This is a genomic window from Azospirillum sp. UENF 111221 (assembly GCF_058780625.1).
This window is the reverse complement of the sequence record NZ_JBSNCH010000002.1, coordinates 224,302-280,671: the sequence shown is the minus strand read 5'-3', so window position 1 is coordinate 280,671 and position 56,370 is coordinate 224,302. Positions and strand designations below refer to the sequence as shown.

At 68.8% G+C, this 56,370-nt stretch carries 51 protein-coding genes and 1 pseudogene (2 of these 52 cut by a window edge); 36 read left to right on the top strand and 16 right to left on the bottom strand.

Annotation, left to right across the window (positions count from 1 at the left end; translation table 11 throughout):
- The 4 genes from ACWPN3_RS05810 to ACWPN3_RS05795 form a co-directional block, all read right to left on the bottom strand.
- Positions 1 to 1,228: the 5' portion of a methyl-accepting chemotaxis protein gene (locus ACWPN3_RS05810; RefSeq protein WP_247872821.1), read on the bottom strand. The gene continues 842 nt to the left of window position 1, outside the view; the window shows 1,228 of its 2,070 coding nt (coding positions 1–1,228); the start codon lies at positions 1,226 to 1,228; its stop codon lies off the left edge, out of view.
- Between the two features lie 196 nt (positions 1,229 to 1,424).
- Positions 1,425 to 4,865 (bottom strand): PAS domain S-box protein, encoded by a 3,441-nt coding sequence (locus ACWPN3_RS05805; RefSeq protein ID WP_492261174.1) that lies wholly within the window; start codon positions 4,863 to 4,865, stop codon positions 1,425 to 1,427.
- Positions 4,865 to 6,679 carry a two-component hybrid sensor and regulator gene (locus ACWPN3_RS05800; RefSeq protein ID WP_492261173.1) on the bottom strand — a complete coding sequence of 605 codons (1,815 nt, stop codon included), beginning with the start codon at positions 6,677 to 6,679 and terminating at the stop codon, positions 4,865 to 4,867. The genes ACWPN3_RS05805 and ACWPN3_RS05800 overlap by 1 nt, the downstream gene beginning before the upstream one ends.
- Positions 6,680 to 6,839: 160 nt before the next feature.
- Positions 6,840 to 7,562, bottom strand: coding sequence for a response regulator transcription factor (locus tag ACWPN3_RS05795; RefSeq protein WP_109096415.1), 723 nt, complete (start codon positions 7,560 to 7,562; stop codon positions 6,840 to 6,842).
- Between the two features lie 317 nt (positions 7,563 to 7,879).
- Here ACWPN3_RS05795 and ACWPN3_RS05790 point away from each other — a divergent pair, with 317 nt between their 5' ends.
- On the top strand, positions 7,880 to 8,344 hold the full coding sequence (locus ACWPN3_RS05790) for a response regulator (RefSeq protein WP_109096414.1): 465 nt from the start codon (positions 7,880 to 7,882) through the stop codon (positions 8,342 to 8,344).
- Positions 8,341 to 9,408: an HD domain-containing phosphohydrolase gene (locus ACWPN3_RS05785; RefSeq protein ID WP_109096413.1), complete on the top strand. Its 1,068-nt coding sequence runs from the start codon at positions 8,341 to 8,343 to the stop codon at positions 9,406 to 9,408. Before ACWPN3_RS05790 ends, ACWPN3_RS05785 begins: the two co-directional genes overlap by 4 nt.
- 86 nt (positions 9,409 to 9,494) lie before the next feature.
- Here ACWPN3_RS05785 and ACWPN3_RS05780 read toward each other — a convergent pair whose 3' ends face one another.
- The 7 genes from ACWPN3_RS05780 to ACWPN3_RS05750 all read right to left on the bottom strand — a co-directional run bounded on the left by ACWPN3_RS05780 (position 9,495) and on the right by ACWPN3_RS05750 (position 17,239).
- Positions 9,495 to 9,914, bottom strand: coding sequence for an RT0821/Lpp0805 family surface protein (locus tag ACWPN3_RS05780; protein ID WP_109096412.1), 420 nt, complete (start codon positions 9,912 to 9,914; stop codon positions 9,495 to 9,497).
- A 135-nt stretch (positions 9,915 to 10,049) separates the two neighbouring features.
- Entirely contained in the window at positions 10,050 to 10,445 is a 396-nt protein-coding gene (locus tag ACWPN3_RS05775) for a hypothetical protein (protein ID WP_109047856.1), read from the bottom strand.
- Between the two features lie 246 nt (positions 10,446 to 10,691).
- Positions 10,692 to 12,488, bottom strand: coding sequence for a gamma-glutamyltransferase (gene ggt, locus ACWPN3_RS05770; RefSeq protein ID WP_492261172.1), 1,797 nt, complete (start codon positions 12,486 to 12,488; stop codon positions 10,692 to 10,694).
- 193 nt (positions 12,489 to 12,681) lie between these two features.
- Positions 12,682 to 12,993: a YgaP family membrane protein gene (locus ACWPN3_RS05765; RefSeq protein WP_109096410.1), complete on the bottom strand. Its 312-nt coding sequence runs from the start codon at positions 12,991 to 12,993 to the stop codon at positions 12,682 to 12,684.
- 97 nt (positions 12,994 to 13,090) lie between these two features.
- The gene (locus ACWPN3_RS05760; protein WP_492261171.1) at positions 13,091 to 14,791 is read right to left on the bottom strand and encodes a response regulator; all 1,701 of its coding nucleotides are present in this window, start codon (positions 14,789 to 14,791) and stop codon (positions 13,091 to 13,093) included.
- 764 nt (positions 14,792 to 15,555) lie between these two features.
- The gene (locus ACWPN3_RS05755; protein ID WP_492261170.1) at positions 15,556 to 16,476 is read right to left on the bottom strand and encodes an EamA family transporter; all 921 of its coding nucleotides are present in this window, start codon (positions 16,474 to 16,476) and stop codon (positions 15,556 to 15,558) included.
- 103 nt (positions 16,477 to 16,579) lie between these two features.
- The gene (locus tag ACWPN3_RS05750; RefSeq protein ID WP_109096407.1) at positions 16,580 to 17,239 is read right to left on the bottom strand and encodes a hypothetical protein; all 660 of its coding nucleotides are present in this window, start codon (positions 17,237 to 17,239) and stop codon (positions 16,580 to 16,582) included.
- Between the two features lie 136 nt (positions 17,240 to 17,375).
- Here ACWPN3_RS05750 and dnaE point away from each other — a divergent pair, with 136 nt between their 5' ends.
- Genes dnaE through ACWPN3_RS05730 form a run of 4 tightly spaced genes read left to right on the top strand, consistent with a single transcriptional unit; the run spans position 17,376 to position 22,740 of the window.
- Entirely contained in the window at positions 17,376 to 20,882 is a 3,507-nt protein-coding gene (dnaE, locus tag ACWPN3_RS05745; protein ID WP_492261169.1) for a DNA polymerase III subunit alpha, read from the top strand.
- Positions 20,883 to 20,895: 13 nt separating this feature from the next.
- On the top strand, positions 20,896 to 21,648 hold the full coding sequence (locus ACWPN3_RS05740; protein WP_492261168.1) for a hypothetical protein: 753 nt from the start codon (positions 20,896 to 20,898) through the stop codon (positions 21,646 to 21,648).
- Positions 21,581 to 21,784 carry a hypothetical protein gene (locus ACWPN3_RS05735; protein ID WP_492261167.1) on the top strand — a complete coding sequence of 68 codons (204 nt, stop codon included), beginning with the start codon at positions 21,581 to 21,583 and terminating at the stop codon, positions 21,782 to 21,784. The genes ACWPN3_RS05740 and ACWPN3_RS05735 overlap by 68 nt, the downstream gene beginning before the upstream one ends.
- On the top strand, positions 21,781 to 22,740 hold the full coding sequence (locus ACWPN3_RS05730) for an acetyltransferase domain-containing protein (protein WP_492243996.1): 960 nt from the start codon (positions 21,781 to 21,783) through the stop codon (positions 22,738 to 22,740). The genes ACWPN3_RS05735 and ACWPN3_RS05730 overlap by 4 nt, the downstream gene beginning before the upstream one ends.
- Before the next feature lie 39 nt (positions 22,741 to 22,779).
- On the opposite strand, the gene ACWPN3_RS05725 is transcribed toward ACWPN3_RS05730, so the two are convergent.
- Entirely contained in the window at positions 22,780 to 23,232 is a 453-nt protein-coding gene (locus ACWPN3_RS05725; protein ID WP_109452428.1) for a MarR family winged helix-turn-helix transcriptional regulator, read from the bottom strand.
- A gap of 486 nt (positions 23,233 to 23,718) precedes the next feature.
- On the opposite strand from ACWPN3_RS05725, the gene rimO reads away from it, so the two are divergent.
- From rimO to ACWPN3_RS05690, 7 genes are all read left to right on the top strand, one after another.
- Positions 23,719 to 25,038 (top strand): 30S ribosomal protein S12 methylthiotransferase RimO, encoded by a 1,320-nt coding sequence (rimO, locus tag ACWPN3_RS05720; protein WP_109047847.1) that lies wholly within the window; start codon positions 23,719 to 23,721, stop codon positions 25,036 to 25,038.
- 30 nt (positions 25,039 to 25,068) lie between these two features.
- Positions 25,069 to 25,428, top strand: coding sequence for an HNH endonuclease (locus ACWPN3_RS05715; protein ID WP_492243997.1), 360 nt, complete (start codon positions 25,069 to 25,071; stop codon positions 25,426 to 25,428).
- A gap of 70 nt (positions 25,429 to 25,498) precedes the next feature.
- Positions 25,499 to 25,666 carry a hypothetical protein gene (locus ACWPN3_RS05710; protein ID WP_174473426.1) on the top strand — a complete coding sequence of 56 codons (168 nt, stop codon included), beginning with the start codon at positions 25,499 to 25,501 and terminating at the stop codon, positions 25,664 to 25,666.
- 132 nt (positions 25,667 to 25,798) lie between these two features.
- The gene (locus tag ACWPN3_RS05705) at positions 25,799 to 26,050 is read left to right on the top strand and encodes a hypothetical protein (protein WP_109096401.1); all 252 of its coding nucleotides are present in this window, start codon (positions 25,799 to 25,801) and stop codon (positions 26,048 to 26,050) included.
- 137 nt (positions 26,051 to 26,187) lie between these two features.
- Entirely contained in the window at positions 26,188 to 26,613 is a 426-nt protein-coding gene (locus ACWPN3_RS05700; RefSeq protein ID WP_109096400.1) for an OsmC family protein, read from the top strand.
- A 219-nt stretch (positions 26,614 to 26,832) separates the two neighbouring features.
- A complete protein-coding gene (locus ACWPN3_RS05695) occupies positions 26,833 to 28,071 on the top strand; it encodes an ABC transporter substrate-binding protein (RefSeq protein WP_492243998.1) in 1,239 nt (412 codons plus the stop codon).
- A gap of 8 nt (positions 28,072 to 28,079) precedes the next feature.
- On the top strand, positions 28,080 to 30,434 hold the full coding sequence (locus tag ACWPN3_RS05690) for a hybrid sensor histidine kinase/response regulator (protein ID WP_109096399.1): 2,355 nt from the start codon (positions 28,080 to 28,082) through the stop codon (positions 30,432 to 30,434).
- 68 nt (positions 30,435 to 30,502) lie between these two features.
- On the opposite strand, the gene ACWPN3_RS05685 is transcribed toward ACWPN3_RS05690, so the two are convergent.
- A complete protein-coding gene (locus ACWPN3_RS05685; RefSeq protein ID WP_146208013.1) occupies positions 30,503 to 30,721 on the bottom strand; it encodes a hypothetical protein in 219 nt (72 codons plus the stop codon).
- Between the two features lie 457 nt (positions 30,722 to 31,178).
- Here ACWPN3_RS05685 and ACWPN3_RS05680 point away from each other — a divergent pair, with 457 nt between their 5' ends.
- The 12 genes from ACWPN3_RS05680 (at position 31,179) to paaK (ending at position 43,101) form a co-directional block, all read left to right on the top strand.
- Positions 31,179 to 31,778 carry a Crp/Fnr family transcriptional regulator gene (locus tag ACWPN3_RS05680; protein ID WP_158285360.1) on the top strand — a complete coding sequence of 200 codons (600 nt, stop codon included), beginning with the start codon at positions 31,179 to 31,181 and terminating at the stop codon, positions 31,776 to 31,778.
- A 468-nt stretch (positions 31,779 to 32,246) separates the two neighbouring features.
- On the top strand, positions 32,247 to 33,260 hold the full coding sequence (gene paaA / locus ACWPN3_RS05675) for a 1,2-phenylacetyl-CoA epoxidase subunit PaaA (protein ID WP_492243999.1): 1,014 nt from the start codon (positions 32,247 to 32,249) through the stop codon (positions 33,258 to 33,260).
- A 26-nt stretch (positions 33,261 to 33,286) separates the two neighbouring features.
- Entirely contained in the window at positions 33,287 to 33,574 is a 288-nt protein-coding gene (paaB, locus tag ACWPN3_RS05670) for a 1,2-phenylacetyl-CoA epoxidase subunit PaaB (RefSeq protein ID WP_108548838.1), read from the top strand.
- A 15-nt stretch (positions 33,575 to 33,589) separates the two neighbouring features.
- Complete coding sequence (gene paaC, locus ACWPN3_RS05665) at positions 33,590 to 34,354, top strand: 1,2-phenylacetyl-CoA epoxidase subunit PaaC (RefSeq protein WP_492244000.1); 765 nt, start codon at positions 33,590 to 33,592, stop codon at positions 34,352 to 34,354.
- Positions 34,355 to 34,361: 7 nt separating this feature from the next.
- Positions 34,362 to 34,883, top strand: coding sequence for a 1,2-phenylacetyl-CoA epoxidase subunit PaaD (paaD, locus tag ACWPN3_RS05660; protein ID WP_492244001.1), 522 nt, complete (start codon positions 34,362 to 34,364; stop codon positions 34,881 to 34,883).
- 58 nt (positions 34,884 to 34,941) lie between these two features.
- Positions 34,942 to 36,021, top strand: a complete 1,080-nt coding sequence (gene paaE / locus ACWPN3_RS05655) for a 1,2-phenylacetyl-CoA epoxidase subunit PaaE (protein WP_109096393.1) — start codon at positions 34,942 to 34,944, stop codon at positions 36,019 to 36,021.
- A 40-nt stretch (positions 36,022 to 36,061) separates the two neighbouring features.
- A complete protein-coding gene (paaN, locus tag ACWPN3_RS05650; RefSeq protein ID WP_492243674.1) occupies positions 36,062 to 37,741 on the top strand; it encodes a phenylacetic acid degradation protein PaaN in 1,680 nt (559 codons plus the stop codon).
- Complete coding sequence (paaG, locus tag ACWPN3_RS05645; RefSeq protein ID WP_492243675.1) at positions 37,738 to 38,529, top strand: 2-(1,2-epoxy-1,2-dihydrophenyl)acetyl-CoA isomerase PaaG; 792 nt, start codon at positions 37,738 to 37,740, stop codon at positions 38,527 to 38,529. Before paaN ends, paaG begins: the two co-directional genes overlap by 4 nt.
- Positions 38,529 to 40,046 (top strand): 3-hydroxyacyl-CoA dehydrogenase PaaH, encoded by a 1,518-nt coding sequence (gene paaH / locus ACWPN3_RS05640; RefSeq protein ID WP_492243676.1) that lies wholly within the window; start codon positions 38,529 to 38,531, stop codon positions 40,044 to 40,046. The genes paaG and paaH overlap by 1 nt, the downstream gene beginning before the upstream one ends.
- Positions 40,039 to 40,512, top strand: a complete 474-nt coding sequence (paaI, locus tag ACWPN3_RS05635) for a hydroxyphenylacetyl-CoA thioesterase PaaI (RefSeq protein ID WP_109096389.1) — start codon at positions 40,039 to 40,041, stop codon at positions 40,510 to 40,512. Before paaH ends, paaI begins: the two co-directional genes overlap by 8 nt.
- Positions 40,505 to 41,713, top strand: coding sequence for a 3-oxoadipyl-CoA thiolase (gene pcaF / locus ACWPN3_RS05630; RefSeq protein ID WP_492243677.1), 1,209 nt, complete (start codon positions 40,505 to 40,507; stop codon positions 41,711 to 41,713). The genes paaI and pcaF overlap by 8 nt, the downstream gene beginning before the upstream one ends.
- Positions 41,714 to 41,775: 62 nt before the next feature.
- Positions 41,776 to 43,101, top strand: coding sequence for a phenylacetate--CoA ligase PaaK (gene paaK, locus ACWPN3_RS05625; RefSeq protein WP_492243678.1), 1,326 nt, complete (start codon positions 41,776 to 41,778; stop codon positions 43,099 to 43,101).
- 3 nt (positions 43,102 to 43,104) lie between these two features.
- Here the strand turns inward: paaK and ACWPN3_RS05620 are convergent, their stop codons facing one another.
- The gene (locus tag ACWPN3_RS05620; protein WP_098735943.1) at positions 43,105 to 43,767 is read right to left on the bottom strand and encodes a MarC family protein; all 663 of its coding nucleotides are present in this window, start codon (positions 43,765 to 43,767) and stop codon (positions 43,105 to 43,107) included.
- A gap of 355 nt (positions 43,768 to 44,122) precedes the next feature.
- Here ACWPN3_RS05620 and ACWPN3_RS05615 point away from each other — a divergent pair, with 355 nt between their 5' ends.
- The 5 genes and pseudogenes from ACWPN3_RS05615 to ACWPN3_RS05595 all read left to right on the top strand — a co-directional run bounded on the left by ACWPN3_RS05615 (position 44,123) and on the right by ACWPN3_RS05595 (position 48,927).
- Complete coding sequence (locus ACWPN3_RS05615; RefSeq protein ID WP_109096387.1) at positions 44,123 to 44,965, top strand: ATP-binding cassette domain-containing protein; 843 nt, start codon at positions 44,123 to 44,125, stop codon at positions 44,963 to 44,965.
- Entirely contained in the window at positions 44,955 to 45,827 is an 873-nt protein-coding gene (locus ACWPN3_RS05610; protein ID WP_492243679.1) for an ABC transporter permease, read from the top strand. Before ACWPN3_RS05615 ends, ACWPN3_RS05610 begins: the two co-directional genes overlap by 11 nt.
- A complete protein-coding gene (locus ACWPN3_RS05605; RefSeq protein ID WP_492243680.1) occupies positions 45,824 to 46,939 on the top strand; it encodes an ABC transporter permease in 1,116 nt (371 codons plus the stop codon). Before ACWPN3_RS05610 ends, ACWPN3_RS05605 begins: the two co-directional genes overlap by 4 nt.
- A gap of 46 nt (positions 46,940 to 46,985) precedes the next feature.
- Positions 46,986 to 48,002 carry an ABC transporter substrate-binding protein gene (locus ACWPN3_RS05600; RefSeq protein ID WP_492243681.1) on the top strand — a complete coding sequence of 339 codons (1,017 nt, stop codon included), beginning with the start codon at positions 46,986 to 46,988 and terminating at the stop codon, positions 48,000 to 48,002.
- A gap of 165 nt (positions 48,003 to 48,167) precedes the next feature.
- Positions 48,168 to 48,927: pseudogene (locus ACWPN3_RS05595) on the top strand (GntR family transcriptional regulator).
- Positions 48,928 to 48,942: 15 nt separating this feature from the next.
- Here the strand turns inward: ACWPN3_RS05595 and ACWPN3_RS05590 are convergent.
- A complete protein-coding gene (locus ACWPN3_RS05590) occupies positions 48,943 to 49,389 on the bottom strand; it encodes a methylglyoxal synthase (protein ID WP_492243683.1) in 447 nt (148 codons plus the stop codon).
- A 236-nt stretch (positions 49,390 to 49,625) separates the two neighbouring features.
- Between ACWPN3_RS05590 and kduI the strand changes: the two genes are divergently transcribed.
- From kduI to ACWPN3_RS05575, 3 genes are all read left to right on the top strand, one after another.
- On the top strand, positions 49,626 to 50,462 hold the full coding sequence (gene kduI / locus ACWPN3_RS05585; RefSeq protein WP_109096382.1) for a 5-dehydro-4-deoxy-D-glucuronate isomerase: 837 nt from the start codon (positions 49,626 to 49,628) through the stop codon (positions 50,460 to 50,462).
- 45 nt (positions 50,463 to 50,507) lie between these two features.
- Entirely contained in the window at positions 50,508 to 51,266 is a 759-nt protein-coding gene (gene kduD / locus ACWPN3_RS05580) for a 2-dehydro-3-deoxy-D-gluconate 5-dehydrogenase KduD (protein ID WP_109096381.1), read from the top strand.
- Between the two features lie 70 nt (positions 51,267 to 51,336).
- Positions 51,337 to 51,720, top strand: coding sequence for a cupin domain-containing protein (locus ACWPN3_RS05575; RefSeq protein ID WP_492243684.1), 384 nt, complete (start codon positions 51,337 to 51,339; stop codon positions 51,718 to 51,720).
- 83 nt (positions 51,721 to 51,803) lie between these two features.
- On the opposite strand, the gene ACWPN3_RS05570 is transcribed toward ACWPN3_RS05575, so the two are convergent.
- Entirely contained in the window at positions 51,804 to 52,586 is a 783-nt protein-coding gene (locus tag ACWPN3_RS05570; RefSeq protein ID WP_109096379.1) for a GntR family transcriptional regulator, read from the bottom strand.
- 304 nt (positions 52,587 to 52,890) lie between these two features.
- Here ACWPN3_RS05570 and uxaC point away from each other — a divergent pair, with 304 nt between their 5' ends.
- The 3 genes from uxaC to ACWPN3_RS05555 form a co-directional block, all read left to right on the top strand.
- Complete coding sequence (gene uxaC / locus ACWPN3_RS05565; RefSeq protein ID WP_492243685.1) at positions 52,891 to 54,291, top strand: glucuronate isomerase; 1,401 nt, start codon at positions 52,891 to 52,893, stop codon at positions 54,289 to 54,291.
- 217 nt (positions 54,292 to 54,508) lie between these two features.
- On the top strand, positions 54,509 to 56,032 hold the full coding sequence (locus ACWPN3_RS05560) for a UxaA family hydrolase (RefSeq protein ID WP_492243686.1): 1,524 nt from the start codon (positions 54,509 to 54,511) through the stop codon (positions 56,030 to 56,032).
- A gap of 99 nt (positions 56,033 to 56,131) precedes the next feature.
- Positions 56,132 to 56,370 carry the start of a DMT family transporter gene (locus tag ACWPN3_RS05555; protein WP_492243687.1) on the top strand. 700 nt of this gene lie beyond the right edge of the window, so only the first 239 of its 939 coding nucleotides appear in the window; it begins with the start codon at positions 56,132 to 56,134; its stop codon lies beyond the right edge, outside the window.

Sequence of the window (56,370 nt, the reverse complement as noted above, 5' to 3'; positions counted from 1 at the left end):
CCGACAGCCGTTCGATGGTGGAGCGGGCCAGCCCCGCCCGCTCCACCGCCCGGCCGGTGACCTGGGTTGCGGTGGACACCTGCATGCCGATGTCGCCGATGGAGGCCGACAGCTCCTCCGTCGCGGCGGCGACGGTTTCGGCGTTGCTCAGCGCCTGCTGTGCGGCGGCGGCGACGTTCTGGGCGTTGTCGCTGACCTGCACCGCCGATTCCGCCATGGCGCCGGCATTGCCGCTCATGCGGCCGGTCCGTTCGGCGACATGATCGACGGCGACGCGGGTCTCGCGCTCCACCTTCTCCGCCATCGCCTCCAGCGCCCGGCGCCGCTCCTCCTCGCCCCGGCGGCGGGTCTCCTCCTGGGCAAGGCGCAGCCGGGCATTCTCCCGGGCGCCCTGCTGGAAGACGCGGACGGTGTCGGCCATATGGCCGATCTCGTCCCGGCGCTCGCTCAGGCCGACCTCGACGTCCAGGCTGCCGCCGGCCAGCGCCACCATGGCGCTGCGCAGCCGCTCCAGCGGGCGGATCATCGCCGCCTCCAGGAAGACGACGCAGGCCGAGGCCATCAGCAGGATGACCAGCCCGGCGCCGGTCAGGGTCCAGCGCAGACCGTCGGCCGCCTCCCGCACCGCCCCGATGCCGCCGGTCAGCGCCTTCAGCCGGTCGGCGCTGAGGGCGACGACGCTGGCGCCCAGCGCCTCCATGCTGTCGCCCATGGCGTCGGCGACGCTGTCGAATTCGCCCATGATCCGGTTGCCGGCCTCCGGCCCGCCGTCGATATAGGCCTGCGCCATGCGCCGCCCCATCTCGTAATAGGGACCGAAGGCCTTGCGGGCGCGCCCGATCTCGTCGACCACCTGCGGCAGGGCCAGCGCCTGCGCCAGCTCGGTGGCCCTGGCGGTGTGTTCCTCGAACCGGCGGGCATAGTCGGCGGCCTTCTCCGGCCCGTCATTCATGCCGTCCAGCCCGCGGGTGGCGGAAACGTCGGTCAGCCACTGCTGTGTCTGCACCACGTCGAACCGGATTTCCCCGACCAGGGAAACCAGGGGGATGACGCTGCCGACAAGGTCATGCGTATCGCGCTGCACCTCCGACAGATGGTCGGTCTGCCCGTTCATGTCGCGCATGGTGAGGACGGAGGACAGGCCGACCGCGGCGAAGACGAACACCGCGACCGCCACGACCTTCGCCCGGATCGAGATGACGTGGAGAATGCTTCCGGCAGCCATCATGATAAGGAACTTTACTGGTTAAGAGTACGAATGATCGGCGCAGGCCGAGACTGCGTACCCTAGACCTTCCACACCGTTCGGTCACCGAAAATACTTCCTTACGGATGCATATGCGACGCGAAGTCGCTGTTCTTCTTGAGAAACTCTGTGAAATCTCTTCGGAAACAAAGTAACGGCCGCCAGAGTATTCATTGCGTCAGGCCGTCTCCTGCTCCATCGCGGCGTCGTCCGCCGGCTGGAACCGGGACGCCAGGGCATCCAGCGTGGCCTCGGCCACGCCCTCCAGCGCTTCGCAGTGCGGGTCTCCGGCCGTCCAGCCGCCATGGTCGAGCGCCTGCTGTTCCAGCAGCGAAGCCAGACGGCTGAGGCGCACGGCGCCGATGTTGGCGGCCGTTCCCTTGAGCGTGTGGGCGATGCGGACCGGCGGCACGGCGCCCCCCTCCCGCCCGGCCGCGCTGCGGATGGCGGCCACGCTGTCGCCCACCGTCCGCCGGAAGGCGACCACCGTCTGCGCCCAGGCCTCCTCGCCGATCACCGCGCGCAGCGACGAGGCCTGCCCGTCGTCCAGCAGCGGGGCCGCGCGCCAGATCTCCGCCTCGGACGGGGCGGGCGACGGGGCGGCCGGGGAAATCGATGCCAGGGGCACCCGCGGCGGCAGGCCGGACTGCCCCCATGTCCCGCCCGCCGCCCGCGACGCGGCCACCGAGGCCAGCACGTCGAACAGGTCGGCGGAAACGATGGGCTTGGTCAGATAGGCGGTCATGCCGGCTGCGAGATACTCGGCGCGGTGGCCGGGCATGACGTTGCCGGTCAGCGCCACGATGGGCAGGCGGGCGGCCTCGCCCGGCATGGTGCGGATGTGCCGGGTCGCGGTGACCCCGTCCATCACCGGCATCTGCACGTCCATCAGGACGAGGTCGAAACCGCCCTCCTCCACCAGACGCACCGCCTGCAGGCCGTCTTCCACCGCGGTCACGCGATTGCCGGCGCGGCGCAGCATGGTGACGACGATGTCGCGGTTGATCTCGTTGTCCTCGGCGACCAGGACATGCAGGCCGGCCGCCTGCGCGGTTCCTTCCGCCGCATCGCCCGCCGCACCGCCCCCTGCCCCGCCCCCTGCCGCCGTCACCGGTTCCGGGGCGCAAGGCACGGTCAGCACCCCGGCCGACGGATCGGCGGCGGGTTCGCAGCGGACGGTGAACCAGAAGGTGCTGCCCTTGCCCTCGGTGCTGGCCACACCGATGCGCCCGCCCATCAGCGTCACCAGTTCCCGGCTGATTGCCAGCCCCAGCCCGGTGCCGCCGAAGCGCCGGGTGGTGGAGCTGTCGGCCTGGGTGAAGCGGCGGAACAGGGTCTGCTGCACATTCTCCGGAATGCCGATTCCGGTGTCGGCCACCTCGAACCGCAGGACGAAGCCGCCATCTGCCGCCCCCGTTCCGGCCGCCTCCAGCCCGACCCGCACGGACACGCCGCCCCGGTTGGTGAATTTCAGCGCGTTGCCGACCAGATTGACCAGCACCTGCCGGATGCGGCGCAGGTCGGCCCGCACCCGGTCGGGCACGGCGGGCGCCACCTCCCGCGTCAGGATCAGGCCGCGGCCGCAGGCGGTCGGCTCCAGCAGGTCGATGCTGTCGCCCAGCACGGCGCGCAGCTCGAAATCCACCGGCTCGACCTCCGCCTTGCCGGCCTCCAGCTTGGACAGGTCGAGGATGTCGTCGATGATCTGCAACAGCGCGTTGCCCGACCGGTTGGCGACGTCCAGAAGCTGGCGCTGCTCCTCGTTCAGGTTCGGCCCCTCGACCAGGGCGAGCGCCCCCAGCACCCCGTTCATCGGCGTGCGGATCTCGTGGCTCATGGTCGCCAGGAACTCGCCCTTGGCGCGGTTGGCCTGATCGGCGGCCTCCTTGGCGCGGCGCAGGCTGGCCTCGATCTCGCGCTGGGCGGTGACGTCGCGCAGCGCGCCGGTGACGTAGCGGCGGTCGCCCTCGCGCCAGCCGGCCAAAGTCACCTCCAGCGGGAACTCGCTGCCGTCCTTGCGGCGGCCGGTCAGCTCCCGGACCTCCGAGCGCGGCGCGGAGGCATCGCTCTCACGGTAGGTGGCCAGCAGCCCGTCATGGACGGCGCCCATTGCGGTCGGCATCAGCCGGGTCATCGGCCCGCCAACCATGTCGGCCGCACGGTAGCCGAACAGCCGCTCCGCCGCGCGGTTGAAGGCGTCGATGGTGCCATGCTCGTCGATGGTGACGATCGGCTGGCCGACCGCCTCGAACATGGCGCGGTAGCGCGCCTCGCTGGAGGCCAGCCGGTTGGCGGCCAGCTCCCGCTCGGTGATGTCGGTGGCCGAGCCGCGATAGCCGCGGAATTCCCCGCTCTCGTCGAAGACCGGCCGGCCGCTGACGCTGAAATAGCGCAAGCCCGCCGCCGTCATCACCCGGTAGCGGAAGTTCCGGAACGGCTCCCGCCGCTCCATCGCCTGACGGTGCCGCTCCCACTTGGGCGCATCCCCCGGTTCGCGCAGCGCGACATCCTCGCGCCTGAGGCCGATGGGCAGCGTGCCGTTGACGACATGCGGGACCAGCGGCCCGGCCAGGTTGGAGAAGCGCAGGTCGGCGTCCATCTCCCAGAACCAGTCGGACGCCGTTTCCGCCTGGTCGCGGAACCGCTCCTCGCTCTGGGCCAGCTGGCGGGCCAATGCGGCGAGCCGCGCCGTCTGCCGCGTCGCCAGCAGGGCCAGCCCGATCAGCCCGGCGCTGCACGCCACCGCCGCCAGCAGATAAACCCGCTGCCGCCGCCGCGTGTCGGCCAGGAAGGAGCCCTCGTCGAAGGCCGCGGTGACGACCAGCGGATAGGTGGACAGAGTGCGGAAGGATTGCAGGCGTGGAATGCCGTCGATCGGGCTGGCGGTGCGCACGAAGCCGGTGGGCCGGAGGCGCGCCATCTGCAGGGTCGGCGATCCGCCGACGTCCCGCCCGACGATGCGGTCGTTCATCAGCGAGCGGGCGCGCAGGATGCCGTCGGTGCCGATGATCGCCACTGCCCCGTTGGGGCCGACGTCCAGCTCCTCCAGCGAGCGGCTGAAATAGAAGGGGTCCATCGACGCGACCAGCACCCCGGCGAAGCTGCCGTCGCTGTTGTCGATGCGCCGCGTCAGCTGGATCGACCATTTGCCGGAGGCGCGGCCGAACACCGGCTTCCCGATGAACAGGCCGGTGGCCGGGTTGTTGACATGGACACGGAAATGCTCGCGGTCGGCCAGATGGATGCGAGCCGGCGCATCCTCGACGCTGGTGTGGATGAGGTCGCCATGCTCGTCGATCACCGCCAGCTGGACCAGGATGCTCGACCGCTCCACCGCCTGCCGCAGCATCTGGGTGATGCCTTGGGTCCAGCTGTCGCCATGCTCGTGGTAATCGTCGATCAGGAACAGCAGGATCTGGTCGGCCTCGGCGATGGTCCGGGTCGCCTGCTCGGCGACGACGCGGGCAAGGTTGCCGCTGTCGCGCTCGGCCCGCGCCATCGCCTCGGCATCGTCGTAATGGGCCAGCGTCAGGGCCGCCGCCCACAGTCCGGCGGCGATCACCAGGGTCGCCGTCCAGATGGCGCCGATGAAGCCTTGCAGATGAAGACGTCCACGCATCAGCGCCGCCCTCCGGCCATCCCGTCCCCGCTGCCCATCCGGCTGCCGCCGGCAGCGAGTGCCGCCACCGCGCGCGCCAGCCGCGGCAGGTCGACCGGCAGCGGCAGCAACAGGTCGGCCGGTCCGCCGGCCTCGGCATGAAGCGGGACGGCGCCGACCCCCGAAAGCTCCGTACCGGCCGCGCCATAGAGCACGCACAGCAGGTCCGGCCGCAGCGCCTTCAGGCGGCCGGCCAGCGCAAGGCCGGCGGGAAGCGCGCTCAGCCCCGGACCGATGACCACCGCATCGAAGAATCCCGGCTCGTCGGAGATGACGTCCAGCGCGTCGCGAAGGTCGTCGCAGACCGACACCTCGAATCCCTGCCGTTCCAGCCCGGTCTGGAACCGGTCTCCGGACGCCGGGTCGGCATCGACGACCAGAACCTTGCAGGCCGGCGCGGAACTGCGCGTCGCCGGACCCGGCACCTGCCGGGGCAGCAGCGGCGGCGCCTGCTGCGGCTGCTGTGGCGGCGCGTTCTCCGGTTGCGGTGTCACCGCCCTGGAGGTGCGGGGCGGCGGCGGGACGGCGGGAATGTGCAGCCGCACCGCCGTTCCTTCCACCGGGTGGGTCAGCAGGCTCAGCCCGCCGTCATGGAGCCGCGCGGTCAGCAGGGCTGCCGGCCAGGAGGGGCCCTCCTCCCGCTCCGACTGGCCGCGGCGGTAGCAGGCGCGGGCGGACAGCAGCGGGTCGACCAGCATGGACAGCAGGGCGTCGGCCAGCGGCGGGCCATCGACCCGCAGTTCGAACAGGATGTGCGGCCCGCGGCGCGGCGTCAGGAGCGGCCGGACGGTCCAGCCGGCGGCATCCCGATCCGGATCGTCCTGATCCGCACCCAGCTCCGATCCCAACCCTGCCCCCAGCCCTGCCCCCAACTGGCCCGGAACCGAGGCGCGCAGGCAAAGCCGGGCATCGCCGGCCCGGCCGGAGGCGGCGAGGATCTCCGCCGCCAGACCCGCCAGGGTCCGCGCCAGCAGGTCGGCGTTGCAGACCGGATCGGGCACGCCGGGATCGTGGCGGACGGCTAGGCTGCCCGGCTGCACCGGAACGGTCCGCAGCAGTGCGGCCGCCTCGTCCAGAATGCCGACGGCCCGCTCGGGCTTCAGCGGGACCGGCTCCATCCTTGCGGCCGACACCAGCCTGCGCAGGCCGGGACCGACGCGGGTCACCGCCGCCAGGACACGGTTGGCATAGTCGGCCTGGGGCGAGTTCGCGGGCAGGTCGCTGACCAGGAAGTCGGCATAGCCCGAGACGGCACCCAGCGCATTGTTCATGTCGTGGACGATGGCGCAGGCAAGCTCGGCACGGACGTCCATCGCCGCCAGCTGCTGGCTCCGCAGCCGCTCCGCAGCCTGCCTGTCCCTTTGCCGCAACGCCTCTTCCAGCGCGGCGATGCGGACGGTGGCCCCGGCGGCCATGTCGGCAGCCATGTCGGGGACTGTGGGGGAGGCCGGCCGCCCCGGCGGCGTCACCGGACCGGGGATAGGGCCAGGGAAAGGGAGGGGGGACGGGACGGCAAACGGCGTGGACTCCGCCGCCTTGTCGCGCGCGGCCTTGCGGCGCCCGGCATTCCAGACCGACAGCAGCGTCAGCCCGGCCGCCGCACCGCAGCCGGCGGCCAGCAGCGGAAGCGCCAGGGGCGCCGCCTCGCGCAGCGGGTCGAGCGCGGACAGCAGAAGCACCGCCGCACCGCACAGCGCCGCGATGGCGGGCGCGGCGGTGGCGGGCGCGGCGCGGACCGTTTGCGGAGCAGGCAGGGGATGGTCGGATGGGCTCATCGGCGACTCGGAATGCGGCCCCATTTTTTGCGGCCCTATAGCGGTTGGCCCATCTCTGCCGCACCGGACGAAGGCATGTGACGAGAGGAGGCGACCATACCAGAACGGCCGGCCTTCCGCTGCTGGGACCAGCCCTATGCGGCAAGCGGTCTTGCCGGAGTCAGGACGACGCTTCGTCCAGGCTGCGGGACAGCAGCCCGGCCTGCTGGGCGCGGCGCACGGCGTCGGTGCGGTTGCGGGCACCCAGCTTGCGCAGGATGCGGCGGGTGTGCAGCTTGACCGTCACCTCCTGAAGGCCGAGGTGACGCCCGATCTCCTTGTTGGTCGCCCCGGTGGCGAGCATCGACAGCACCTGCTCCTCCCGGTCGGTCAGGGGCGAGGACGGCGCCCCCTCCCCCTCCAGCGGCGGTCCGTCGGCCTCCTCCGCCTCGTCGATGTCGAGCGACAGGTCGGTCATGTGCAGCAGGTCGAGCGCCACGCATTTCGGCACGAAGCTTCCGCCTTCGGCCACCAGACGCAGGGCCTGGGCCAGGATTCGGCGCGGCGTCGTCTTCGGCAGGAAGGCTTCGGCCCCGCAGCGCAGCACCTCCAGGGCGGTCAGCGCATCCTCCGCACCCGTCACCACGGCGACCGGCCCCTGGACCCCCGCCTGGCGAAGCACGGCGATCGGATTGCTTCCCTCCGCACCGGGCATCCGCCAGTCGAGCACGATCAGGTCATAGCGGAAAAGCATGGCGGGGCTGCCGTCGGCCGAAGCCGGCGCCGCGGGCAGTTCCAAAAGCGAGCCGATGCAGCCGATTTCCGCATCCGGCCAAGCCTGACGGACCGACAGCTCCAACGCGTCCCGGAACAAGGGATGGTCGTCCGCCACCAGGATCTTCATCAACCAGCCTCCGCCACCCTCGGCAACCACTCGTCCCATAGTATCAAGATTTTCTGTTATACTGGCCGAAATCTTAAGTTTTCGTGGCTTCCCCATATTTCATGCCAGTCATAATTTTGCATGCCGGTCATATTTCCCCATCTCCGTCCGGCGCCACGTCTTCATGGACGTAGGATAATATCCCCGCTATCCCATTTCCCGTCTCCACTATCCCAGACACAGCGGGTGCGCGCGCCGGCAGCCGGTTATGGTGAAGCCTAGCGATTTCTCTCCAGCGCGGCCCGGCGGTCACGCGGCGGTTTACGGAAGCGGCAACCATGGAAATGTCCCTTTTCGAGTTGCGGAGCCGGTCCACCCCCTCCACAACAACTGAATCCGCTCCGTCGATCCTGCTGGTCGACGACGACCCCGACTTCCGCGGGATGGTGCGCACAGCCTTCCAGCGCGCCGGCTACACCGTGCACGAGGCTGAGAACGGAAACGCGGCACTGGCGGTCATGGAACGGCATGCGGTCGATCTGGTGGTGACGGACATCATCATGCCGGAGGCCGACGGGTACGAGATCATCCTGCGGCTGAAGTCACAACAGTCGCGCCCGCCCCTGATCGCGGTGACCGGCGGCAGCGTGCGCCTGCGGATGGAACTGCCGGGGATGGCCCGCCTGCTGGGGGCCGAGGCGGCCTTTGAAAAGCCGGTCGACCTGAAGGCCCTGCTGGCCGAGGTCGGCCGGCTGCTCGCCGCCCGCAAGGACAGCGACCGGAAAGGCGACGCCGCAAGATGAACATCCTCATCGTCGACGACGACCGCACCAATCTGTTCATCATGGCCGCCATCGTCCGCCGCCTGGACGATGCGGAGCCGGTGACCATGGAAAGCCCGCTGGAGGCCGTCGAATGGCTGCGCGGGAACGAGCCGGACCTGATCCTTCTGGACCAGATGATGCCGGACATGGACGGCATCGAGCTGCTGCGCCACATCCGTGACGATGCGCGGCTGGACACCGTGCCGGTGGTGATGATCACCGCCAACACGGCGGTCGACATCCGCGTGCGGGCGCTCGACGAGGGCTGCAGCGATTTCCTCACCAAGCCGGTGGTCGTGCCGGAGGTGCAGGCGCGCCTGCGCAACCTGCTGGCGCTGCGCCACAGCCGCGCCCTGCTGCGCGACCGCGCCGCCCTGCTGGCTGCCGAGGTCGAGCGGGTGACCGCCGCCCTCCAGCGCCAGGGCGAGGAACTGGTCAACCGCCTGTCGCGCGCCGCCGAATACCGCGATCCGGAGACCGGCGCCCACATCGAGCGGATGGCGCTCTATTCGAAGCTGGTCGCCGAAGCGGCCGGCTGCGGCGGCGCCTTCGCCCAGGAGCTGATGAAGGCGGCGCCGATGCACGACATCGGCAAGATCGCCATCCCGGACATGATCCTCTTGAAGCCGGGACGCCTGTCGCCGGAAGAGATGACGGTGATGCGGCAGCACGCCGCCATCGGCCACCGCATCCTGGCGGACAGCCCCATCCCGCTGCTGCGTCTGGCGGCGGAGATCGCGCTCAGCCATCACGAGAAGTTCGACGGCAGCGGCTATCCCAACGGTCTGGCCGGGACGGACATCCCGCTGTCCGGCCGCATCGTCGCCATCGCCGACGTGTTCGATGCCCTGACCTCCGCCCGCCCCTACAAGCAGTCCTGGACGCTGGAGGAGGCGCGCGCCTACATGGCCGAGAACCGCGGCCGCCATTTCGACCCGGCGCTGCTGGACGCCTTCCTGTCGCGTTGGGACGACGTGTGCAGGATCCACCACGAGAACGCCGAAGAGCCGTCCGACCTCGTTCCCGAAGCGATTCATCACTGAAAAGCGCGGCTGAAAGGACGTGCCTGAACGGGCGCGAGGGCCGGTGAGGCCCTCGTTTCACGATCCGCCCTTGATTCGACCTGCCCTCAGTTCACGATCCGCCAGGTCCCGTCGGACTGGAGGCAGGCGGTGCCGTAGACCGGCTGAGGCCGGCCGCCGACCATGGCGCTGCTCTGGTATTCGCGGCATTGCTGGCCGCTTCGCGAATAATAGACCGGTCCGGCCGGATCGGCGCCGACCGTGGCCGGAGGCGGTGCATAATATTGCACCGGCGGCGGCGCGTAGACGACCGGCGGCGGCGCGTAATACTGCACCACCGGCGGGGGCGGCGCGTAGTAGCGGTACGGGTGGTAATAGCCATAGGCCGGGAAAATCGGTCCAACGCCGATGCCGACCGATACCGACGCGCGCGCCTGTGCAGCACCCGGAACGGACATCACGGCGGCTGCGGCCGCAACCGCCAGCATCGCAGCACCCAGGGCGACCGCCCTCCGCACCGTCTTCATCTTCGTCTCCCGGCCTCTATCTCCCGGCAGCGGTCCGCGGAAACCGTCCCGCCGGCCGCCTGAGATATGGCGCCATCATACACCGGTCCCGCGGCGCATCACAGGGGCTGCGCGCGGGGGCCGCATGCAGGATTGTCAGATGTCGAGCGGCAGGTTGTCCGGGTCGAAGCCCAGCTGCTCCACGATGGCGCGGGCGAGCGGAATGCTGGTCTCGAACCGCCATTCGGCCATGCCGGGACGGTATTCCGAAACGTTGGGGCGGCCATTGGCGAAGCGGCGCGGATGCAGCTCGTACCAATAGATGTCGTTGAGGCCGACACCCTGTTCCTTCGCATAGGCCTCGGCGATGCGGGGCCAATCGTTCACGGCCGGCTGGGGCAACCCGGCCGCTTTGGCGATGTCGGTCTGTTCCAGGAAGGCGACGATGCGCTTCCCCTCGCGCTCGAAATCGGCGACCCGGATGGTGACGGGCTGCTTTCCTTCACGCTGATAGGTCCACTCGCGGTTCTTTTCGACCAAGGCCTTGTCCACGGCAAATGCTCCGGTTCACTCCTGCAAAGGCTAACCGACAGGCCCGCCTTAATCCAACTGTTCCGTTGCCTTTCCCGAACGGGCACGAGCCTTTGGCCCCTGCGCCGCCGGTCATGGCGGATCGAAGGTTACCAAAGCACGCCGCTTTTTCTTTGTATACGGGAATTGTGACGCCCGGCCGTCGCCGGGCGCCCGTCTTCCCATCCGGTCACTGCCCTCCGGACAATCCCCTCCCCAATTGCTCCCTCAATATCCCAGCGTCATCCCGTCGGGATTGCGCGGGTCGGAAAAGCCGTACAGGCCGTCCTCGCGCAGCTGGATGGTTCGGGTGCGGCCCATCGTCGGCTTGACCGCCACCTTGTGGCCCATCTGCTCCAGCAGGCGGACGGTGTCGGGGCTGAGGCCCTTCTCCACCCGCAGCTCGTCGGGGGTCCACTGGTGATGGACGCGCGGCAGGGCGGCGGCCTCGGCCGGATTCATGCCGAAGTCGATGTGATCGATCACCGTCTCCATGGTGGTGGTGATGATGCGGCTGCCGCCGGGGCTGCCGGTGACCAGCCAGGGCTTGCCGTCCTTCAGCACGATGGTCGGCGACATCGAACTGAGCGGCCGCTTGTAGGGCTGGACGGCGTTGGCGTCGCCGCCGACCAGACCGAAGGCGTTGGGCACGCCCGGCTTGGCCGAGAAATCGTCCATCTCGTTGTTCAGCAGGATGCCGGTGCCTTCGGCGACGATGCCGCTGCCGAAATTGAGGTTCAGCGTGTAGGTGGTGCTGACGACGTTGCCCTGGTTGTCCGCCACCGAGAAATGGGTGGTCTGGTCACTCTCGTAGGGCGCCGGCTTGCCGGGCTTGATGCTGCCGGCCGGGGTCGCCTTTTCCGGATCGATCTTCGCCGCCAGCTCGTCGGCATATTTGCGCGAGGTCAGGCCCTTCACCGGCACCTTGGTGAAGTCGGGATCGCCCAGATATTCGGAGCGGTCGGCATAGGCCAGCTTCATCGCCTCCGCCATCAGGTGGATCGACCTGGCGCTGTCCGGGCCGTACTCCTTCAGCGGCCAGCGCTCCAGGATGTTCAGCATCTGGATGATGTGCGTCCCGCCGGAACTGGGCGGCGGCATCGACTTCACGGTATAGCCGCGGTAGCTGCCGCTGACCGGCTCGCGCTCCACCACCTTGTAGGCCTTCAAATCGTCCTTGGTGATGTAGCCGCCGTGGCGGGACATCTCCGCGGCGATCCTGTCGGCGATGGCCCCCTCGTAGAAGGCCTTCGGCCCCTGCTGGGCGATCGACTCCAGCGAATTGGCGAGGTCGGGGTTGGCCAGCGTCTCGCCGGCGGTCAGCGGGCGGTTGTCCTTGAAGAAGATAGCGCGGGTGGAGTCCCAGGCGGCCAGATGGTCGCGCTCGACCTCCAGCAGCCCGGCGAGCTGCGGCGTGACGGTGTGCCCCTCGCGGGCCAGCTTGATCGCCGGGGCCAGCACGTCGGCCAGCGTCATCGTGCCGTATTTTTCCAGCGCATGGGCCAGCCCGGCGACGGTGCCGGGGATGCCGACCGCCAGATGGGTGTAGAGCGAGCGGTCGGGGACCACCTTGCCCTGCTGGTCGAGATACATGTCGCGGAAGGCCTTGGCCGGCGCCATCTCGCGGAAGTCGATGGCGACGTCCTTGCCGCTCTTGGCGTCATGCACGACCATGAAGCCGCCGCCGCCGATGTTGCCGGCATTGGGCAGCACCACCGCCAGGGCGAAGCCGACGGCCACCGCCGCATCGACCGCGTTGCCACCGCGCTTGAGGATGTCGACGCCGATCTCGGTCGCCAGCCGGTGCTCGGAGGCCACCATCCCGTTCCGGCTGCGGACGGGATAGAAGATGTTGTAGCCGAGGTCGTAGCGGACCGAAGCCGATGCCGGTGCTGGGGCCGGGGTCGATACCGGGGCCGCGGCAGTCTGGGCGGGCGCCGGCACCGGCAGCACCAGGGCGGAGCCGACGCAGAGCGCCGTCACCGCCGCAAGGGTGGACCGGGGTCGGAAAGCGGTGAACCACATGCGGTGAAACTCCTGAGCGGGACGTCAGGTCGGGGGCTGCTGCCCGGGCCCCGCAGGATGTCACACCCGCGGCCCCCGGTCTTCACCCCGTCGCTGGCCTGCCCAACAATTCACCATCAGGGTTAATGGCGTCACACATTCCCGTGACCGTACTGCGTCATCCGGTGACGGGATGGACCCGTCGCGGGGCGGATCAGTAGGTTTCCGCCATGCGCGAATGGTCGACGGCCTGCGACTCGCCATAGGAGCCGCCATGGCCCAGCCGGTCCTGGTGATCGCCGGACAGGCGGTCCTTCAGCGGGCAGTGGCCGCTCATGCCGCGGGCGACCAGCGCGGCGCCGACCAGGCCCATGATGGCGCCGGGAATGCTGGCGCCCTTGCGCAACCCGCCCGCCGCGACGGCAAGGCCGAGGCCGGTCGAGACGATACGCTCGCCCATGCCGAGGTTGGTGTGGCCTTCAAAGACGCTGTCATAGGCGTCGCGGATCGTGGATTGGGCGTTCATGGCTTCTCCGGGGGCTAAAATGGAGTGGGATCGCCCTTCCAACGCCGCCACTCCCCCGATGTTCCCCACGAGGCCTTCCCGAAACGCCGCCCTGCCCTCACCCCTCGACCGACGCCATGTCGCGGATGGAGCGGACCAGCCGCGACGGTTCGATCGGTTTGGACAGCACCGTCAGCGACACTTCGCACACCGCGGCGGTGGAGGTCAGATCCTCGGCATAGCCGGTGACCATCAGGATCGGCGTCTCGTCCTGGCGGGCGCGCAGGGTGCGGGCCATCTCCAGCCCGGTCATCCCCGGCATCATGTGGTCGGTGACGATCACGTCCGGCCGGAACCCATGGTCGAGCAGCGACAGCGCCGCCGCCGCATCGGCCGCCTCGCGCACGGCGAAGCCGGCCTGGGCCAGATAGCCGGCGGTGGCGGAGCGCACCAGTTCCTCGTCGTCCACCAGCAGGATGGCGCATCCGGCGCCAATCGCTGCCGTGTCCGTTACCTTCGTCCTCGCCGGCGGCGGCGCAGGCGGCACCGCGGCCACGTCCGCCGCCTGCTCGGCGCGCGGCAGATAGAGCATCACCGTGGTGCCCAGCCCCGGCCGGCTGTCCAGTTCCACCCCGCCGCCGGACTGGGTCGCCAGCCCATGCACCATGCTGAGGCCGAGCCCGGTGCCGCGCCCGACCTCCTTGGTGGTGAAGAAGGGCTCGAAGGCGCGGGCGGCGACCTCGGCCGCCATGCCGGTGCCGGTGTCGCGCACCCGCAGGACCACATAGTCGCCGGCCGCGAGCCCCTCCACCTGCACCGGCAGCGGACCGGCGCCCGGCAACCGGCCGGCAATCGCCGGATCGCCAGCCGCCGGATCGCCGGCCTCCGGGCTGGCCACCGTCCGGTTGCCGGCCAGAATCCACAGCGTGCCGCCGCCGGGCATGGCGTCGCGGGCGTTCAGCGCCAGGTTCAGCACCGCCATTTCCAGCTGGGTCGGGTCGATCATCGCCGGCCACAGGCCGGGTGCCACCTCCGTCTCGACCCGCACCGACTGGCCCAGCGTGCGGCCGAGCAGGCGGCTGCTCCGCTCCACCAGCGTCGCGACATCGACCGGGACCGGGCGAAGCTGCTGCCGGCGCGAGAAGGCCAGCAGATGCTGGGTCAGGGTGGCGCCCCGCTCGACCGCCTGCAAGGCCAGCCGGGCCGGGCCGGCGATGCGCTCGTCCTCGGTGCGGCTGTCGATGACGTGCAGGTTGATGCCGATGGCCTGGAGCAGGTTGTTGAAATCGTGGGCGACGCCGCCGGTCAGCTGGCCGATCGCCTCCATCTTCTGGCTCTGGCGCAGCGCCTGTTCGGCCTGCTCCCGTCCCTCCACGGCGCGGCGGGCGGCATCCATCGCCCGCGTCGCCGCCTCGTAGGCGCTGAACTGGCGGGCCAGCGCCCACAGCGACAGCAGCAGCGCCGCGATGCCGACGGCGCTCGCCGCACCGATGGTCCAGGCCTGGATGCGCCATTTGTCCAGCACGGCGTCCAGCCTGCGCGTCACGTTGACCACCAGCGGATAGTCCGCCAGCGCCCGCGTCGCCACCAGACGGGCGCCGTCGTTCAGCCCGCCGGAGGAGAAATAGACGCCGGACTTGGCGCGCTCCAGCACCTTCAGGAACTGGCGCTGGCCCAGCGGCCGGCCGATGTCCGGCAGCACCGGGTGGCGGGCCAGCAGGATGCCGTCGCGGCGCCACAGGCTGATGCTGCCGTCGCCATCGGGCTGCAGCGCCTTGTAGATCCTCTGGAAATAGCTCAGCTCGATGGCGCCCAGCACCAGCCCGACGAAGCTGCCGTCCCGGCCGCTGATGCGGCGGGCCAGATAGAACCGTCCAGCTGCCGTTGCCGCGGTTCTGCACCGGCTCGCTGATGAAGGGGGCGGTGGTGTCGTGGTCGCGCAAATAGGCGAAGTAATCCCGGTCGGACACGTTGACCGGCGGGATCGGGTAATAGCGCGAGAAGTTGATCAGGTGCCCGTCGGCCGCGATCATCGTCACCGCATCCAGCTGCGGCAGGCCGGTGATGCGCGCCCGCAGCATCTGGTAGGTGTCGCGCCCGCCCAGCCGGCGGACATACTCCTCCGGCGTGTCGATCCCGTCCGACTTCAGCTGCTCGATGATGGTGGTCAGCACCAGATCGACGCTCTGAGTCGCGCTGGCCGTCTGCTCCGCCAGCGACAGGTTCAGGGTGGACAGCTCGCGCTCCGCCCCCTCCATCTCGCGGTCGCGCATGCTGTCGATGTATTGGACCGTCGCCGCCAGCAGCACGGCGACCGACAGCCCGCCGATCAGCAGCAGGACGCGCAGGGGCCGGCTGGCGCGTAGATGGGCCTGCCAGTGCCTGATCGGCGGAATCGGCATTCCACCGTTTGGCATTCCACCATTCGGTTGCGCGGTCCTGTCGGAAGAGATCAAGGCTTGCCTATGGTTTAGGGACGCAACTATCGACCGGAATGATCCGGACGCCATAGCGCCGCGTCAAGCTCATCGAGTTCAATAGGACTTTAATGCGGCTGGTTCCTCCTGCCAGCCCCATCCGATCTCAAATCGGCCCCCAGTCGGCCCCAAATCGGCCTATGATCAGGCCCGCGCCCGCACCCGCGCCGGCAGTCTCAGCACCGACAGGGCCAGCCCGGCGAACACCAGCAGCCCGCCGGCCAGCTTCGCCGTGGTGAAGGTCTCGCCCAGAAGCAAGGCACTGGAACTCATGCCGAAAATGGGGACGAGCAGCGAGAAGGGCGCGACCAGGCTCGCCGGATAATGCCGCATCAGGAAGCCCCACGCGGCGAAGCCGAACAAGGTCGCCCCCGCCGCGATGTAGATCAGCGAGCCGACTCCGACCACTGTCAGGGTGGTGAAGGCATGGACGATGCGGTCCGGCCCCTCCAGCGCCAGCGACATCGCCAGCAGCGGCAGCGGTGGAACGAGGCTGACCCAGAACCATCAGGCTGAACAGGTCGGGGGCCTTGGCCTGCTTCATCACGATGTTCGCAACACCCCAGGCCGCCGCCGCCGCCAGCGTCAGCCCGAGACCGAGCAGCGAGTCGCCGGCCGGCATCTCCAGCGCGATCAGCCCGACGCCGGCGAAGGCGACGGCCATGCCGCCGACCTGACGCGGCCCCGGCCGGTCGCCGAGCGCGAAGGCGGCGAAGATCGCGGTGAAGAAGGCCTGCGCCTGCAACACCAGCGAGGCCAGCCCCGCCGGCATGCCGACGTCGATGCCCAGGAACAGCAGCGGGAACTTGACCACGCCCAGCATCACGCCGATGCCGATGACATAGCGCCAGGGCACCGGCGGCCCCTTGCCCCAGCCCAGCACCACCACCGGCAGCGCCGCCAGCGCGAAGCGCAGGCAGGAGAACAGCAGCGGCGGGAAATCGCGCAATCCGACCTTGATCGCGACGAAGTTCAGGCCCCAGACGGCGGCGACCGCCACGGCGAGCAGGATGTGGGAAGCGCGCATGATCGGAAGGCTAAACGGGCCCTGCCGGACCGGTCAATCGGCGGCGGAGCGCGCGGCCAGCGTGGCTGACCTGCGCGTCACCCCCACGGGCGGGGAGCAGGTTTTACGACTCCGCGTGCAGGATCCGGCATTCGTCCGATGCGTTGATCGCCCAGGACGATCCCGACAGCAGCATCGTGCCGATATCCCCCAGCCCGCTGCTGCGGAAGCTGACGCGGTGGGCGCGGGCGAGCGGCTCCATCTCCTCCAGGAACCCCTTGGTCGGCACAGCGACGTAGAGGCTGCCGTTGGGCAGGCCGCGGGCGCTCAAGGACAGGCGCGGCCCCAGGTCGGACATCACCGCCAGGTCGTAGCGTTCGCCGGGCTTCACCGTCGCCCCGCTGTCCGACGGGGTGAAGCCCGACAGGATGAAGCCCGACTCGGCGGCGGCGGTGCGGAAGCTGAGGCGCGGGGCGGCGTTCTGGCCGACCGGGATGCCGCGCTCGGCGACGCAGAAGGGCTTGCCGCCGGGGGGCGTGTGGATGGTGACGGTCCAGCCCTTGCCGGAGCTGAAGGGTTTGGACGGCCCGTCCGGCAGCCCGGCCGCGGGTTGTTGGGCCGCTGCCGGCGGCGGCGGCACGGTCTCGCAGGCGGACAGCGCCAGCGCCAACCCGGTCAGCAGCGCCCCGGTCAGCAGGGCCGAAGGCGTCGCCGCCCGGACGGCATGGCGGTCCCGCAGGACCGGCCGCAGTCGGACGACGGGTGCAAGGTGCTGCCGATCCATCGCGGCGTCCTCCCCATCCCTGAACGTGTTGCGGCGACTTCCATACCACGTTCGCATGCCCCCGCGCGACCGTCGCGGGAAGCGTCCGGGCTGTGCTAGAACCAGGGGCCCCGTAGCAAGCAAGCCCCCGGTTGCCATGCCCCACGCCGACTTCATCCACCTGCGCGTCCATTCCGCCTATTCGCTGTCGGAAGGTGCGATCAAGGTGAAGGAGCTGGTCAAGCTCTGCCTGAAACAGCAGATGCCGGCCGTCGCGGTCACCGACACCGGCAACCTGTTCGGCGCCCTGGAATTCGCGCTGGCCGCCTCCGATGCCGGCGTGCAGCCGATCATCGGCACCGTGCTGGGCATCACCCGCGTCGGCCCGGCCCAATCAGGTCCAGGAGGGGCCAAGCCCGGCCTGCCCGGCAAGGCGGCGGCCACCCCCGACCAGCTCGTCCTGCTCTGCCAGAACGAGGAGGGCTACCGCAACCTCGCGGCGCTGGTGTCCAAGGCCTTCCTTGAGTCGGACCCGCTGGCCGGCCCGCAGGTGACCCTGGACGCGCTGGACGGTCATTCGGCCGGGCTGATCGCGCTGACCGGCGGCCCCGGCGGCTCGGTCGGCCGGCTGCTGCATGAGGGGCAGAAGGATCTGGCGCTCGACGTCCTGGAGCGGCTGAAGCGGCTGTTCCCCGGCCGCCTCTATGTCGAGCTTCAGCGGCACGAGGGCGGGCGCGGCCATTTCGCCGCGGCGGAGAACGCCATCGAACCGGCGCTGATCGACCTCGCCTATGCCCACGGCCTGCCGCTGGTCGCCACCAACGACTGCTATTTCGCCACCGCCGACATGTACGAGGCGCACGACGCGCTGATGTGCATCGCCGAGGGCGCCTATCTCAGCCAGGAGGACCGCCGCCGCCTGACCCCCGACCACCGCTTCAAATCGGCGGAGGAGATGCGGCTGCTGTTTGCCGATCTGCCGGAGGCGCTGGACAACACCGTCGCCATCGCCCGGCGCTGCTCCTTCCTGCTGAAGCCGATCAAGCCGATCCTGCCGCCGTTTGCCTGCGAAGGCGGCCGCACCGAGGACGACGAGCTGCGCGCCCAGTCGCGCGCCGGCCTGGAGGAGCGGCTGGAGAAGGTCGTCTACACCCCCGACATGACGCCGGAGCAGCGCGCGGAGACGAGGCGGACCTATTTCGAGCGGCTGGAGTTCGAGCTGGACGTCATCGTCAAGATGAAGTTCCCCGGCTACTTCCTGATCGTGTCGGACTTCATCAAATGGGCGAAGACCCACGACATCCCGGTCGGGCCGGGGCGCGGGTCGGGCGCCGGCTCCGTCGTCGCCTGGGCGCTGACCATCACCGATCTGGACCCGCTGCGCTTCGGCCTGCTGTTCGAGCGCTTCCTGAACCCCGAACGCGTGTCGATGCCCGACTTCGACATCGACTTCTGCCAGGACCGCCGCGAAGAGGTCATCCGCTACGTCCAGAACAAATACGGCTACGACCGCGTCGCCCAGATCATCACCTTCGGTAAGCTGCAGGCGCGCGCCGTGCTGCGCGACGTCGGCCGCGTGTTGCAGATGCCCTACGGTCAGGTCGACAAGATCTGCAAGATGGTGCCGAACAACCCGGCCAACCCGGTGACGCTCCAGCAGGCGCTGGACAGCGAGGAGATGCTGCGGCAGGCGCGCGACGGCGACGACACCGTGCGCCACCTGATCGACATCGCCCTGAAGCTGGAGGGCCTCTATCGCCACGCCTCGACCCACGCCGCCGGCGTGGTGATCGCCGACCGGCCCTTGCAGGAGCTGGTGCCGCTCTACCGAGACCCGCGCTCCGACATGCCGGTCACCCAGTTCAACATGAAATATGTCGAACAGGCCGGCCTGGTAAAGTTCGACTTCCTGGGTTTGAAGACGCTGACCGTGCTGAAGACGGCGGTCGACCTGATCCCCGAGAAGCCGGACCTGACCACCGTCCCGCTGGACGACGAGAAGAGCTACCAGCTGCTCAGCCGGGCCGAGGCGACCGGCGTGTTCCAGCTGGAAAGCTCGGGCATGCGCGACGTCCTGCGCCGGCTGAAGCCGAACCGGCTGGAGGACATCATCGCGCTGGTGTCGCTCTACCGTCCCGGCCCGATGGACAACATCCCGAAATACATCCGGGTGAAGAACGGCGAGGAAAAAGCCGACTACATGCATGACAGCCTGGAAGGCATCCTGAAGGAAACCTTCGGGATCATGATCTACCAGGAACAGGTCATGCAGATCGCCCAGGTGCTGTCCGGCTATTCGCTGGGCGGCGCCGATCTTCTGCGCCGCGCCATGGGCAAGAAGATCAAGGAGGAGATGGACAACCAGCGCAAGATCTTCTGCGACGGCGCGGAGTCGCGCGGCGTCAAGGCCGATCTGGCCAGCATGATCTTCGACCAGGTCATGAAGTTCGCCGGCTACGGCTTCAACAAGAGCCACGCCGCCGCCTACGCCCTGGTCGCCTACCACACCGCCTATCTCAAGGCCAACCACCCGGTGGAGTTCATGGCGGCGTCGATGACGCTCGACCTCGGCAACACCGACAAGCTGAACGTCTTCCGCCAGGAGTTGGCGCGGCTGCGCGTCAAGCTGCTGACTCCGGACATCAACAAATCCGACTCCATCTTCGGGGTCGAGCAGCTGACCGACGGGACCAAGGCGGTGCGCTATGCGCTGGCCGCCGTCAAGGGCGTCGGCCAGCCCGCCATGCGCGCGGTGGTGGAGGAGCGGCGGAAGAACGGCCCCTTCAAGAGCCTGTTCGACTTCGCCCGCCGGCTGGATCTGAAGACCATCAACAAGCGCCAGCTTGAGAATCTCGCCTGCGCCGGCGCCTTCGACGGGCTGAACCCCAACCGCGCCCAGGTCCATGCCGCGCTGGAGACCATCATCCGCTACGCCCAGGCGGAGGCGGCGGAGCGCGACAGCGGCATCGGCAACCTGTTTGGCGGCGGCGGGGGCGGCCTGCCCGAACCGGAACTGCCCAAGGTCAAGGACTGGGAGCCGCTGGAGAAGCTGAAGCACGAGTTCGGCGCCATCGGCTTCTACCTGTCGGCCCACCCGCTCGACGCCTATTCCGGCCCGCTCGGCCGCATGAAGGTGGTGCGCTCGGCCGATCTGGCGAACGTCGCCAAGGCCGGCGGCATGACCCGCCGCGCGATGGCCGGCATCATCGTGTCGAAGAAGGAGAAGACCTCCAAGTCCGGCAACCGCTTCGCCTTCGTCGAGCTGTCGGACGCCGCCGGCGGCTACGAGGTCACGCTGTTCTCGGAAATCCTGGCGGCCAACCGCGCCCTGCTGGAGCCGGGCAACGCGGTTCTGCTGACCGTCGACGTCCAGTTGAACGGCGAAGAGATCCGCCTGACCTGCCAGGAGATCAAGCCGCTGGAGGAGGCCGTCGCCTCGGTCAGCGCCGGCCTGCGCGTCGTCCTGCGCGACCCCGGCCCGATCGAGCATCTGCGCGCCACGCTGGATCGGCTGTCGCGCGGCAAGAGCCGCATCAATGTGCTGGTCGAGGTCGACCCGCTGAAGGAGATCGAGATCGAGCTGCCCGGCAGCTACACCATCACCGCGCAGAGCCGCTCGGCCCTGAAGGCGGTGCCGGGCGTGGTGGAGGTGGCGGAGCTTTGACCGGAGCCGGATTGTGACCGGGACGGCGGCGCCCGCTTTCGGGCGCTTCATCGCCATCGACTGGTCCGGCGCGCTGGCCAAGCGCTACGCCGGCATCGCGGTGGCGGAATGTGCCGCGGGCGATGCCGCCCCACGGCTGGTCGAGGGCCCCGGCGGCTGGTGGTCGCGGACGGCGGTGTTCGACTGGCTGCGTGCGGAACTGCCAAAGGAGCCGGCCCTCGTCGGCATCGACTGCGCCTTCTCCCTGCCCTTCGCGGTGGCGGCGCGCGGCTTTCCCGGCCGCGACATCACCGTCTTCGACCTGTGGGAGGCGGTGGAGGAGGCCTGCGCGGCGGAGCCCGACTTCGGCGGCGGCCCCTTCGCCAGCCATCCGCTGCACGGGCTCGGCTTCTGGCATGGCGGGCCGCAGCCGGACTGGTACGAGGACCCGCACCGCGCCACCGAATGGGCCTGCCGCGCCGACGGGCTGGGCCACCCGCAGAGCCCCTACAAGCTGATCGGCTCGCGTCAGGTCGGCAAAGGGGCGCTTGCCGGCATGCGGGTGCTGCGCGCCCTGCGCACCGCCCTGCCCGGCCGGCTGGCGGTCTGGCCCTTCGATGAACTCGGCACCGGGCGCCAGCGTGATGGTGGAGATCTACCCGCGCCTGTTCCTGAAACACACCGGCTTCGGCCAGCGCAAGATCCGCGACGGCGCCGAGATGGACGAGGCGCTGCGCCGGCTGGGCTCGCATCCGCTGGAGCGGACCGGGGCGGTCAGCGACCATGACAGCGATGCGCTGGTGTCGGCCGCCGGCCTGCGCTGGCTCGCCGGCACCCCGCGCGCCTGGGCACCGCCGGGGCTGGACGACACCGCAAGGCGGCAGGAGGGGTGGATCTTCGGGGTGGGAATGACCGGATCATGAGCGCAATCGGCATCACGTCGGCACAGGGCCTCGCACAGCGGCCCTCGCGCCGGCCGGCAATCGACGTGGCCCGCGGGTTGGCGCTGCTGGCGATGGCGGCCTATCACGGCAGCTGGGACGCCACCTATTTCGGCCTCGCCGGCTTCGACCTGCTGGGCGACCCGCTGTGGCTGGCTGCCCGCACCGCGATCCTGTCGAGCTTCCTGCTGCTGGCCGGCATCGGGTTGGTGCTGGCGAGCCGCGACGGGATCGACGCCGGGCGTTTCCTGCGCCGGTTGGGGCGGGTGGCGGCCGGGGCCGCGGCGGTCTCGGCGGCATCCTATGCCCTGTTTCCCGACAGCCCGATCTTCTTCGGCGTGCTGCACCACATCGCGGTGGCGAGCGTCATCGGCCTCGCCTTCGTCCGCCTGCCCGCCAGTGTGACCCTGACGGCGGCGGCAGCGGCGGTGCTGGTCGGGACGACCCAGGGCTTCCCGCTGTTCGACAACCCCTGGCTGCGCTGGATCGGGCTGACCAGCGTGGCGCCGGACTCCAACGATTTCGTGCCGCTTCTGCCCTGGATCGGCGGCGTGCTGGCCGGGATCGGGCTTGGCCGGCTGCGGCCTGGACTGGGCGAGGGGGTGGCGGTGAACGGCCGCGCCGCGCGGCTGCTCGCCTTCGGCGGCCGGCACAGCCTTGCCGTTTATCTGCTGCACCAGCCTCTGCTGTTCGGGATCGCCTGGGCCGCGGCGCAGCTGATGCCGGCGGAAACGCTCGCCGTACGCAGTTTCCAGGCGTCCTGCGTGGCAAGCTGCGAGCGCGCCGGCGTGGCGAAAGCAACCTGCACCGCCAACTGCGGCTGCGTGCAATCCGAACTGGCGCGCAATGGCCTATGGGAGGGCTTCGTCGCCAACCGCCTCAACGAGCGCGACCAGCGCGGTCTGCAGGCGGCGGTCGCCGCTTGCCGCAAGCCCTGACGGGCGGCCGGGCTCAAACGCCCGAACCACGCCGGGCGGTCAGACGGACTGGCGCTTTTCCAGCAGGCCGCGCAGCAGGCTGGTCAGCGTCTCGGCCAGCTTGTACTGCTCGTCGCCCGGCAGCGCGGCGATGATGCCGGCGAAGTCGTTCAGCGGGTCGTGGCGCAGCAGTTCCAGCGCCTTCGGCGTCGGGTGCAGCTGGGTGACGCGGCGGTCCTCCGGAACCGGCACGCGGACCAGCAGGTCCTTGCCCACCAGCACCTCGACCATCTGCGAGGCGGCCCCGCGGGTCGTGGCGTGGAAATCGGCGAAGGCCGACACGGTGCGCTGGCTGTTGTTGGCCCCGGCGAAATAGCGGAGCGCCGTCCACTGCGACGGCTTCAGGCCATGGGTATAGCCAAGGCTGTCGGCAATATGGGAGATCTGCAGCATCACGTCGGCGATGGCCTGCGGCGAGGCAGCCCCCGCGTGATCGGGTTCGGCGAAGTCCATGGTGGCTCCGATGGCTCCGGCTCCGATCGGCGTCCGGTCCAGCGTCCCGTTGTTCCGGACCGACATCCGGCCCGCAGCAACACCGCGCACTTTTGCGAAGTCCATTTTTTCCACTCTATAAAGTTTAGTGGCTATACGATGGGCGCATCACAAGGCTGGCGGCTATCGCTGTAAGGCGGCAGCCACATCGATCATAAGATCGTCATACATACTAGCGTGGCTGAACACAAAACGGAACATCGAACACTTCATCCTTTTGTTGCAAATTGTCGCATTGGCTTGAGCCCGGCGAAGGAGGAGCAAAGGGATGGACAAGGCGCTGGAAGACCTCAAAGGCATGACAGACCCCGGCAAAACCGGCATGCCGGCCATGCCCGGGCGCTCAAACGCCATGTTTCACTGGCGTAATCTTTGAATCGGCGGTATACGCGCGCGATGACCACATCCCCCGTTCCGAAGTCCGCATCGCCGGCCGCCGCCCAGACCATGGGCGCCCCGAAGGTCGGCATCGTCAGCCTCGGCTGCCCGAAGGCGCTCGTCGATTCAGAGCGTATCCTCACCCGCCTGCGCGCGGAGGGGTACGAGATCTCCCCCAGCTACGACGGCGCGGACGTCGTGCTGGTCAACACCTGCGGCTTCCTCGACAGCGCCAAGAAGGAATCGCTGGACGCCATCGGCGAGGCGATCAAGGAAAACGGGCGGGTGATCGTCACCGGCTGCATGGGCGTGGAATCGGACATGATCCGGCAAGTCCATCCCGGGGTGCTGGCCGTCACCGGTCCGCACCAGTACGAGCAGGTGGTCAGCGCCGTGCACGAGGCGGTGCCGCCGACGCACAACCCCTTCACCGATCTGGTGCCGCCGGAAGGGCTGCGGCTGACCCCGCGCCATTACGCCTATCTGAAGATTTCCGAAGGCTGCAACAACCGCTGCAGCTTCTGCATCATCCCGTCCCTGCGCGGCGATCTGGTCAGCCGGCCGATCCATTCGGTCCTGCGCGAGGCGGAGAAGCTGGCGGTCGCCGGCGTCAAGGAACTGCTGGTCATCTCGCAGGACACCAGCGCCTACGGCGTCGACGTGAAGTACAAGACGGAGAAATGGTACGACCGCGAGGTCCGTACCCGCTTTTTCGACCTGTGCAACGAGCTGGCGAACTTCGACCTGTGGGTCCGCCTGCATTACGTCTACCCCTACCCGCATGTGGACGAGGTCATCCCGCTGATGGCGGAGGGCAGGATCCTCCCCTACCTCGACATCCCGTTCCAGCATGCCTCGCCCACCGTGCTGAAGGCGATGCGCCGCCCGGCCGCCCAGGAAAAGCAGCTGGACCGCATCCGCAAGTGGCGCGACGAGTGCCCGCATCTGGTCCTGCGCTCCACCTTCATCACCGGCTTCCCCGGCGAGACGGAGGAGGACTTCCAGTTCATGCTGGACTGGCTGAAGGAGGCCCAGCTCGACCGCGTCGGCTGCTTCAAGTACGAGCCGGTCGAGGGTGCGACCGCCAACGACCTGCCCGGCGCCGTTCCGGAAGAGGTCAAGCAGGAGCGCTGGGAGCGCTTCATGGAGACGCAGAAGGCGATCAGCGCCGAACGGCTCCAGCAGAAGGTCGGCTATACGCTGGGCGTCCTGATCGACGAGGTCGACGAGGACGGCGCCATCGGCCGCTCCTACGCCGACGCGCCGGAGATCGACGGCAACGTCTTCCTGAACGGCGAGACCGGCTTGAAGCCGGGCGACATGGTCGACGTCACCATCGAGCATGCCGACGAGTACGACCTGTGGGGCAGCGTCGAGCGCGATCTCTGAACCCTGTCTATCGACCGACTGGAGAGCGCCATGCCCGTCACGCCGGACGATGCCAGACTGATGGACGTCCAGCAGGGCGGGCGCTGCTTCTTCTGCGACGGGCCGGTGGGGGCGAAGGCCACCTTCGACCATCTGATCCCCCAGGCCTATGGCGGGATCGACGATCCGGCCAACGTCGTGCTGGCGCACCGCCGCTGCAACCAGCGCAAGGACGACCGCCTGCCGACGAATGAGGAACTCGACCGGTTCTTCGCGCTGCGCCGCTCCAGCCGGCTCGGCGTCTGGCCGCCCCTGCGCGTGTTGCGCGACGAGGGGGAGGGAGCGGACGAGGAGGAGCGCTGGATCGCCCTGGCGCAGGCCATCGCCCAGCAGATCGCACGGCAAAGGTGAGGCCGCCCGAAACCAAAGCGGCCCGATCCGGTTAACGGAAGACACCTTATATATAGAAGGAGCGTCGCCGATGACCGGCCAGCAGAACAAGCAGCCCCACACCGAAGAGACCGTCCGCCATACCGAGGGCGAGCAGAACACCGGCAACCACAAGAAGCCGGACGCCCCCGACGCCAAGGGCGCCGACCGCTTCGGCGGCACCCGTGCCGGTGCCGAGAATGTCGAGCCGAAGAAGTAGGCTGCGGAAATACGGGCTTTTCAGGCTGGCATCGCACCGCCGGCCTGTGCGAGATCCGGGGGCGGCATCCGCAGGCTTCATGCCGGGGGGCCGCCCCCACGTCGCACCCATGACCCGGCATCCGTGACCAGAATGGCTCCCTCGATCTTCAAGCGATACAAGCTGCACTTCACCCGCCCGCTGCCGGGGCTGCGTCCGGGACGGCCGGAACGCGACGCCATGGTGGACCGGGTGCGGCGGCTGGCCAGCGAGAACGGCATGGCCGGCGACCTCCACACCATCGCCCCCAACGCCGGCTTCGGCATTCTGGAAGTGCGCTGCACCGAACGTCTGGCCCGCCGCCTGTCGGACCTGTCGGAGATCGAGACCGTCCAGGAGGCCTGACGGCTGGCGACGGACGGCAGGCAGCGCGGAGGTGGTACATGGCTGGCAGTGGCGTTCCCCTGCCCTAGGTCAGGCCGGACCGGTCACGCGACAGCGAGCCACCGGACCGACCACAATCTTCAAAGGGAGACACCAGCATGGCGATGCGGCAATCGGACGCCGAATGGCGTGGCGACCTCAAATCGGGCAGCGGCACGATGCGGCTGGGCAGCGGCGCCTTCGAAGGCAGCTATTCCTTCCCGTCACGCTTCGAGAACGGCCAGGGCACCAATCCGGAGGAACTGATCGCGGCGGCCCATGCCGGCTGCTTCTCCATGGCGCTGTCGGCCGGGCTCTCCCAGGCCGGCCACACGCCGACCCGCGTCCACACCACCGCCAAGGTGCATCTTGAGAAGGCCGGTGCCGGCTTCGCCATCAGCCGGATCGAGCTGGAGTGCGAGGCGGAAATCCCGGGCATCGACGAGGCCACCTTCCAGGAACAGGCGAACGGCGCCAAGGCCAACTGTCCGGTGTCGAAGGCGCTGGCCGGCACCCAGATCAGCCTGACCGCCAAGCTTCTCTGACCCGTCCCGCAGAAAAGACAGCGTCCCGCGGCAGCAAGCGTACCGGTGCAGATAATGCAGCGAGCCACCGGCGGCGAAGCTGCCGCGGCGCTTCATGTCTTCCAAACCTTCCGCTCTGCCGAAGGGCAGATTGACCCCGCCGCTTCCGCCCACCCATAGTGCGGCCTTGCGTGTGCGGGAGCCCATCTTCCGTCCGCCGATCCCATCGAACGACGGTCAATGTTCATCGCAGTCCTTCGCCTTTGCCGGCCGATATTTCTTCTGTTCGCGCTGCCGCTCGCGGCGCTGGCGACGGCTGCCGCCGCCCAGACCGTGGGAGAGTTGGGCAGGGAGCTGGGTGGGGAACTGGGCCGGGAGCCGGTGATCCTGGCGCTGGACGGTGAATTCGGGCTGACCAACAGCACCTCGGCCGAGGCCATCGAACGCGGCATCCTGACCGCCATCGACGACATCAACCGCCAGGGCGGCGTGCTGGGCGGGCGGCCGCTGGAACTGATCACGCGCGAACACCGATCGATCTCTGCCCGCGGCATCAAGAACATCCGGGAACTGGCCACCATTCCGGATCTGATCGCCGTGTTCGGCGGCCGGTTCAGCCCGGTGGTGATCGAGGAGCTGCCGGTCCTGGAACAGACCCGCACCCTGTTCCTGGCCCCCTGGTCGTCGGCCGACGCCATCGTCGACAACGACATGGAGCCCAACTACATCTTCCGCCTGTCGCTGCGCGACAGCCTGGCGATGCCCTTCCTGCTGAAGCGCGCCGCCGACCGCGGCTTCACCCGTGTCGGGCTGCTGCTGACCAACACCGCCTGGGGCCGCTCCAACCTGGAAGCCGCCAAACGCCATCTCGCCGGCCACAAGATCCCGGATCTGGCCGGCACCGCCTGGTACAACTGGCGCGACCGCTCGCTGCTCGACAAGTATCAGGCGCTGGCCGAGGACGGCGCCCAAGCGATCCTGCTGGTCGCCAACGACGACGAGGCCGCCGTTCTGGTGCGCGAGGTGGCCGCCCTGCCGGCGCAGCAGCGGCTGCCGATCCTCAGCCATTGGGGCGTCACCGGCGGCAACTTCGTCGGACAGGCCGGCGCGGCGCTCAGCGAGGTCGATTTCACCGTGATCCAGACGGTCAGCCCCCTCCGCATCCCGCCGGACCGGCTGGCCCCGGTGCTGGAGACCGCCGGGCGGCTGTTCGGCATCCGCCGGCCGGAGGACATCGTGTCGCCGGTGGGCTTCCTGCATGCCTACGATCTGACCCGCATCCTGGCGCTGGCCATCGACCGTGCCGGCACCACCGACCGCGCCGCGGTGCGCGACGCGCTGGAGCAGGTCGGCCCCTATCGCGGCGTGATCCGCGACTTCGACCGCCCCTTCGCTCCCGGCCGCCACGAGGCGCTTGGTCCCGAGGACCTGCTGATGGCACGGTTCCGCAGCGACGGCGTGCTGGTCCCGGTGGATTGAGGACACGGATGACCGATCCCACCCCCCTCGATCCGCCAGCCTACGGCACCATCCCGCGCACCGCGCAGCGGATGCTGACCTCCGGCCGTCTGGCGCGCCGCTTCGCGCTGGTGTCGCTGATGCTGGGCGTGCTGATCGCCATCCTGATCGGCGCCAGCCTGTATGTGGTGTCCAGCCGCCATCTGGCCCGCCAGCACCATGCCAATGTGGAAGCCAACGCCAGCCTCGCCGCCCGCCAGACCGAAGGGCTGCTGAACACGCTGGTGACCACAGTGCGCGAGCTGGCGGACAACAGCATGCTCGCCACCGCGCTGGTCGATTCCGCCGGCAAGGAAACCTACCTGATCCCCTTCCTGGGCAGCTTCAACCACATCGCCAGCGTTCCGGTGGCCCTGGTCTTCACCGATTTCGAAGGGGAGCCGATCGCCGACAACGGCCGCCATGCCGACCCGCTGGCCGTCGCACCCGCCGACATGGCCTGGCTGCGCGCCGCCATCGCCGCCGGCAAGCCGGCCGCACGCGTGGTGCAGCAGGGCGACACGCAGTTCCTGCTGGCGGCGGAGATGCTGATCTATTCCCGCACGATGTCGCCGGAAGGGGCGCTGCTCTACAAGGTGCCGCTCGACTTCCTGGTGCTGCATCCGGAGGCCGAGCTTCTTTACGCCGGTGACGCACCGAAGCCGCCGCCGCCCGACATGATGGCGGTGACGGTGCCGCTGAGCGTGCCGGAACGGCTGGCGTCGCTGGGGCTGACGCTGCGGCTGGAGGCACCGGAAACGCCGCCCTCGGCGCTGCTCTCCTGGATGCTGCCCGCCTACGGGATGGTGGGGCTGGCCGCCCTGCTGGCGATCTATGTCGGCAGCCGCGCCGTCGGCAACCACATGACCCGCTCCCTGCGCGAACTGGAACGGCTGGCCGGCGCCATCGCCACCGACGGCTTCACCGGCCAGCGCGCCGAGGTGCGCGGCAACGACGAGGTGTCCGCCCTGGCGCGCGGCTTCAACGCCATGCTGGACCACATCGCCGGCATCCAGCGCGACCGCGAGATGCGCGCGGCGGAGGAGATCACCATCCAGCGCACGCTGGCCGAGCGCGCCGAGCAGGCCCGAGCCGAGGCGGAAAGCGCACGCAACGAGACGGAACGCTCGCGCCAGGAGGCGGTGATGGCGCTGATGGTGGCGGAGCGCGCCAACGCCGCCAAGACCCATTTCCTGGCCGCGGCCAGCCACGACCTGCGCCAGCCGGTGCAGTCGCTGGTCCTGCTGACCTCGGCGCTGGCGATCCGGCTGGGCGACCACCCCGCCGCCTCCCTGGTCGGCAGCATCGAGGCGTCGATGGACGCGCTGTGCCGCCTGCTCGACGCCATCCTCGACATCTCCAAGCTGGATGCCGGCACGGTGTCGCCCAATGTGCAGGCGGTGTCGCTCGGCACCATCTTCGCGCGGCTGGAGGACGAGTACCGCCTGCGCGCCGCGGAGAAGGGTGTCGCCTTCCGCAGCGTTCCCACCGGCATGAGGCTGAACGCCGACGCAGCATTGCTGGAACGGATCATCCGCAATCTGGTGGAGAACGCCCTGCGCTACACCGACCATGGCCGCATCCTGCTGGGCTGCCGCCATGCCCGCGGGGTCTTGCGCATCCAGGTCTACGACACCGGCATCGGCATCCCGCCCGAACATCTGGAGCGGATCTTCCACGAATTCTATCAGGTCTCCAACCCCACCCGCGACCGCGGCAAGGGGCTGGGGCTGGGGCTGGCCATCGTCGACCGGCTGGCACGGCTGCTGGGATACCGCGTGCATGTCGCCTCCCGGCCGAACAAGGGGTCCTGCTTCACGCTGGAAATCCCCATCCCTGCCCTGCCGGCCGTCGAGGCGCCGTCGGCACCGGCACCGGCCGAACAGGCGCCGGAGCCGGGACGCGGCACCGCCCTGGTCATCGACGACGATCCTCTGGTCCGCGAAGGCCTGACCCTGCTGATCGAGGATTTCGGCTGGAGGGTGACCGCGGCCGACAGCGCCGGCCATGCGCTGCGCCTGCTGAGCGGCCAGGACCGTCCGCCCGATCTGGTGATCGCCGATTACCGGCTGGAGGCGGGCGCCACCGGTCTGCAGGCCATCCAGGCCGTCGAGGTCGCCCTGCGCGGCCGGGGCTTCAGGGTTCCGACCAGCGTGGTCCTGACCGGCGACACCGCACCGCAGCGTATCGCCGACGCGGAGGCCAGCGGCTACCGCATCCTGCACAAGCCCATTGCCGCCAAGGAGGTCGCGCAACTGCTGAGCGACGCCGTTCCGGAGCGGGCCGGAACCGAGGGTGGGCGGAAGACCGGCAGCCGGCGCAATCCCGTCATCCTGCCGGGCTGATCGCGCCGGGCTCACTCGAACCGGTTGACCGGTTGAACCGGTTCGAGTGGGCCGACGCGCCCCTCAGGTCATCTGCGGCCGGATTGCCCGGCGGCGTCCACCTGCAGAACCAGCCGTTCTATCGCCCTTACGGCGCTTTGCTGATACCCGTCCGCCAATCCGGCAGTCTCCTGCCGCAGATGAGCCGCCGCCGCGTCCTCAAGCACGCCCCGGGCCTCCTCCACCGTAAGGAGGCCTTTTTCCACCATGGCGATCACCAACGATTCACAAATCGAGAGAGCGGCCATCCCCGCCGCCCCATCCTCCGCCGTCATCATGCCCCCCGTGTTATTGGATGGTGCTTACCGTCCGGCCATGCTGCCGGTACGTCCAATTGCATAGGGAACAACACCACGGTCGGCCGCGCGTCACAGACCGTTCGAGAAAAATATTTGGCTGATTAACCTATGTTGTGGCCGCCTTTGCCGAAAACCCTAAACGTTCGAGCTCACGCGGAACCGGGTCAACTGCGCGTCCGTTTATCAAAGCGCCAATATTAGGACAAAGAAGGCAAAGACGACCATGACTCGCGCACCGGCGAGCCGCGCCCTAGAGCCCACTCCATTGTGGCTTAAATTGAGCAGCTACCTCATCCTGTCGGACGAGGAAAAGTTGTACCTTACCGATTTGGAAAGGACAATTGCCCGAGTGTCTCCACGAACCGATCTACTCCAACAGGGTGAAAGATATCGGGACGTGCGGATCATGCGGGACGGCTGGGCGATCCGTCACAAGGCTTTGCCCGACGGCCGGCGTCAGGTCGTGAACTTCGTCCTGCCGGGCGACATCATCGGCATGTATTGCACGTTGTTCGAATCGGCCGACCACAGCGTCACCACGCTGACCCCGGTCGAGGTGGCGAGCTTCCCGCCGGAACGGCTCGGCGAGATGTTCCGCTCCTTTCCGCGCCTCGCCGCGGCGCTCGCCTGGTCGGGCGCACGCGAGGAAGCGATCCTGGCGGAGCGGCTGCTCAGCCTGGGGCGGCGGACCGCGCTGGAGCGCACCGCCCACCTGCTGGTCGAACTTCTGCGCCGCCTCAGCATCGTCAACATGGTGACCGACGGCCATTTCGTCCTGCCGGTGACGCAGGAGATCCTGGCCGACGCGCTGGGTCTGAGCATCGTCCACATCAACCGGACCCTGCGCCGGCTGCGCGACAGTGGCCTGATCGAAGTGAATGGCCAGCGCATCACCGTCAACGACGTGCGCCAGCTTGCCTCCGTCGGTCAGTTCGACGAGTTGTACCTCCATATGATCCGCGCCCCCCGTCGCCTGGAGCGCACCTTTTCCGGCGCCGGCGCGTAAGGCGCTGGCTTCGGCCGTTCAAATCCCCCCGAAGCCACGCCTCCCTCCCCCCATCCGCTAGCGTCGCAGTTCCCCGTCACCAGCCCTCCCCCGCCCGGCGGAGCGGCTCCTGACGGGACGCCTGCGCCCGACCGATGCGTGCCGCCGGCCCAATCCACAGCGCCGGGGTCAACCATCGGTCCGGCAGCCATCCCCCCTGCCCGCCCAGCCTTTTCTGCGCCGCACAAAATCCGCAAAACCGCAGCATCGGTGTATCGGTGGCGGTATTCCTGTGCCCATTCTCCCTGCGCACCACCCCGGCATGCGCTCGGGATTTTCAAATCAATGCATTGTTATGAAACGCTTTTATGCGCCCACGCCACCCCACCCCTAAAGCGACACATAATTCCTCTTTACAGTCTTTGATCTGTATCATATTTTTCCTTCAGAAATTGTTCGCTGGACGCGCAATCCATCTCGGGGATGCCGATGTACACGCAGGGTTTGGATGCCAAGACCGAGCAGGGCGCTCAACCGTCCCCCCGGCTGGTGACGGAGCAGGAAACGGCTCTCCAGGGCCGCTTCCAGGAGCGCGTCGATGCGGAGGAGAAGATCGAGCCGCGCGACTGGATGCCGGAAGGCTACCGCCGCACGCTGGTCCGCCAGATCTCGCAGCACGCCCATTCGGAAATCGTCGGCATGCTGCCGGAAGGGAACTGGATCACCCGCGCGCCGACGCTGCGCCGGAAGGTGGCCCTGCTGGCCAAGGTGCAGGACGAGGGCGGGCACGGCCTCTACCTCTACAGCGCCGCCGAGACGCTGGGCGTGTCGCGCGACGAGCTGATCGGCCAGCTGCTGTCGGGCAAGGCCAAATATTCCAGCATCTTCAACTACCCGACCCCGACCTGGGCCGACATCGGCGCCATCGGCTGGCTGGTCGACGGTGCTGCGATCATGAATCAGGTGCCGCTCTGCCGCTGCTCCTACGGCCCCTATGCCCGCGCCATGGTCCGCATCTGCCGCGAGGAGAGCTTCCACCAGCGCCAGGGCTACGAGCTGATGCTGGCGCTGGCCCAGGGCACGGCGGAGCAGAAGCGGATGGCGCAGGATGCGCTGAACCGCTGGTGGTGGCCGTCGCTGATGATGTTCGGCCCGTCGGACGACCAGTCCGCCCACTCCGCCCAGAACATGGCCTGGAAGATCAAGCGCTTCTCCAACGACGAGCTGCGCCAGCGCTTCGTCGACGCCACGGTGCCGCAGGCGGAGTTCCTAGGATTGACCATCCCGGACCCGGAGCTGCGCTTCGACGCCGGGACCGGCCATTACGAATTCGGCGCCATCGACTGGACCGAGTTCAACGAGATCCTGAAGGGCAACGGCCCCTGCAACCGCGAGCGCATCGAGGCCCGCCGCAAGGCGTGGGATGACGGCGCCTGGGTGCGGGAAGCCGCCGTCGCCCATGCCGCCAAACGCAAGCAGCGCGCCCTGAAGAAGGCCGGCTGACCGAAGAATTCCGAGGGGACGAGACGATGGATCGTAAGGACTGGCCGCTTTTCGAGATCTTCATCCGGCCGAAGAACGGGTTGTCGCACAAGCATGTCGGCAGCCTGCACGCCGCCGACGCCCGCATGGCGCTGGACAATGCCCGCGACGTCTACACCCGCCGCGGCGAGGGCGTCAGCATCTGGGCGGTCCCGGCCGCCAGCATCGCGGCGTCGGATCCGGCGGAGAAAGCCAGCCTGTTCGACCCGGCCGACGACAAAATCTATCGCCACCCGACCTTCTACGACATCCCCGCCGACGTCAAAAACATCTAGCCGGAAGACCATCTGATGAGCACGGATCTCAAGGAGGCCCTGTTCGGCTACACGCTGCGGCTGGGCGACACCTCGCTGGTGCTTGGGCACCGGCTGTCGGAATGGTGCGGCCATGCGCCGGAGCTGGAAGAGGACATCGCGCTGACCAACGTCGCGCTCGACCTCGTCGGCCATGCCCGCATGCTGCTGACCTATGCCGGCGAGCTGGAGGGCAAGGGCCGCGACGAGGATCGCCTCGCCTACCGGCGCGACGTCTTCGACTACCGCAACCACCTGCTGGTCGAGCAGCCCAACCGCGACTTCGGCCACACCATCGTCCGCCAGTTCCTGCACGATGCCTGGGCAGTGGAGCTGTACGGGCGGCTCTGCGCCTCGACGGACGAGACGCTGGCCGGCATCGCCGCCAAGGCGGTGAAGGAGGTACGCTACCATGTCCGCCACAGCGGCGATTGGCTGGTGCGGCTGGGCGACGGCACCGAAATCAGCCATGCCAAGGTCGCCGACGCACTGGGCCGGCTGTGGCCCTACACCGGCGAAATGTTTGAGCGCGACGAGGCCGAACAGGCGCTGGTCGCCGCCGGCATCGTTCCCGACCCGGCCGAGCTGAAAGCCGCCTGGACCGCCCGCGTCGAAGCGGTTCTGGAGGACGCCACGCTCGACCGCCCGGCCGACGGCTGGATGCAGAAGGGCGGCCGCCGTGGCGAGCACAGCGAGCATCTGGGCTATCTGCTGGCCGAGATGCAGTTCCTGCCGCGCGCCTATCCCGACGCGACCTGGTGAGGATGCCATGCCGGATGCAGCGGGCTGCTGGGGACCGGAACCGGGTGCCGATGCGGTGGTGAAGGCCGCCTGGGGCGCACTGGCCGGGGTGATGGATCCGGAGATCCCGGTGCTGAGCATCGTCGAACTCGGCATCGTCCGCGCCGTCTCGGCCGACGCGGACGGCCGGCTGTCGGTGGCCCTGACGCCCACCTATTCCGGCTGCCCCGCCACCAACGTGATCGTGCTGGAGGCGGAAACCGCGCTGGCCCGCGCACGCCTCGACGCCCGCGTCTCGGTGGTGATCGCCCCGCCCTGGACGACCGACTGGATCAGCGACGCCGGCCGGGACAAGCTGGCCGAGGTTGGCATCGTCCCGCCGCCGCACTCCGGCAAGCGGGCGCTGACGGCACCGGACGAGGTGATCGCCTGTCCGCGCTGCGGATCGGAGGACACCCGCCAGATCAGCCGCTTCGGCTCGACCGCCTGCAAGGCGCTGCACGCCTGCAACGCCTGCCTCGAACCGTTCGACGTGTTCAAATGCCATTGATCCAAATGCCATTGAGCGGTTTCGGCGGAGCACCCTCCGCGCCGCAAGGACGGACCCCATGACCAGCCCCAGCTTCCACCCGCTGACCATCCGCGAGTGCCGCCGGGAGACGGCGGACACCGTGTCGATCGCCTTCGACGTGCCGGCCGATCTCGCCGACCGCTTCCGCTTCGTCCAGGGCCAGTACCTGACCCTCAAGACCCGCATCGGCGACGAGGAGGTGCGGCGCTCCTATTCCATCTGCTCCGGCGCAGGCGACGGCGAGTTGCGCGTGGCGGTGAAGAAGGTGGATGGCGGGCTGTTCTCCACCCACGCCAACCAGTCGCTGGCGCCCGGCGCGGTGCTGGAGGTGATGACGCCGATGGGGCGCTTCCACACCCCCGTCGATCCGGCAGCATCCCGCACCTATGTCGCCTTCGCCGCCGGCAGCGGCATCACCCCGGTGATGTCGATCCTGAAGACCGTGCTGGCGCAGGAGCCGAAGAGCCGCTTCGTGCTGGTCTATGGCAACCGCACCGTCTCCTCGATCATCTTCCGGGAGGAGCTGGAAGACCTGAAGAACCGCTACATCGGCCGGCTGGTCATCCACCATGTGCTGAGCCGCGAACCGGAAGAGGCCGGGCTGCTGGGTGGCCGCATCGGCGCCGGTCTGGTGCGCGAACTCTGCGCCGGCCCGCTCAAGGCTGAGGACATCGACGCCGCCTTCCTCTGCGGCCCCCAGCCGATGGTGGAGGAGGTGCGCGACACCCTTGCCGCCTGCGGCACGCCGCCTGCCAACATCCATGTCGAGCTGTTCGGCACCACGACCGCCGCGCGACCCGCGGCGAAAAAGGCGCCAACCGACAGCCCCACCGATGCCGCCACCATCGCCGTTCTTCAGGACGGCAAGCGCAAGGAATTCACCCTGCCCTATGATGGCGAGAGCATCCTGGAGGCCGCACACCGGCATGGCGCCGACCTGCCCTATTCCTGCAAGTCCGGCGTCTGCTGCACCTGCCGCGCCAAGGTCCGCGAAGGCAAGGTCGAGATGGCCGAGAACTACTCGCTGGAGCCGTGGGAGGTCGAGGCCGGCTATGTCCTGACCTGCCAGTCGCGCCCGCTGACCGAACGGGTCGTCATCGACTTCGACGCCGCCTGAGCAAAGACAGCCAACAACGAGAAAAAGGAAACGCCCCGCCATGACCACCACCCCGCAGAGCTTGTTCGAGACGCACGAGGCGACGTTGCAGAAGGCCGTCGAGGCCTGCCGCAGCCGCGCCTACTGGTCGGCCTTCCCCGAAATGCCGAGCCCGCGCGCCTATGGCGAGACGGCGGCGGCGGATGGCGAGGCGGCCTTCGCGGCCTACCGTGACAAGCCCTTCGAGCTGGATCAGCCGGGCGTGACCGCAACGGCGGGGGGCGAGCGCTCGCCCTTCGGCTTCGACCTCGGCATCAGCTATCCGGTGTCGGACGTCGAGGCGCTGGTAACGGCGGCCAAGGCGGCGATGCCGGGCTGGCGCAAGGCGGGTCCGAACGGCCGGGCCGGCGTCTGCCTGGAAATCCTGAAAAGGCTGAACGCGCGCAGCTTCGAGATCGCCAACGCGGTGATGCACACCACCGGGCAGGCCTTCATGATGGCCTTCCAGGCCGGCGCTCCCCATGCCCAGGATCGCGGGCTGGAGGCCGTCGCCTATGGCTGGAAGGCGATGAGCGACCAAGCCCCGGCGGCGCGCTGGGAGAAGCCGCAGGGCAAGAACCCGCCGCTGGTGATGGACAAGCGTTTCGAGGTGGTCGGCCGCGGCGTCGGGCTGGTCATCGGCTGCGCCACCTTCCCGACCTGGAACGGCTATCCCGGCCTGTTCGCCAGCCTCGTCACCGGCAACGCGGTGATCGTGAAGCCCGGCCCCACCGCCATCCTGCCGCTCGCCATCACCGTGCGGATCGCGCGCGAGGTGCTGGTGGAGTGCGGGCTCGACCCCAACCTCGTCACGCTCGCCATCGGCGACACAATCGCCAAGGATCTGGCGCTGCGGCCGGAGGTGGCGGTGATCGACTACACCGGCTCGACCGGTTTCGGAGACTGGCTGGAGCAGAACGCCCGCCACGCCCAGGTCTATACCGAGAAGGCCGGCGTCAACAGTGTGGTCATCGACGGCACCGACGACCCCAAGGGCATGGTGCGCAACCTCGCCTTCACGCTCAGCCTCTATTCGGGCCAGATGTGCACGACGACCCAGGTCATCTTCGTGCCCAAGGACGGCATCCAGGCCGGTGCCGACCGCATGAGCTTCGATCAGGTGGTTTCCGCGCTGGCCGGCGGCGTCGACAAGTTCCTCTCCGACCCGGAACGCGCGGTGGAGGTGCTGGGCGCCATCCAGTCCGACGCAACGCTCGCCCGCATCGACGAGGCCGCCAAGCTCGGCACCGTCGTGCTGCCGTCGCGCGCCATTTCCCATCCGAAGTTCCCGGACGCCCGCATCCGCACGCCGCTGATCCTGACCATGGATGCGGCCGACGAGGACAAGTACGGCCATGAGCTGTTCGGCCCGATCTCCATCATCGTGAAGACCGACAGCACCGCCGACAGCCTGGAGCGCGCCGCCCGCCTGACCCGGACCAAGGGGGCGCTGACCACCGGCCTCTACAGCACCGACCCGCAGCTGATCGAACAGGCGACCGACCTGTTCGTCGAGGCCGGCGTCGCCCTGTCGGTCAACCTGACCGGCGGCGTCTTCGTCAACCAGTCGGCGGCCTTCAGCGACTTCCACGGCACCGGCGCCAACCCGGCGGCCAATGCCGCGCTGTGCGACCTCGCCTTCGTCGCCAACCGCTTCCGCGTGGTGCAGAGCCGCGTCCCGGTTCTGGAGGCTGCGCAATGAGCGAGAAAACGATCCTTCTCGACATCGCCGATGGCGTCGCCACCGTCACGCTGAACCGGCCCGACCGGCTGAACAGCTTCACCGCGGCAATGCATGAGGAGCTGCGCGGCGCGCTGGCCGCCGTGCGCGAGGACAAGACCGTCCGCTGCCTGCTGCTGACCGGGGCCGGCCGCGGCTTCTGCGCCGGGCAGGATCTGTCCGACCGCGCCGTCGCTCCGGGTCAGGAGGCGCCGGACCTCGGCGCGTCCATCGAGACCAACTACAACCCGCTGGTCCGCACACTCCGCGAGCTGCCGATGCCGGTGATCTGTGCTGTCAATGGCGTCGCCGCCGGGGCCGGCGCCAACATCGCGCTCGCCTGTGACATCGTGCTGGCGGCGCGGTCGGCCAGCTTCATCCAGGCCTTCTGCAAGATCGGGCTGATCCCCGACAGCGGCGGGACCTGGACCCTGCCGCGTCTGGTCGGCCACGCCCGCGCCATGGGCCTCGCCATGCTGGGCGACAAGGTTTCGGCCGAACAGGCGGCAGCCTGGGGCATGATCTGGAAGGCGGTCGATGACGACAAACTGGCGGAGGAGGCCGGAGCGCTCGCCCGCCAGCTCGCCACCCAGCCGACACACGGCCTTACGCTGATCAAGCGGGCGCTGAACGTCTCGCTGGACAACGACCTGGACAGCCAGCTCGACCTGGAACGCGACCTCCAGCGCGAAGCCGGCCGCACCCAAGACTATCGCGAGGGCGTCGCCGCCTTCGTGGGCAAGCGCGCGCCGAAATTCGAGGGGCGGTGATGGCGGCGCTCGAACCCTCCGTCACCGTCGCGGTGGTCGGGGCCGGCGCCATGGGCCAGGGCATCGCCCAGGTCGCGGCGCAGGCCGGCCACCCGGTCCTGCTGGTCGACACCCGCCCCGGCGCCGCCCAGGCCGCCGTCGGGTCCATCGCCAAGGCGCTGACCTTGCTGGTCGAGAAGGGCAAGCGCACCGCGGCGGAACGCGACGCCACGGTCAGCCGGCTGCGTGCGGTGGACGGCCTGTCCGACCTCGCCCCCGCCGGTCTGGTGGTGGAGGCCATCGTCGAGGATCTCGACGTCAAGCGCCGCCTGTTCGCCGAGCTTGAGGGCATCGTCGGCGAAAGCGCCATCCTCGCCACCAACACCTCGTCGCTGTCGGTCACCGCCATCGGCGCCGGGGTGCAACGGCCGGAGCGGCTGGCGGGCCTGCATTTCTTCAACCCCGCCCCCTTGATGGCGCTGGTGGAGATCGTCAGCGGCCTCGCCACCGATGCGGCGGTGCTGGGCACGCTGTTCGACACGGCGAAGGCCTGGGGCAAGAGCCCGGTACGCTGCCGCTCCACCCCCGGCTTCATCGTCAACCGGGTCGCCCGCCCCTTCTACGCCGAAGGGCTGCGGCTGTTGCAGGAGCAGGCCGCCGATCCCGCCACCATCGACGCCGTGATGCGCGAGGCCGGCGGCTTCCGCATGGGGCCGTTCGAGCTGATGGACCTGATCGGCCATGACGTGAACTTCGCCGTCACCCGCTCGGTCCACGCCGCCTATTTCGGCGATCCGCGCTTCCAGCCCTCGCTGATCCAGCAGGAGCTGGTCGAGGCCGGCCGCCTCGGCCGCAAGACCGGCCGCGGCTTCTACGACCACAGCCCCGGCGCCGCCAAGCCGGTGCCGCGCAACGCCGAACCGGGCGTGAGACCTGACCGCGTGCTGGTGCAAGGCGACCTCGGCCCCGCCGCTTCGCTGGTCGGGCTTCTGCGCGAGACCGGCATCTCCGTCGAAGAGACTCCCGGCTCCGGTTTGATGCTGGTGGACGGCGTCACGCTGGCACTCACCGACGGCCGCACCGCCACCGCCCGCGCCGCCGACGACGGGCTCGCGCCCTTGGTGCTGTTCGATCTGGCGCTGGACTACGCCAAGGCCACCCGCGTGGCGCTGGCCCCCGCCGACGGCACGCCGGCGGACGCGCTCGCCGTCGCCGCCGGGCTGTTCCAGGCGCTGGGCAAGGCGGTGTCGGTGATTGACGACGCCCCTGGTCTGGTGGTGATGCGCACCGTCGCCATGCTCGCCAGCGAGGCGGCCGACGCGGCGATGCAGGGCGTCGCCAGCGCCGCCGACATCGACATCGCGATGACCAAGGGCGTGAACTACCCGCTGGGCCCGCTGGCCTGGGCCGACCGCATCGGCCTGCCCCATGTGTTGGCCGTTCTCGACGCCCTGGCCCGCACCTACGGCGAGGACCGCTACCGCGCGTCGGCGCTGTTGCGCCGCAGGATTTCCGGAGGAAACCGCTTCCATGGCTGAGTCCCACACCGACCCCCAATCCGCCGATCTTCAGAAATTGGCCGAAGCGGTCGGCCGCGGCATGTACGAGCGCGACCATTGCGCCCAGGCCCACGGCATCGAACTGCTGGAGATCGCCCCCGGCTATGCCCGCATGAGCATGACCGTGCGCAAGGACATGGTAAACGGCCACGACATCGGCCATGGCGGCATGACCTTCACGCTGGCCGACACCGCCTTCGCCTATGCCTGCAACGCGGCGAACGAGGTGACGGTGGCGGCGGGCTGCTCCATCACCTTCCCCGCCCCGGCCAAGCTGGGCGACCTGCTGACCGCTGAATGCCGCGAAGTGCACAAGCGCGGCCGTTCCGGCGTCTACGACGTCACCGTCACCAGCCAGGACGGCACAATCGTCGGCCTGTTCCGCGGCCAGTCGGCGCGCCTCGCCGGCAGCGTGATCCCCGTTCCCGGAGCCTCCCATGCGTGAAGCCTTCCTCTGCGACGCCGTCCGCACCCCCTTCGGCCGCTACGGCGGCGGGCTGGCCCCGGTGCGCCCGGACGACCTCGCCGCGGTGCCGCTGAAGGCGCTGATGGAGCGCAACCCCGGCGTCGAATGGTCCGCCGTCGACGACGTGATCCTCGGCTGCGCCAACCAGGCCGGCGAGGACAACCGCAACGTCGCCCGCATGGCGGCGCTGCTGGCGGGATTGCCCGAGACGGTGCCCGGGACCACGGTCAACCGCCTCTGCGGCTCCGGGATGGACAGCATCGGCATGGCCGCCCGCGCCATCAAGGCGGGCGAGGCGGACCTGATCGTCGCCGGTGGCGTCGAGAGCATGACCCGCGCTCCCTTCGTCATGGGCAAGTCCGACAGCGCCTTCTCCCGTCAGGCCGAGATCTTCGACACCACCATCGGCTGGCGTTTCGTCAATCCGTTGATGAAGGCAAGGTTCGGCATCGACAGCATGCCGGAGACGGCGGAGAACGTCGCCGCCGACTACGCCATCTCCCGCGCCGACCAGGACGCCTTCGCCGTCCGCAGCCAGCAGCGCGCCGGCCGTGCCCAGGAATCCGGCCGCCTCGCCCGCGAGATCGTCCCGGTCGCCATCCCCCGCCGCAAGGGCGAGCCGACGATAATCTCCGCCGACGAGCATCTGCGCCCCGACACCACGCTGGAAGCGCTGGCCAAGCTCTCAACCCCCTTCCGCAAGGAGGGCGGCAGCGTCACCGCCGGCAATGCGTCCGGCGTCAATGACGGCGCCGCCGCGGTGATCGTCGCCTCGGCCGACGCCGTGAAGCGCTATGGCCTGACCCCGCGCGCCCGCGTCGTCGGCACCGCGGTGGCCGGCGTGGCGCCGCGCGTGATGGGCATCGGCCCGGCCCCGGCGACGCAGAAGCTGCTGGCCCGCCTCGGCCTCTCCATCGGCGACATCGACGTGATCGAACTGAACGAGGCCTTCGCCGCGCAGGGTCTCGCCGTGCTGCGCCTGCTGGGCCTGCCCGACGATGCCGAGCATGTGAACCCCAATGGCGGCGCCATCGCGCTCGGCCATCCGCTCGGCGCCAGCGGCACCCGGCTGGTCGCCAGCGCGGTGATGGAGCTGGAGGACCGCAAGGCGACCCGCGCGCTCTGCACCATGTGCATCGGCGTCGGCCAGGGCATCGCCATGATGGTGGAGCGGGTCTGAAGGGAATTGGGCTTCACCGGCCGCCAAGCGCCGGGAACCGGAACGAAGGGGAGAAACGCACCATGTCCATCATGACCGATACCGCCGCGGGCCAGGGCAGCAGGGCCGGCATGGACCGCTACGAGTTCGCCAGCCGCGACGAGATCGTGGCGATGCAGACGGAGCGGCTGGCATGGTCGCTCCGCCATTCCTACGCGAACGTCGAATCCTTCCGCGCCAAATGCGAGGCGAAGGGCGTCCATCCCGACGACTTCAAGGAGTTGAAGGATCTGGCGCTGTTCCCCTTCACCGTGAAGGACGACCTGCGCCGCGCCTACCCCTACGGCATGTTCGCCGTGCCGATGGAGGACATCGTCCGCGTCCATGCCTCCAGCGGCACCACTGGACGGCCGACGGTGGTCGGCTACACCAAGGGCGACATCGACGTCTGGTCGGAGGTCGTCGCCCGTTCCATCCGCGCGGCCGGCGGCACGCGCAACGACATCGTGCACATCGCCTACGGCTACGGCCTGTTCACCGGCGGCCTCGGCGCCCATTACGGGGCGGAGCGGCTGGGCTGCGCCGTGGTGCCGATGTCGGGCGGCCAGACCGAGAAGCAGGTCCAGCTGATCCAGGACTTCAAGCCGACCATCATCATGGTCACGCCGTCCTACATGCTGAACATCGCCGACGAGATGCGCCGCCAGGGCATCGACCCGCGCGGCACCAGCCTGCGCGTCGGCATCTTCGGCGCCGAGCCCTGGACCGGTGCCTTGCGCGAGGAGATCGAGCGCACCTTCAACATCCATGCGGTGGACATCTACGGCCTGTCCGAGGTGATGGGGCCGGGCGTGGCGTCCGAATGCGTCGAGACCAAGGACGGCCCGGTGATCTGGGAAGATCATTTCTATCCCGAGATCATCGATCCCAACTCAGGCGAGGTTCTGCCGGACGGCTCCTACGGCGAGCTGGTCTTCACCACGCTCACCAAGCAGGGCATGCCGGTCATCCGCTACCGCACCCGCGACCTGACCCGGCTGCTGCCGCCGACTTCGCGCGGCATGCGGCGGATGGACAAGATCACCGGCCGGTCCGACGACATGCTCATCATCCGCGGCGTGAACGTCTTCCCGACCCAGGTCGAGGAGCTGATCTGCAAGATCCCGGCGCTGGCCCCGCATTATGAGCTGGTGGTCAGCCGCGACGGCCATATGGACAACCTCGCCGTCCGTGTGGAGATGCATGACGACATCCACCCGTCGGAATGGGACGGCCATGCCAGGCATCTCCAGCACTCGATCAAGTCGCTGATCGGCATCAGCACCCGCGTCGAGGTGGTCGAGCCCGGCGGCATCGCCCGATCCATCGGCAAGGCCAAGCGGGTGCAGGATCTGCGGCCCAAAAGCTGAGGCTCAGCCCTTCTGCGACAGCAGCGGGAAGGCGTCCAGAACGCCGGTCAGCAGGATCTGGACGCCGACGCAGAACAGCAGGAAGGCGAACAGCCGCGTCAGCACCCGCACCCGCGTCGGACCCAGGAAGGCGACGATGCGGTCGGCGGAGCGGTAGGACAGCCAGATCAGCGCGGCAATCGCCAGCGCCGCCCCCGACATGCCCAGGAAGAACTCCATCAGCCCGCCGGCCCCGCGCGTCGGGCGGGTGGAGCCCAGCGCGATGGCCACCGAGATGGTGCCCGGCCCGGTGGTGAAGGGGATCGTCATCGGGAAGAAGGCCGACTCCGCCAGCCGGTCGTTGTCGCCGGTGGGTGCGGCCTGTTCCTGCTTGCGCGCCTCGTGGCGTTCCGGTGCGGTCAGCAGCGCCCAGGCCCGTTCCGCGACCACGAAGCCGCCGGCAATCCGCAGCGCCGCCATCGACACGCCGAAGAAGTTCAGCACATAGGCACCTGCCCACAGCGCGGTCAGCATGACGATGGCCGAATAGAGGCTGACCAGCCCGGCCAGCTTCGCCCGGTCGCGCGGACTGCTGTCCGCCGTCACCTGGCTGAAGATCAGCGCCATCGCCAGCGGATTGACGATGGAGAACAAGGCGGTGAAGGCGAGCAGGAAACTGTCGAGCATGGGACCCGTGCGTTTGTCGGCCGTTTGAACAGTTAGCGGGGACGGGGCAGGACTGGCAAGGGTGGCGTTGTTTCCCTGTCCCGCCCCTTAATCCCCTCTCCCCGGGGGGAGACGGGGACATCCTCATCCCTGCCCGAAAATTCACCACCCACACAGCCTCAGCCCGAAAATTGTGCGCCTTGCGAAAAGCACACCTGCCCGAACACTGTCCACACCGTCAGTTCCTGTCTCGATAGACAAGTTTTCTCTTTGTGAAAACAAAGCCCTACCCACTGAATACTCAACTCCGTCTCCCTCTGGCTCGCTTCTTGCTCTCGTTCCCGCCGAAAGTCGACAACGCGAAGGGACGACCGCCGTGCCAGCCGCCCAGCCCGCACCGCTCACTCTGGTTCCGCCGGCCGCAGACGCGGCGCCGCGCACCATCGTCGATGTCCGCAACCTGACCCTGACCTATCAGGCTGCCGACCATCCGGTCTACGCGCTGAGCGACGTCAGCCTGTCGATATCCAAGGGCGATTTCATCTCGCTGATCGGCCCCAGCGGCTGCGGCAAGACCACGCTGATGCGGGTGGTCGCCGACCTCGAACAGCCGACCTCCGGCGAGGTGACGGTCAATGGCATGACGCCGGAACAGGCACGGCTGAAGCGCGCCTACGGTTACGTCTTCCAGGCCCCGGCGCTCTACCCGTGGCGGACGGTGGAACGCAACGTCATGCTGCCGCTGGAGATCATGGGGCTGCCCAGGGCAGACCGGCAGCAGCGCGCCCGCGAGCAGCTCGACCTCGTCGGCCTGTCCGGCTTCGAGCGCAAATTCCCCTGGCAGCTGTCCGGTGGCATGCAGCAGCGGGTGTCCATCGCCCGCGCGCTCGCCTTCAACCCTGACCTGCTTTTGATGGACGAGCCGTTCGGCGCGCTCGACGAGATCACCCGCGACCATCTGAATTTGCAGCTAACCCGCCTGTGGCTCGGCACCCGCAAGACCTGCATCTTCGTCACCCACTCCATCGCCGAGGCGGTGTTCCTCTCCACCCGCATCGTGGTGATGAGCCCGCGCCCCGGCCGCATCCTCGATGTCATCGACTGCGACCGCGACCTGCCGCGCGAGCGCACGCTCGACATCCGCGAAAGCCCGGAGTTCCAGCGCATCGCCCACCGCGTCCGCGAAGGGCTGATGGAGGGCCACAGCTATGACGACTAAAAGCACTTTGCCCGTAGTCGTGATGGCACTGGCCGTGCTGGTGCTGTGGTACGCAGGTGCCGTCTGGCTGAACGCGCCGATGGCGACCGATGCGTTGAACCGCGCCGGCCACGACTGGACCACCGCCGACCTGATCCGCGCCACGCTGGCGATGAAGCGCCCGATCCTGCCGACGCCGGATCAGGTGGCGCTCGACCTCTACACGTCCCTGACCGGCTATCCGGTGACCAGCATCCGCAACCTGCTCTACCACACCGGCGTCACCGCCGGGGCCGCCCTGGCCGGCTTCGGCATGGGGGTGGTTCTGGGGGTGGCGCTGGCGGCCGGCATCGTCCAGGCACGCACGCTGGAATCGAGCCTGCTGCCCTGGGTCATCGCCTCGCAGACCGTGCCGATCCTGGCGATTGCGCCGATGATCGTGGTGATCCTCGGCAATCTGGGCTTCACCGGCCTGCTGCCCAAGGCGATCATCGCCATGTATCTGTGCTTCTTCCCGATCACCATCGGCATGGTGAAGGGGCTGCGCTCCGCCGATCCGCTGACGCTGGACCTGATGCGGACCTACTGCGCCGGCACCGCCCAGACCTTCCGCCTGCTGCGCCTGCCGGCCTCCCTGCCCTACCTGTTCACCAGCCTGAAGATCGCGGTGGCCGCCAGCGTCGTCGGCGCCATCGTCGCCGAGCTGCCGACCGGCGGGCAGGCGGGGTTGGGCGCGCGGCTGCTGTCCGGCTCCTACTACGGCCAGACCGTGCAGATCTGGAGCGCGCTGGTGATGGCGGCAGTGCTGAGTGTCACGCTGGTCGCCGTCGTCGGCCTCGCCGAACGGGCGCTGGTGCCGGGCGGCCGGGGAGGTGCACGATGAGCCGCTCCACCATGCCCCGCCCCATCATGGCACCGTGGCCGCTGGTGATGCTGGCCGCCCCGCTGCTGCCCTTCGCCGCACAGGACGGTGCCGCCCTTTATCTGCCGCAGCTTCCCGTGGCCCTGGCCCTCTTCGCCCTGACCGTCGCGACGATCCTCGCCCGCCGCCTGCCCGGCTCGGCACTGGGCGAGGCCCTGCTCCTGCTGGCCGGAGTCGCCGCCGCCTATGCCGCCCCGCTGCTCCTGCTGAACCAGGGCAACGCCCTCGCCCAGGCCGGTGGGCTGTGGATCTATGTGGCCGGCGCCACACTGCTGCTCTGGCGGGTGCTGGCTCTGCTGGCGGGCATCGCCGGGCCGGTGCGGCTGGCCGGCCCCGCCTTGTTCGGGCTGGCGCTGGTCATGCTGTGGGAGATCCTGACCCGCGGCTTCCAGGTGCCGACCATCCTGTTGCCGCCGCCGAGCCTCGTGGCAACCGCCTTCGCCGCCAACGCCGCCGATTTGTGGGACGATTTCCGCCAGACGGTGCTGATTTCGGTCCTGCGCGGCTATCTGATCGGCTGCGGCGCCGGATTCCTCGTGGCGATCCTGGCCGACCGGGTGCCCTTCCTGGCGCGCGGGCTGCTGCCGCTCGGCAATCTGGCCAGCGCCGTGCCGGTGGTGGGCATCGCGCCCATCATGGTGATGTGGTTCGGTTTCGACTGGCAGTCCAAGGCCGCCGTCATCGTGGTGATGACCGTCTTCCCCATGCTGATCAACACTTTGGCCGGCTTGCAGAGCGCGGAACGCATCCAGCTCGACCTGATGCGCTCCTATGGTGCCGGCTACTGGCGCACGCTGGCGATGCTGCGGCTTCCCTGTGCCTTGCCCTTTTTGTTCAACGGACTGAAGATCAACTCAACCCTGGCTCTGATCGGGGCCATCGTCGCCGAGTTCTTCGGGACGCCGGTGGTGGGGATGGGCTTCCGCATCTCCACCCAGGTCGCCCGGATGAACTTGGACGTGGTCTGGGCGACGATCGCCGTCGCCGCCCTGACCGGATCTCTGCTCTACGGTGCGCTGGCACTGGCGGAGCGGCATGTCACCGCCTGGCACCCGTCCTTCCGCAAACGCTGACCGCCTCAAGCCAAAACAAAACCCAGCCAGAAGAGGATCGAACGCGATGAAGACCCTTGCCTCCGCCGTCCTGCTCGCCGCAACCGCGCTCACCGGCCTCGCCGGTTGGGGGGCGCCGGCCGCCGCCGCCGATGCGCTGACGCTCCAGCTGAAATGGGTCACCCAGGCCCAGTTCGCCGGCTATTACGTCGCCGCGGCCAAGGGCTTCTACAAGGACGCCGGGCTGGACGTCACCATCAAGGCCGGCGGCCCCGACATCAACCCGACCCAGATCATCGCCGCCGGCGGCGCCGACGTGATCGTCGACTGGATGCCGTCGGCGCTGGCCAGCCGCGAGAAGGGCGTGCCGCTGGTCAACATCGCCCAGATGTTCCAGAAGTCCGGCATGATGCTGACCTGCCGCAAGGACGCCAACATCAAGGATCCGAAGGACTTCAAGGGCAACACGCTGGGCGTCTGGTTCTCCGGCAACGAATATCCGTTCCTGGCCTGGATGAGCAAGCTGGGCTACTCCACCTCCGGCTCCAGCCCGGACGTGAAGGTGCTGAAGCAGGGCTTCAACGTCGATCCGCTGCTGCAGAAGCAGGCGGCCTGCATCTCCACCATGACCTACAACGAATATTGGCAGCTGATCGAGGCCGGCATGAAGGCCGACGAGCTGACCGTCTTCAAGTACCAGGAGCAGGGCGTCGCGACGCTGGAGGACGGCCTCTACGCCACCGAGAAGTCGCTGTCCGACCCGAAGATCGTCGAGAAGCTGGCGAAGTTCGTCAAGGCCTCGGGCAAGGGCTGGGAGTACGCCGCCAAGAACCAGGCCGAGGCGGTGAAGATCGTGCTGGAGAACGACACCACCGGCGCCCAGACCGAGGAACACCAGACCACCATGATGCAGGAGATCGCCAAGCTGATCGAGGGCGGCGCCAAGGGCACCGGCTATCTCGACCCGGCCGATTTCGACCGCACCGTCGGCATCCTGATGTCGGGCGCGTCGGCCCCGGTGATCTCGAAGAAGCCGGAAGGCGCCTACAGCCATGCGGTGTTCGACGCGGCGGCGAAGCTGTAAGAGCACCGATCGCGGGGGAGTGGGTGCCGCCTGCGCCGCCACTCCCCCCACCCCGTTACCATCCCCGAATTTCCGCGGCAAAAAGCTTCCCGCCCGCGGAAACGCAGCGATATATTAGTGGCTGCGGTCGAAGGCATGACCGCCGACGACATGAATGGGACGATTATGGATTCCAACGCGGGCGATACGAACATGGTGGCCGTGGCCGCACCGGTGCGCCGCCGCCGCCGCCGGCCCGCCAGTGCCACCGCAAGGCCTGCCCACCGCGGCGCCACGGTCTCGGGCACCATCTACCGCGACCTGCGCGACGACATCGTCTCGCTGCGGCGCAAGCCGGGCGAGCCGGTGATCGAGAAGGAGGTGGCGGAAACCTATGGCGTCAGCCGCACGCCGGTGCGCGAGGCGATGCTGAAGCTGGCCGACGAAGGGCTGGTGGAGGTGTTCCCGCAGTCCGGCACCTTCGTCGCCCGCATTCCCATCAGCGGCCTGCCGGAGGCCATCGCCATCCGCCGCGCGCTGGAGGAGGCCACCGTGCGCTACGCCGCCGAACAGGCGAGCGGCAGCCAGGTGGCGCGGCTGCGCGCCAATCTGGAACTCCAGCGCGAGATGAAGGAGTCCGGCAATTTCGACGGCTTCCACGAGGCCGACGAGGCATTCCACGCCCTGCTGGCGGAAGATCTCCGGCTATCCCGGCTTCTGGGCGGTGACCCAGCAGGTGAAGCGGCAGGTCGACCGCTACCGCCATTTGACCCTGCCGGCGGCCGGCCGGATGGACAAGGCGCTGGCCGAACACGGCGCCATCGTCGAGGCCGTCGCCGCCCGCGACCCCGACCGCGCGGTGGGCGAGCTGCGCCACCATCTGACCGACCTGCAGCTGGGCATCGCCGAGGTCCGGCGGAACTATCCGCAATATTTCACGGAATGAGCGGGCGGGACGCGCTCACAGCTTGCGCGTCTCATAGGCCGTGAAGCTGGCGGCGCGCGGGGCATAGCCGCTGGCGAAATGGGCGGAGGAGACGATCATGTCGGCGGTGGCCTCGTTGCAGGCCATCGGGATGTTGTAGAGCGTCGCCAGCCGGGTCAGCGCCTTCACGTCGACATCGTGCGGCTGGGCGGTCATCGGATCGACGAAGAAGACCAGCAGGTCGATCCGCCCCTCCGCGATCATCGCGCCGATCTGCTGGTCGCCGCCCAGCGGGCCGCTCTTCAGCGGGGTGATGTCCAGGCCGGGATGGGCGGCGCGCACCTTCTGCCCGGTGGTGCCGGTCGCCCAGAAGGCGTGGCCGTCCAATGCTTCGATGTTGGCGCCGATCCAGGCGATGAGGTTCGCCTTGCGGGCGTCATGGGCGACGAGGGCGATGCGCTTGCGGGGCTGCTGACTGGACATGACTGGACACTCCGGGCGAAGACCGTTCACTAATATATTACCTTTGAGGCCGACGCAACGCGGCCCCTCCGACCCTACCGCACTCCCCCTTCGGACCAGCGACTTTGTCGCACCCTCCGCCGCCTGAAATGTCCGGCACTCCATCATTAGAGCTTGCCCGGCTTACTAGTATATTAGTATGATGGCGCCAGACCCGCCGGGACGCCGGCTGCACAGATTTTAAAAGGACCTTTCCCATGAAAATCTCCGTCCGGCACGCCTCCCATCCCGACGCGGTCCGCGGCTTCGACACCGAGACGCTGCGCGACCATTTCCTGGTCCCGACCCTGTTCGAGGCGGACGAGACCGTCTTCACCTACAGCCACATCGACCGTTTCGTCGTCGGCGGCGCCATGCCGGTCGCCGGCCCGCTGAAGCTGGACTCCTCCAAGGAGATCGGCTCGCCCAACTTCCTTGACCGGCGCGAGCTGGGCGTGGTCAATGTCGGCGGCGCCGGCCGCGTCACCGTCGACGGCGCCGTCTATGAGCTGGCGCCGCGCGACGCGCTCTATGTCGCGATGGGCAGCAAGGACGTCGTCTTTGAAAGCCTGGACCGCCGCGAGCCGGCCAAGTTCTACCTGAACAGCACGCCCGCCCATGCCCGGTTCGAGACGATGAAGATCTCGATCGGCCAGGCCAAGGCCGTGCATCTCGGCGACCCGGCCCAGTCGAACGAGCGCACCATCTACCAGATGATCCACCCGGACGTGGTCCGCACCGCGCAGCTGGTGCTGGGCATGACGGTGCTGAAGCCGAACAACATGTGGAACACGATGCCGTGTCACACCCATGACCGGCGCTGCGAGGTCTATTTCTACTTCGACCTGCCGGAAGAGGCGCGCGTCGTCCACCTGATGGGCGAGCCGGAGCAGACCCGCCACATCGTAGTCGCCAACGAGCAGGCGGTGATCTCGCCGCCCTGGTCGATCCATTCCGGCGTCGGCACCCGCAACTACACCTTCATCTGGGCGATGGGCGGCGACAACCAGGACTTCACGGACATGGACTTCGTCGCCATGGACCGCCTGCGCTGACGCGCCCGCCGATTTGAAACCAACTCATAAGAACGGGAACCGACCATGAGCATTTCGTTCGACCTGACCGGCAAAGTGGCGCTGGTCACCGGCGCCAACACCGGCATCGGCCAGGGCATCGCCGTGGCGATGGCCGAGGCCGGCGCCGACATCGCCGCCGTCGACGTGGTGTCGCTGGACGAGACCAAGGGTCTGGTCGAGGCGACCGGCCGCAAGTTCCTCGGCATCCACGCCGACCTGACCTCCATCGCCCCGGTGCAGGGGCTGGTGGAGCAGACGGTCGCCACGCTCGGCGGGCTGGACATCCTCGTCAACAACGCCGGCATGATCCGCCGCGCCGACGCCGTCGACTTCAGCGAGGCCGACTGGGACGCCGTGATGAACCTCAACATCAAGACGGTGTTCTTCCTCTGCCAGGCCTTCGGCCGCTATGCCATCGGTGCCGGCCGCAAGGGCAAGATCATCAACATCGCCTCGATGCTGTCCTTCCAGGGCGGCATCCGCGTGCCGTCCTACACCGCCTCCAAGAGCGGCGTCGCCGGCATCACCAAGCTTCTCGCCTGCGAATGGGCCGGCAAGGGCATCAACGTGAATGCCATTGCGCCGGGCTATGTCGCCACCAACAACACCGCGGCTCTGCGCGCCGACGAGAACCGCAGCGCCGAGATCCTCGGCCGCATCCCGGCCGGCCGCTGGAGCGTGCCGTCCGACATCGGCGGCCCGGCGGTGTTCCTGGCCTCGGATGCCGCCGACTACATCCACGGCACCATCCTGCCGGTCGACGGCGGCTGGCTGGCGCGCTGACCGCAAAAGCAGCCCTCCCCGCCCCTCACGGGCGGAGGAGGGCTTTTCCATTGGGGGAGGAAACCGGACGATGACCACCGCAACGGCGACCGATGTGTTCCTGACCGCGGGCGACATCCCGTGGCAGGATCTGGGCGACGGCGTACGCCGCAAGATCCTCGGCTACAACGACACGATGATGATGGTGCGGGTGGAGTTCGAGGCCGGCGCCATCGGCGCGCAGCATCGCCATCCCCATGTCCAGTGCGCCGTGGTGGAGAAGGGATCCTTCGACGTCACCATCGACGGCCGCACCAAGCGGCTGAACACCGGCGACGGCTACATGGTGCCGTCCAACGTCCTGCATGGCGTGGTGGCGCTGGAGCCGGGCGTGCTGCTCGACATCTTCACCCCGATCCGCGAGGATTTCCTGGGCGAGCCGATGGCCTACGCTGCCGAAACCGACGCAAAGTAACTCCCCCGATCAGGGCGCAGGCCGGTTTTCAGACCGGCCCGGCGCCCCGGCCCTTTCAAATCGGCCCCCTCAGATCGGCCTTTTCAAATTGGGTCGCCCGGCGCCGTGAAATAGCGCGGGTAGTCGCGGCGGATGTCGGCGACCGAGATCTGCAGATCGTCCAGATGGTCGTCCAGCGCCTTGATGGCGGCAGCGGGGTCGTTCGCCGCCATCGCGTCGAGGATGGCCGTGTGCTCGGCGATCACCTCGGCGATGCGGCCGCGCACCGGCAGGGTCAGCAGGCGGTAGCGGTCGATCTGCACCTTGGTCTGCTGGATCAGCGTCCAGAAGCCGGGATAGCCGGCGATCTCCGCGATCAGCGCATGGAACGCCTCGTCGGCCTGATGGAAGCCTTCGTAATTGGCGGTTTCCTGCATCTCGCGCTGCAATTCCAGATTGGCGCGCAATGCCGCGATCTGGCTGCGGCTGGCGCGTGCCGCCGCATAGCGCACCGTCGCCTCCTCCAGCGCCTTGCGGATGGCGAAGGCTTCCGGCAGGGCGTCCAGCGGGATGCGCGACACGAAGGTGCCGGACTGCGGGAAAATCTCGATCAGCCCCTCGTCGGCCAGCTTCAGCACCGCCTCGCGCACCGGCGTGCGGCTGACGCCATAGGACTCGGCGATCTGCTTCTCGGCGATGGCGTCGCCGGGCTTGCGCTTCAGCGAGACGATCTCGCCGCGCAGGTCGCGGTAGATGCGCGATGCGACGGTGGCGGCGCGGCGCGGCGGGCGCACCGCCGGGGCCGGGGCCGCGCTGCGGCGCACGGCTGCGGAGGTCAGGCCGCCTTCATCTTCTGTCGTCGCGACCTTCTTCACCGATGGCTCCATTCCGGCAAACATACAGATGTCGTGGGGCGACGGTCCGCCACCCGCGAGATGTTCCTCATCCCCAGCAATCTACCTGCCCCTCTTCGTCAACGTCAAACCCATCGCCGGTTTTCCTTATAGGCCGGGTGCGGCGACTGGGCGCAGCCTTCACCGGCTCCGAAGCCCCATCGGCGGAACGATTGGGCTTGCAATCAGATCTGATATATTAATATTATACGACCAGCCGGTAGGGACGGTCCCCCGCACGGACCCCGCCTTTTCCCCACCCTGCTTTTGCCCTTCTCTTGCAGCGTAGAGGCTTCCGATGCTTCACCCCGACCGTCTTTTCCCGAGCGACCCGACGCAACGTGCCATCGCGCGCCGCCTGTACGGCGAAGTCGCCGCCCTGCCGATCGTCAGCCCGCACGGCCACACCGATCCGTCCTGGTTCGCGCAGAATGAGGCGTTCCCCGATCCGGCGAGCCTGTTCGTCAAGCCCGACCATTATGCATTCCGCATGCTCTACAGCCAGGGAATTCCGCTGGAGCAGCTGGGCGTTCCGCGCAAGGACGGCGGAGAAACCTCGACCGATTCGCGCGCCATCTGGCGCCTGCTCGCCAGCAACTGGCACCTGTTCCGCGGCACCCCGACCTCGATGTGGCTGACCCACGCCTTCGAGACGGTGTTCGGCGTCACCGAGCGCCTGAGTGCCGCCAGCGCCGACCGCATCTACGACCAGATCGAAGAGTGCCTGCGCAAGCCGGAATACCGCCCGCGCGCCCTGTTCGAGCGCTTCAACCTCGAAGTGCTGGCGACCACCGAATCGCCGCTCGACCCGCTGGTCCACCACAAGGCGATCCGCGAGAGCGGCTGGAAGGGCCGAGTCATCACCGCCTTCCGTCCGGATCCGGTCGTCGATCCGGAGTTCGAGGGCTTCCGCGACAACCTCGCCGAGCTGGCCCGCATCACCGGCAAGGACACCGCGACCTGGGACGGCTACCTCGCCGCGCTGGCCGACCGTCGCCAGTATTTCAAGAGCTTCGGCGCCACCTCGACCGACCACGGCCACCCGACGGCGGCGACCGCCGATCTGGCGCGCGGCGAGGCCGAGAAGCTGTTCGACATCGTGCGGCGCGGCGGTGCGACGGCCGAGGAGTCCGAGCTGTTCCGCGCCCAGATGCTGACCGAAATGGCGCGGATGAGCCTGGAGGACGGTCTGGTCATGCAGATCCACCCCGGCAGCTTCCGCAATCACAACGACCTCGTGTTCCAGCGCTTCGGCCGCGACAAGGGTGCGGACATCCCGAGCGGCACCGAGTATGTGCGGGCGCTGAAGCCGCTGCTCGACCGCTTCGGCAACGAGCGCGACCTGACCATCATCCTGTTCACGCTGGATGAGGACAGCTATTCCCGCGAGCTGGCGCCGCTGGCCGGCCATTATCCGGCGCTGCGCGTCGGCCCGGCCTGGTGGTTCCACGACAGCCCCGAGGGCATGCGCCGCTACCGCGAGATGATCACCGAGACCGCCGGCTTCTACAACACGGTCGGCTTCAACGACGACACCCGCGCCTTCTGCTCGATCCCGGCCCGCCACGACGTGTCGCGCCGCGTCGATTGCAGCTTCCTCGCCCGTCTGGTCGCCGAGCACCGGATGGAAGAAGACGAGGCCGCGGACCTGGCCGTCGACCTCGCCTACCGCCTCGCCAAGAACGCCTACAAGCTGTAACGGCCCAATCCCCCTCCCCCCCGGGGAGAGGGTCGGGGTGAGGGGGATGCACCGCAGGATTTTCCCAAAGGTCCCGCCACGCTCCCCCCTCACCCTAACCCTCTCCCCGCTTTCGGCGGACCGGAGGTCCGCCTGTCGCGTCAGCGCAAACGAAGTTTGCGCGTGAGCGGGGGAGAGGGGACATCACGTCTCCTTCGCGCCTCAAGGACATCTTCCCATGGCATCGCTGACCATCCGCCTGCACCCCGCCGACAACGTCGTCGTCGCCGGCGCCGACCTGGAGCCCGGCACCGCTCTGCCCGGCACCGAAGTCGCGACCACCGGGCCGGTGCCGGCCGGGCACAAGGTCGCGGTGCGCGCCATCGCGCTGGGCGAGCCGGTGCGCAAGTACAATCAGGTCATCGGCTTCGCCACCGCGGCGATCCAGCCGGGCGACCATGTCCACGTCCACAACATGGGCATGGGCAGCGATTTCGAGCGCGACTATGCCTTCGGCGCCGATGTCCACCCGGTCGAGCCGATCCCGGAGGCCGAGCGCGCCACCTTCCAGGGCATCCTTCGCCCGGACGGCCGCGTCGCCACCCGCAACTACATCGGCGTGCTGACCTCGGTGAACTGCTCCGCCACCGCAGCAAGGATGATCGCCGACCATTTCCGCGGGGCAGCACTCGCCGCCTATCCAAACATCGACGGCGTCGTGGCGCTCACCCACGGCTACGGCTGCGGCATGGCCGGCAGCGGCGAGGTGATGGACACGCTGCGCCGGACCATCGCCGGCTATGCCCGCCACCCGAACTTCGCCGCGGTGATCCTGCTCGGCCTCGGCTGCGAGGTGAACCAGATCGACAAGCTGATGGAGGCCACCGGCCTTGAGGAGGGCGCCCGCGTCATCCCCATCGGCATCCAGGACATGGGCGGCACCGCCGCGGCGGCCCGCGAGGGCATCCGCCGGATCGAGGCGCTGCTGCCGGAGATCAACGACGTCACCCGCCAGACCCTGCCGGCCAGTCATTTGACGCTGGCGCTGCAATGCGGCGGCTCCGACGGCTATTCGGGCATCACCGCCAACCCGGCGCTGGGCTATGCCGTCGACCTGCTGGTCCGCAACGGCGGCACCGCCGTGCTGAGCGAGACGCCGGAGGTCTATGGCGCCGAGCATCTGCTGACCCGCCGCGCCGTCCGCCGCGAGGTCGGCGAGGCGTTGGTCGAGCGCATCGGCTGGTGGGAGGAGTACACCAGCCGCACCGGCGGCGAGATGAACAACAACCCGTCGCCCGGCAACAAGAAGGGCGGCCTGACCACCATCCTGGAGAAGTCGCTGGGCGCGGTCGCCAAGGGCGGCACCACCCCGATGACCGCCGTCTACCGCTATGCCGAGCCGATCACCGACAAGGGCTTCGTCTTCATGGACACGCCCGGCTACGATCCGGTGTCGGCGACCGGACAGGTGGCGGGCGGCGCCAACGTGCTGTGCTTCACCACCGGCCGCGGCTCGGTGTTCGGCTGCAAGCCGACGCCCAGCCTGAAGCTGGCGACCAACAGCACTTTGTTCCGCCGCATGCCGGACGACATGGACATCGACTGCGGCGCCATCGCCACCGGCGACGCCTCCATCGAGGAGGTCGGCCGCGCGATCTTCCAGCTGGTGCTCGACACCGCGTCGGGCCGCAAGACCAAGAGCGAGGAACTCGGCGTCGGTGCCGACGAATTTGCTCCTTGGCAGATGGGAGCGGTTATGTAAGGGGTCCGCCCCCTTAACCATGACCGATGACGAGCCGGCGCCATGCCCGACAGTTCCACCCCTCTCCCCGGCCCCCGCAGTGATGCCGGACCCTCGCCGGTGAACGCGCCGCAGACCCCGATCCAGCCTACCGTCAATCCGCAGGCCGGGCCGGGGTCCAAGGGCACGGAGCCGATGCGGGCGATCCTGCTGGTGGTGCTGGGGGTGGCCTGCCTGTCCTGCTCCGACGCCACGGCGAAATATCTCGGCCGGACCCTGCCGCCGGCCGAGATCGCCTGGATGCGCTATGTCGTCTTCACAGCATTGGTGATGCCGCTGGCGCTCCGCGGCGGTTCGCT

Bases quoted from the DNA above. Each gene is read 5' to 3' on its own strand.
- uxaC (WP_492243685.1), top strand. From the start codon at position 52,891: ATGCTTCACCCCGACCGTCTTTTCCCGAGCGACCCGACGCAACGTGCC.
- ACWPN3_RS05790 (WP_109096414.1), top strand. From the start codon at position 7,880: ATGGAAATGTCCCTTTTCGAGTTGCGGAGCCGGTCCACCCCCTCCACA.
- paaA (WP_492243999.1), top strand. From the start codon at position 32,247: ATGTACACGCAGGGTTTGGATGCCAAGACCGAGCAGGGCGCTCAACCG.
- kduD (WP_109096381.1), top strand. From the start codon at position 50,508: ATGAGCATTTCGTTCGACCTGACCGGCAAAGTGGCGCTGGTCACCGGC.
- ACWPN3_RS05690 (WP_109096399.1), top strand. From the start codon at position 28,080: ATGACCGATCCCACCCCCCTCGATCCGCCAGCCTACGGCACCATCCCG.
- paaC (WP_492244000.1), top strand. From the start codon at position 33,590: ATGAGCACGGATCTCAAGGAGGCCCTGTTCGGCTACACGCTGCGGCTG.
- ACWPN3_RS05800 (WP_492261173.1), bottom strand. From the start codon at position 6,679: ATGAGCCCATCCGACCATCCCCTGCCTGCTCCGCAAACGGTCCGCGCC.
- ACWPN3_RS05735 (WP_492261167.1), top strand. From the start codon at position 21,581: ATGGACGAGGCGCTGCGCCGGCTGGGCTCGCATCCGCTGGAGCGGACC.
- ACWPN3_RS05795 (WP_109096415.1), bottom strand. From the start codon at position 7,562: ATGAAGATCCTGGTGGCGGACGACCATCCCTTGTTCCGGGACGCGTTG.
- ACWPN3_RS05560 (WP_492243686.1), top strand. From the start codon at position 54,509: ATGGCATCGCTGACCATCCGCCTGCACCCCGCCGACAACGTCGTCGTC.
- ACWPN3_RS05700 (WP_109096400.1), top strand. From the start codon at position 26,188: ATGGCGATGCGGCAATCGGACGCCGAATGGCGTGGCGACCTCAAATCG.
- ACWPN3_RS05785 (WP_109096413.1), top strand. From the start codon at position 8,341: ATGAACATCCTCATCGTCGACGACGACCGCACCAATCTGTTCATCATG.
- ACWPN3_RS05705 (WP_109096401.1), top strand. From the start codon at position 25,799: ATGGCTCCCTCGATCTTCAAGCGATACAAGCTGCACTTCACCCGCCCG.
- ggt (WP_492261172.1), bottom strand. From the start codon at position 12,488: ATGTGGTTCACCGCTTTCCGACCCCGGTCCACCCTTGCGGCGGTGACG.
- ACWPN3_RS05750 (WP_109096407.1), bottom strand. From the start codon at position 17,239: ATGGATCGGCAGCACCTTGCACCCGTCGTCCGACTGCGGCCGGTCCTG.
- ACWPN3_RS05600 (WP_492243681.1), top strand. From the start codon at position 46,986: ATGAAGACCCTTGCCTCCGCCGTCCTGCTCGCCGCAACCGCGCTCACC.
- ACWPN3_RS05715 (WP_492243997.1), top strand. From the start codon at position 25,069: ATGCCCGTCACGCCGGACGATGCCAGACTGATGGACGTCCAGCAGGGC.
- dnaE (WP_492261169.1), top strand. From the start codon at position 17,376: ATGCCCCACGCCGACTTCATCCACCTGCGCGTCCATTCCGCCTATTCG.
- paaI (WP_109096389.1), top strand. From the start codon at position 40,039: ATGGCTGAGTCCCACACCGACCCCCAATCCGCCGATCTTCAGAAATTG.
- ACWPN3_RS05570 (WP_109096379.1), bottom strand. From the start codon at position 52,586: ATGGAGCCATCGGTGAAGAAGGTCGCGACGACAGAAGATGAAGGCGGC.
- paaN (WP_492243674.1), top strand. From the start codon at position 36,062: ATGACCACCACCCCGCAGAGCTTGTTCGAGACGCACGAGGCGACGTTG.
- ACWPN3_RS05575 (WP_492243684.1), top strand. From the start codon at position 51,337: ATGACCACCGCAACGGCGACCGATGTGTTCCTGACCGCGGGCGACATC.
- ACWPN3_RS05620 (WP_098735943.1), bottom strand. From the start codon at position 43,767: ATGCTCGACAGTTTCCTGCTCGCCTTCACCGCCTTGTTCTCCATCGTC.
- ACWPN3_RS05755 (WP_492261170.1), bottom strand. From the start codon at position 16,476: ATGCGCGCTTCCCACATCCTGCTCGCCGTGGCGGTCGCCGCCGTCTGG.
- paaB (WP_108548838.1), top strand. From the start codon at position 33,287: ATGGATCGTAAGGACTGGCCGCTTTTCGAGATCTTCATCCGGCCGAAG.
- paaD (WP_492244001.1), top strand. From the start codon at position 34,362: ATGCCGGATGCAGCGGGCTGCTGGGGACCGGAACCGGGTGCCGATGCG.
- ACWPN3_RS05610 (WP_492243679.1), top strand. From the start codon at position 44,955: ATGACGACTAAAAGCACTTTGCCCGTAGTCGTGATGGCACTGGCCGTG.
- pcaF (WP_492243677.1), top strand. From the start codon at position 40,505: ATGCGTGAAGCCTTCCTCTGCGACGCCGTCCGCACCCCCTTCGGCCGC.
- ACWPN3_RS05685 (WP_146208013.1), bottom strand. From the start codon at position 30,721: ATGGCCGCTCTCTCGATTTGTGAATCGTTGGTGATCGCCATGGTGGAA.
- ACWPN3_RS05680 (WP_158285360.1), top strand. From the start codon at position 31,179: ATGCGGGACGGCTGGGCGATCCGTCACAAGGCTTTGCCCGACGGCCGG.
- ACWPN3_RS05765 (WP_109096410.1), bottom strand. From the start codon at position 12,993: ATGAACGCCCAATCCACGATCCGCGACGCCTATGACAGCGTCTTTGAA.
- ACWPN3_RS05695 (WP_492243998.1), top strand. From the start codon at position 26,833: ATGTTCATCGCAGTCCTTCGCCTTTGCCGGCCGATATTTCTTCTGTTC.
- paaE (WP_109096393.1), top strand. From the start codon at position 34,942: ATGACCAGCCCCAGCTTCCACCCGCTGACCATCCGCGAGTGCCGCCGG.
- ACWPN3_RS05805 (WP_492261174.1), bottom strand. From the start codon at position 4,865: ATGCGTGGACGTCTTCATCTGCAAGGCTTCATCGGCGCCATCTGGACG.
- ACWPN3_RS05605 (WP_492243680.1), top strand. From the start codon at position 45,824: ATGAGCCGCTCCACCATGCCCCGCCCCATCATGGCACCGTGGCCGCTG.
- ACWPN3_RS05710 (WP_174473426.1), top strand. From the start codon at position 25,499: ATGACCGGCCAGCAGAACAAGCAGCCCCACACCGAAGAGACCGTCCGC.
- rimO (WP_109047847.1), top strand. From the start codon at position 23,719: ATGGGCGCCCCGAAGGTCGGCATCGTCAGCCTCGGCTGCCCGAAGGCG.
- ACWPN3_RS05780 (WP_109096412.1), bottom strand. From the start codon at position 9,914: ATGAAGACGGTGCGGAGGGCGGTCGCCCTGGGTGCTGCGATGCTGGCG.
- ACWPN3_RS05730 (WP_492243996.1), top strand. From the start codon at position 21,781: ATGAGCGCAATCGGCATCACGTCGGCACAGGGCCTCGCACAGCGGCCC.
- paaG (WP_492243675.1), top strand. From the start codon at position 37,738: ATGAGCGAGAAAACGATCCTTCTCGACATCGCCGATGGCGTCGCCACC.
- ACWPN3_RS05590 (WP_492243683.1), bottom strand. From the start codon at position 49,389: ATGTCCAGTCAGCAGCCCCGCAAGCGCATCGCCCTCGTCGCCCATGAC.
- paaH (WP_492243676.1), top strand. From the start codon at position 38,529: ATGGCGGCGCTCGAACCCTCCGTCACCGTCGCGGTGGTCGGGGCCGGC.
- ACWPN3_RS05725 (WP_109452428.1), bottom strand. From the start codon at position 23,232: ATGGACTTCGCCGAACCCGATCACGCGGGGGCTGCCTCGCCGCAGGCC.
- paaK (WP_492243678.1), top strand. From the start codon at position 41,776: ATGTCCATCATGACCGATACCGCCGCGGGCCAGGGCAGCAGGGCCGGC.
- kduI (WP_109096382.1), top strand. From the start codon at position 49,626: ATGAAAATCTCCGTCCGGCACGCCTCCCATCCCGACGCGGTCCGCGGC.